Origin of the sequence: Pseudomonas sp. GV085 (genome assembly GCF_003050925.1) — a bacterium.
GTDB lineage: Bacteria > Pseudomonadota > Gammaproteobacteria > Pseudomonadales > Pseudomonadaceae > Aquipseudomonas.
Window position 1 is genome coordinate 56,743 of record NZ_QAOV01000015.1, and the last position, 56,847, is coordinate 113,589.

Genomic DNA, 56,847 nt, shown 5'->3' on the forward strand with positions numbered 1-56,847 from the left:
CTGATGCACGTCCAGCACGACCTGGAAGCCCGCGATGGCTGGCGCTTGCAGACCCTGGTCGACAGCACCCTGAGCCGCCTGCAACTGCCGGCCGACAAGACCCTCGCCGAGTTGTCCGGCGGTTGGCGTCGTCGCGTCCTGCTGGCCCAGGCCCTGGTGTCCGAGCCGGACCTGCTGCTGCTCGACGAGCCGACCAACCACCTGGACATCGGTGCCATCGCCTGGCTTGAAGAAGCACTGAAGGATTTCCAGGGCGCCGTGCTGTTCATCACGCACGACCGTTCTTTCCTGCAGAACCTGGCCACCCGCATCCTCGAACTGGATCGCGGCGGCCTGATCGACTGGAACGGCGACTACGCCAGTTTCCTCGTGCACAAGGAAGCCGAACTCGCTGCCGAAGCCACCGCCAACGCGTTGTTCGACAAGCGCCTGGCCCAGGAAGAAGTGTGGATTCGCCAGGGTATCAAGGCCCGTCGCACCCGTAACGAAGGCCGCGTGCGTGCCCTCAAGGCCCTGCGTGTCGAGCGCAGCGAGCGTCGCGAGCGTACCGGCAAGGCCAATATCCAGCTGGACACTGCCGACAAGTCCGGCAAGCAAGTGATGGTGCTCGAGAACGTGAGCTTCGCTCACCCGGGCGGCCCGTTCCTGATCAAGGACTTCTCGATGGTGCTGCAGCGCGGCGACCGTATCGGTCTGCTCGGCGCCAACGGTACCGGCAAGACCACGCTGCTGAAGCTGATGCTCAGCGGCCTGCAACCGACCAGCGGCAAAGTGGAAGAAGGCACCCGGATCGATGTCGCCTACTTCGACCAGTTGCGCCATCAACTGGATCTGGAAAAAACCGTAATCGACAACGTGGCCGAAGGTCGAGACTTCATCGATATCGATGGTCAGAGCCGCCATGTGCTGAGCTACCTCGGCGACTTCCTGTTCAGCCCGCAGCGTGCCCGCACGCCGGTCAAGGCGCTGTCCGGTGGTGAGCGTGCCCGTCTGTTGCTGGCCAAGTTGTTCAGCAAGCCGGCGAACCTGCTGGTACTCGACGAACCGACCAACGACCTCGACGTTGAAACCCTCGAACTGCTCGAAGAAGTCTTGCTGACCTTCAATGGCACCGTGCTGATGGTCAGCCACGACCGGGCATTCCTCGACAACGTGGTCACCAGCACCCTGGTTTTCGAAGGTGAAGGCAAGGTTCGCGAATATGTCGGTGGCTACCAGGACTGGCTGCGCCAGGGCGGCTCGCCGCGCCTGCTGGGCGTGACCGAGAGCAAGTCTGGCAAGGCTGACTTGAACTCCGCCGTGGTGAAGGCCGAGCCTGCGCCGGTTGCGGCGGCTGTCGAAGCGCCAGTAGCGAAGAAAAAGCTCAGCTACAAGTTGCAGCGTGAGTTGGAAGCGTTGCCGGGGCAGATCGAAGCCATGGAGCAACAGATCGCCGCCGTTGAAGCACAGATGGCGGATGCGGGCTTCTATCAGCGTCCTGCTGCGGAAGCGGCTGCGGTGATTGCTCAGCTGGAGCAGTTGCAGGCTGAGCTCGACATCATGGTCGAGCGTTGGGCCGAGCTGGATGCCTGATTGATCCCGCAATAAAAAAAGCCCGGCGTTCAGTGATGAACGCCGGGTTTTTCATATGAAATTGGATCGAAACGATCCCCTGTAGGAGCGAGCCTGCTCGCGATGGTCGTCAACGATGACACGGGGAACCTGACACCCCGTGGCGCTCTCGGGTTCATCGCGAGCGGGCTCGCTCCTACAGGGAGGTGTTGTCAGGATTTGGTTTGCAGGCGTACAGCTAGCACATCGCAAGGCGCGCCATGCAGCACGTCATTGGCGGTGGAGCCCAGCAGCAGTGCCAGGCCGTGCCGGCCATGGCTGCCCACCACGATCAGATCGCATTGCTGTTCCTTGGCGAAGTGATGGATTTCCTGGCGTGGCTGGCCGTAGGTGAGGTGGCAATTGGAGCCCTCAAGCTCTGAGTATTTGTGCTTCAGGCGTTCAAGGCGCTCCTTGGCCTGATCGAACTGCTGCTGTTGCAGTTGTGACAGGTCCATTGGCACGTCGCCGCCGAAGGCCATGGCCATCGGCTCGACAATGTGCACCAGTGACAATTTCGCGCCGTTGCTCACCGACAGTTCGCGAGCGCGGTGGATCACAGGGTCGCACTCTTCGGTCAGATCTACAGCGACCAGAATATGGTTGTAGGGCATGAGGTGCTCCTCCTGAGGGTTGCAATATTGGTAAGTATGGCTGGTTTCAAGCGCATTGGTTCAAAAGTGACACAATGGGCTCATCAAGAATCGGGAGTACAGATATGACGGTGTGGATAGTGGTGTCAATCCTGCTGGTGGTACTCAGCCCGCTGGCATGGTTGCGCCCCTCGCGTGCCCAGAGCGGGCGTATCGCCCTGCGGATGGAGGCCCGACGCATCGGCCTGGCCATGCAACTGGCACCTCAGCAATGGCCGCACTGGCTGAGCCAGGAGCCGCCAAGCCCCTGTGCCCAGTACCATCGTCCGCGACGTGGCAGTCAGCCAGCGTGTTGGAGCTACTGGCAAAAATCACCGGGTGTCTGGGTCAATCAGTGGCAGGAAATCTGTGAAGAACGGGCGCTGCTCGATCATTTCGAAAAATTGCCAGGCAATGTCTTCAAGGTCGAGGCCGACAAGCAAATAATCGCCTTGTATTGGGGCGAGAAGGGCGAGGCCGAGGTGTTGCAACAGATCGATGCCACCCTCAAGGCACTGGCCTGAAACCGGGTCCCCTGTAGGAGCGAGCCTGCTCGCGATGAACCTGAGAGCACCACGGGGTGCCAGGCTTCCCGCGTCATCGTTGACGTCCATCGCGAGCAGGCTCGCTCCTACAGGAAGCGATCAGGCAATAAAAAGCCCGACATCAATCATCGGGCGGAGTTGGCCAGGCAGGCCGGTAAAACGGTGTGGGCTGATCTTACGCTGGGCATTCGCCAAAGCGTTCAACTTTTTCCCCTGGTTTCGCCAGCGTAGCGTGTTAAACGCGGGCTGCAGCGAATTAGGGCGAATTTTCTAACAATTGATTCTATGAATGACCTTGCATGCTCAAGCGTGTTTAAGGTCTTCGCAGTACGGAAATGACCGGAAAGTCGCGTTTCAACCCGTTTTTCAGGCGATTGACAATTGTCGGAAATTCCGTGAAGGTGACGTACCCAAATCAAACGGGCGTATGAATTGAGCGTTTGTATTTCAGACCGCTCCTACAGAATCCCGACTATCGCGTTGGCGGGTGTGCCGGGTGGATAGGCGTAGCATTGACGATCAACGTCCCTGCCAAGCCATTTGCCTGCGTCCGACGTGTACTGTTCAGCTTCCATATCGTGGAGATCAGTTGATGATTTACGAAGGTAAAGCCATCACGGTTAAGGCTCTTGAAAGTGGCATCGTCGAACTGAAGTTCGACCTCAAGGGTGAGTCCGTCAACAAGTTCAACCGTCTAACCCTGAACGAACTGCGTCAGGCCGTAGACACCATCAAGGCAGATGCTTCGATCAAGGGCGTGATCGTCAGCAGTGGCAAGGACGTGTTCATCGTCGGCGCCGACATCACCGAATTTGTCGACAACTTCAAGCTGCCGGATGCAGAACTTGTTGCTGGCAACCTCGAAGCCAACAGGATTTTCAGCGATTTCGAAGACCTCGACGTCCCGACCGTCGCCGCAATCAACGGCATCGCGCTGGGTGGCGGTCTGGAAATGTGCCTGGCGGCGGACTACCGCGTCATGTCCACCAACGCCAAGATCGGTCTGCCGGAAGTCAAGCTGGGCATCTACCCGGGCTTCGGCGGTACTGTGCGCCTGCCGCGCCTGATCGGTGCCGACAACGCCATCGAGTGGATTGCCGCCGGCAAGGAAAACCGTCCTGAAGACGCGCTGAAAGTTGGCGCTGTCGACGCAGTGGTCGCTCCTGAGCAGTTGCAGGATGCCGCGCTGGAACTGGTCAAACGCGCCATTTCCGGTGAGTTCGACTACAAGGCCAAGCGCCAGCCGAAGCTGGAAAAGCTCAAGCTCAACGCCATCGAACAAATGATGGCTTTCGAAACCGCCAAAGGTTTCGTGGCCGGCCAGGCTGGCCCGAACTACCCGGCGCCGGTTGAAGCGATCAAGACCATCCAGAAAGCCGCGAACTTCGGTCGCGACAAGGCGCTGGAAATCGAAGCGGCCGGTTTCGTCAAACTGGCCAAGACCTCGGCCGCGCAGAGCCTGATCGGCTTGTTCCTGAACGATCAGGAACTGAAGAAAAAGGCCAAGGCCTACGACGAAATCGCCAAGGACGTGAAGCAGGCCGCCGTACTGGGCGCCGGCATCATGGGTGGCGGTATCGCCTATCAGTCGGCTTCCAAAGGTACGCCGATCCTGATGAAGGACATCAACGAGCACGGTATCGAGCAGGGGCTGGCCGAAGCCGCCAAACTGCTGGTTGGCCGCGTTGATAAAGGTCGCATGACCGCCGCGAAAATGGCTGAAGTGCTCAACGGTATCCGCCCAACCCTGTCTTACGGAGACTTCGGTCACGTGGACCTGGTGGTTGAAGCGGTCGTCGAGAACCCGAAGGTCAAGCAAGCGGTACTGGCTGAAGTTGAAGACAAGGTCAAAGAGGACACCATCCTCGCGTCGAACACTTCGACCATTTCCATCACCTTGCTGGCCAAGGCCCTCAAGCGTCCGGAAAACTTCGTCGGCATGCACTTCTTCAACCCGGTGCACATGATGCCGCTGGTGGAAGTCATCCGTGGCGAGAAGTCCAGTGAGCTGGCGGTTGCCACCACCGTTGCCTACGCCAAGAAAATGGGCAAGAACCCGATCGTCGTCAACGATTGCCCGGGCTTCCTGGTCAACCGCGTCCTGTTCCCGTACTTCGGCGGTTTCGCCAAGCTGGTCAGCGCCGGTGTGGACTTCGTCCGTATCGACAAGATCATGGAAAAGTTCGGCTGGCCAATGGGCCCGGCCTACCTGATGGACGTGGTCGGCATCGACACCGGCCACCACGGACGTGACGTGATGGCTGAAGGTTTCCCGGACCGCATGAAGGACGACCGTCGTTCGGCCGTTGACGTGCTCTACGAAGCCAAGCGCCTGGGCCAGAAGAACGGCAAGGGCTTCTACGCCTACGAGACCGACAAGAAGGGCAAGCAGAAGAAGGTGGCCGATCCGTCGGTGCTGGAAGTGCTCAAGCCGATCGTTTACGAGCAGCGCGAAGTCACCGACGAAGACATCATCAACTGGATGATGATCCCGCTGTGCCTGGAAACCGTGCGTTGCCTGGAAGACGGCATCGTCGAAACCGCTGCCGAAGCCGACATGGGTCTGGTCTACGGTATTGGTTTCCCTCCATTCCGTGGCGGTGCGCTGCGCTACATCGACTCGCTCGGTGTGGCAGAGTTCGTTGCCCTGGCCGACCAGTACGCTGATTTGGGCGCGCTGTACCACCCGACCGCGAAGCTGCGTGAAATGGCCAAGAACGGCCAGAGCTTCTTCGGTTAAGCGCCCCCAACTAGAGTGAGAGTGAACTTATGAGCTTGAATCCTAGAGACGTCGTGATTGTCGACTTCGGTCGTACTCCGATGGGCCGCTCCAAGGGCGGCATGCACCGCAACACCCGTGCCGAAGACATGTCGGCGCACCTGATCAGCAAATTGCTGGAACGCAACGTCAAGGTTGACCCGAGCGAAGTCGAAGACGTGATCTGGGGCTGCGTCAACCAGACCCTGGAGCAGGGCTGGAACATCGCGCGCATGGCGTCGCTGATGACCCAGATCCCGCACACCTCGGCCGGCCAGACCGTCAGCCGCCTGTGTGGCTCGTCGATGAGTGCCCTGCACACTGCTGCGCAAGCGATCATGACCGGTAACGGTGACGTCTTCGTGGTTGGCGGCGTCGAGCATATGGGTCATGTGAGCATGATGCACGGTGTCGATCCGAACCCGCACATGTCGCTGTACGCGGCGAAAGCCTCGGGCATGATGGGCCTGACCGCGGAAATGCTGGGTAAAATGCACGGCATCACCCGCGAGCAACAGGACGCTTTCGGCGTGCGCTCCCACCAACTCGCCCACAAGGCGACCGTGGAAGGCAAGTTCAAAGACGAAATCATCCCGATGCAGGGCTATGACGAGAACGGTTTCCTGAAAACCTTCGACTACGACGAAACCATTCGTCCGGAAACCACCCTGGAAAGCCTGGCGGCCCTGAAGCCGGCGTTCAATCCGAAGGGTGGCACCGTGACCGCCGGTACCTCGTCGCAGATCACCGATGGTGCCTCGTGCATGATCGTGATGTCGGCGCAACGCGCACAAGACCTGGGCATCCAGCCTCTGGCGGTGATCCGTTCGATGGCGGTGGCAGGTGTGGATCCGGCCATCATGGGCTATGGTCCAGTACCGGCCACACAAAAAGCACTGAAGCGCGCGGGTCTGGGCATCTCCGACATCGACTTCTTCGAGCTCAACGAAGCTTTCGCCGCACAGGCCCTGCCAGTGCTGAAAGATCTGAAAGTGCTCGACAAGATGAACGAGAAGGTTAACCTGCACGGTGGCGCGATCGCCCTGGGCCACCCGTTCGGTTGCTCCGGTGCGCGTATCTCCGGCACTTTGCTCAATGTGATGAAGCAGAATGGCGGCACCTTCGGGGTGGCCACCATGTGCATTGGTCTCGGCCAAGGCATCTCCACCGTCTTCGAACGCGTTTAAGCGTCTCGCTGATGGAAGCCGGGGCCAAGTGCCCCGGTTTTTGTTTTTCCGGGTTTTTTTATTTTTGTTTTGAAAATATTTGAGTGAGGGCCGAAGCATGCCGATACAACCTGGGCTCTACCAACATTACAAAGGTCCGCAGTACCGCGTATTCAGTGTCGCGCGGCATTCGGAAACCGAAGAAGAAGTGGTCTTCTACCAAGCCCTGTATGGCGATTACGGCTTTTGGGTACGTCCCTTGAGCATGTTCCTGGAGTCGGTCGAAGTTGACGGCGAACAGGTGCCACGCTTTGCTTTGGTGCAGGCCGAACCAAGCCTTTTTACCCAGCCATAAGCTGAGTGCGCGCAGAACCCTGCGCTTGACCTCACCTTGTTGCCACTATATATAGCGGTGCCGCGTCAGGCGCCAATCGCCTTTCACTTCTCGAATTCAGGAATTTTCTGATCCATGGGCAAATCGCTGGTCATTGTGGAATCCCCGGCTAAGGCCAAGACCATCAACAAGTATTTGGGCAACGAATACGTGGTGAAGTCGAGTATCGGCCATATCCGAGACCTGCCCACCAGCGGTTCGGCTAGCGCCAGCAAAGAGCCAGCCGCCAAGCGCGGCAAGGCTGCTGCGGGTGAAGTGCCGGCACTGTCGCCGAAAGAAAAAGCGCGCAAGCAGCTGGTCGCGCGCATGGGTGTCGATCCGGATCATGGCTGGAAAGCCAAGTACGAGATCCTCCCGGGCAAGGAAAAAGTCATCGAAGAGCTGCGCCGGCTCGCCAAGGATGCTGACACCATCTATCTCGCAACCGACTTGGACCGCGAGGGGGAAGCCATTGCCTGGCACCTGCGCGAAGCCATCGGTGGTGACGACAGCCGCTACAAGCGCGTGGTGTTCAACGAAATCACCAAGAAGGCGATTCAGGAAGCCTTCTCAAAGCCAGGCGAGCTGGATATCGACCGCGTCAACGCCCAGCAGGCGCGTCGCTTTCTCGACCGCGTCGTGGGTTACATGGTTTCGCCGCTGCTGTGGGCCAAGATCGCTCGTGGCCTGTCCGCCGGTCGCGTGCAGTCGGTTGCCGTGAAGCTGGTGGTCGAGCGCGAGCGTGAAATCCGCGCGTTCATCCCTGAAGAGTACTGGGAAGTTCATGCCGACCTCGGCACAGCCAAGGGCGCGACCGTGCGTTTCGACGTGGCTCGTGAAAAGGGCGAAGCCTTCAAGCCGCTCAACGAAGCCCAGGCCATGGCCGCGCTGGAGAAGCTCAAGTCCTCCAGCTACAGCATCGTCAAGCGTGAAGACAAACCGACCAGCAGCAAACCGTCGGCACCGTTCATCACTTCCACCCTGCAACAGGCCGCAAGCAACCGCCTGGGCTTTGGTGTGAAGAAAACCATGATGATGGCCCAGCGTTTGTACGAAGCCGGCTACATCACCTACATGCGTACCGACTCCACCAACCTTTCGGTTGATGCCGTGGCGATGGCGCGTACCTATATCGAAGGTGAGTTCGGCAAGAAGTACCTGCCGGAAAATCCGAACGTCTACAGCAGCAAGGAAGGCGCACAAGAGGCTCACGAAGCGATTCGTCCGTCTGACGCCAATACCGAGCCAAGCAAGCTGTCGGGCATGGAGCGTGACGCTGAGCGCCTCTACGAGCTGATCTGGCGCCAGTTCCTCGCTTGCCAGATGCTGCCGGCGCAATACCTGTCGACTACCGTCACCGTGGGTGCCGGCGACTTCGAGCTGCGCGCCAAGGGCCGCATCCTGAAGTTTGACGGTTACACCCGTGTCATGCCGCAAATCGCCAAGCCGGGCGACGACGATGTATTGCCGGACATGGCCCAGGGCGACGCGATGAAGCTGATCAAGCTTGATCCGACCCAGCACTTCACCAAGCCACCGGCGCGTTACTCGGAAGCCAGCCTGGTAAAAGAAATGGAAAAACGCGGCATCGGTCGTCCTTCGACCTACGCAGCGATCATTTCGACCATCCAGGACCGTGGTTACGTGGCGCTGCACAACCGTCGTTTCTACTCGGAAAAGATGGGCGATATCGTCACCGAGCGTCTGGCCGAGAGCTTTTCGAACCTGATGGACTACGGCTTCACCGCCGGCATGGAAGAGCATCTCGATGACGTGGCCCAGGGCGAGCGCGACTGGAAAAACGTGCTCGACGAGTTCTACGGCGACTTCAAGAAAAAGCTCGAAGTGGCCGAAAGCCCGGAAAGCGGCATGCGTGCCAATCAACCGGTGATGACCGACATCCCGTGCACCACCTGCGGTCGTCCGATGCAGATTCGTACTGCGTCGACCGGCGTGTTCCTCGGTTGTTCGGGCTACAGCCTGCCGCCGAAAGAGCGCTGCAAGGCCACCGTCAACCTGGTGCCGGGCGACGAAATCGCCGCGGACGACGAGGGTGAGTCGGAGTCGCTGGTGTTGCGCGGCAAGCATCGCTGCCCGATCTGCAGCACGGCGATGGATGCTTACCTGCTCGATGAGAAACGCAAGTTGCACATCTGCGGTAACAACCCGGATTGCGATGGCTACGAAATCGAAGAGGGCACCTATCGCATCAAGGGCTATGAAGGCCCGAGCCTGGAATGCGACAAGTGCGGTAGCGAAATGCAGCTCAAGACCGGCCGTTTCGGCAAGTTCTTCGGTTGCACCAACGCGACCTGCAAGAACACGCGCAAACTGCTGAAGAGCGGCGATGCGGCACCGCCGAAGATGGATCCGGTGAAGATGCCTGAGCTGAAGTGTGAAAAGGTCAACGACACCTACATTCTGCGCGACGGTGCATCAGGCTTGTTCCTGGCCGCCAGCCAGTTCCCGAAAAACCGCGAGACTCGTGCTCCGCTGGTAATGGAAATCGTCCCGCACAAGGATGAGATCGATCCGAAGTATCACTTCCTCTGCGAAGCACCGAAGAAAGATCCGGATGGCCTCCCGACTGTGATTCGTTACAGTCGCAAGACCAAGGAACAGTACGTGCAGACCGAGGTTGACGGGAAGCCGACTGGCTGGAAAGCGTTCTACGACGGCGGCAAGTGGGCGGTCGAAGACAAGCGTCCGGCAGCCAAGGCTTAACAGCCTGGGGTAATGAAACGGCCGCATGACCACCCTCGGGTGTTCATGCGGCCTTTTTTGTTTTTGCTGCTTTCTCTGTAGGAGCGAGCCTGCTCGCGAAAAACTCAAGGGCAACACGTTTTTCCAGGATGTACACGTTATCGTTTACGTTTTTCGCGAGCAGGCTCGCTCCTACAGTGTTGGCATCGGCATCGGCATCGGCAGAGGACTTGCGGTTTGCCTGGCTGATCCACGACACTGTCCAACCTGCATGAAGCAATTATTTCGTTGTGGAGGCTGCCGTCATGGCCCACGAACTGTATACCCGCACCAATCAGAAGATTTATTTCGCCGGCTTGTCGCTCGAAGCGCTGGCCCGCACTGAAGAGGGGCGGGCGATGAATTCGCTGGCGCTGATCCAGGCGGGACGCGAATCCGCTCTGTTTCACCTGTACGGCGCGCTGTTGGGGCTGTGTCACGAAATCGCCGGTTACTATCGCTTGCCTCAGGCCAATGCGCCCCGTGCAGAGTTATTGCTGACTCGCGAAGTGCTGGAGTCCATCGCCATTCCGGAAATGGCTGAGCTGGTCGAGCTGGCCAATAACCCGGAGACCTGGCTGGCCAAACTCCTGGCCGCCCATGCTGCGCTGTTTCAACCGCCGCGCGCGCCGCACAAGCCGAAAGGGGACGTGACCCAGCCACTGATTCAGGCTGTCAATCTGGATGAAGAGGACGCGCCGGAGGAACTGAGCCGGGAGGAACTGGAGAGTTGGCGTCAGAACCTGAAAGCATTGGCGATCCGGTTTCGTGAAGGGTTGAACGAGTGCTGACAAACACATTTGGGTAATGACATCTGGTCAAGATCCCAAGCGAAGCCCGAGCGATGCCTATATAATCCCCGCCTTTCGTGGAGAACAGTCCTTTATGCCAACGTCCTTTCTAGAAATTGTCGAGTTACCAGACGGCCGTATTGAGCTGCGCAGGGCCGAGGACGAGGGTTCTCTGGTTACTTTGGATTTCTCCGAGGACGCCAAAGCGTTCCTGCAAGGACAGCACGTGGAAGTCGCCAAGGCGATGTTGAGCGTCGGTGTACAGATGGCCGGTCGCATGGTTGAAGGCGAATTCGACAAGGACGAGGGGTCGCGGGTGCTTCATTGATCCCCGTCTGTCGTTTTTCTTGATATCGCTACACATCGGCTTCTCAGTCCCTGGAGAAGCCTTGCGCGGTGAAGCACGCGTCTTGTCTGTCAGTCAGCCCAGTCGAATATTCAGGCTCTGAGCGTCCCCGGTGCGGGCGGCGCTGATCAGTTGTTGCCGCGATTGCGGGCTCAATGGGTTGATCCAGCTGACCACCGTGTGGCTGCGACCCAGGCGCAGCGCTTCGCAGGTCAGTTGCTGGGCGCTCTGGGTACCCCGCGGTTGCAGCAACAGAATGCGTTCGCGGTTGAGGCCGGCATCTCGCAGCCAGGCTTGGGTCAGGCTGGCGGGTGGTGCGATCAGTGTCAGCCAGCGTGCATCCTGGTCCTGGCTCAATTCCCTGAGGATCGGTGCCAGCAGGCTCAGGCAGTTCCCGGCTGCACCACGCAGTGACAGCTCGCTGAAAACGTCAGGTTCGGCGCTCCAGGGGGACTCGACTACGTCTTTCAGAATCGGCGCCAATGGCTGTGCCATGAACGCTTCGAACAACGGCAGTTGGGTTTGCTGTGGTGATGTCTGTGGGAACTGCATGGTGCCTCCTTTAGCGGCGAATGACGCCGACACTCAAGCCTTCGATCACCAGTTCCTGGTCTTGAAGGTTCACTTCAATCGGGGCGAACTCGGGGTTCTCGGCGATCAGCCAGACTTTGCTGCCGTCACGCTTGAAGCGCTTGACGGTCACTTCGTCGCCGATTCGCGCCACCACGATCTGGCCGTTACGGGCTTCGCGGGTGGTGTGGACCGCCAGCAGGTCGCCGTCGAAAATGCCGACATCCTTCATGCTCATCCCATGGACACGCAGCAGGTAGTCGGCGCGCGGATGGAAGAAGGCGGGATTGATGTTGCAGGACTCTTCGATGTGTTGCTGCGCAAGAATCGGGGCGCCGGCGGCGACCCGGCCAATGATCGGCAGGGTGGAATCGTCGGCCTTGGCTTCGAAGCCGGGGATGCGAATGCCACGGGAGGCGCCAGGCGTCATCTCGATTGCACCCTTGCGGGCCAGTGCCTTGAGGTGTTCTTCCGCCGCATTGGGTGATTTGAAACCCAGTTCCTGAGCGATTTCCGCGCGGGTCGGCGGGTAGCCGTTGTCTTCCAGGCAGCGTTTGATGAAGGCCAGAATCTCGGCTTGGCGTGGCGTCAGCTTTAGCATATTGATCGCTCTGTTTTTTTATACAGTGACTGGGATTATATACAGTGGGGCGGTCTTGGCAATGCTCCTTTTTTCAGTGGCCGCCGGACGGTCAATCAGGCAGTGGATTGAAGCTTCGCCGTTGTGTGGTTAAATGTCTGACCGACCATTCACGAAACGAACTGCCAGGCTTGACAAGGCGCGGGCTGAAACGTATGTTTCAAACAAGTGTTTGTCAGGCGGAGTAGCCATGGCCCAGTCGGAAACCGTTGAACGCATTCTCGATGCTGCCGAGCAGTTGTTCGCGGAAAAAGGTTTCGCCGAAACCTCGTTGCGCCTGATCACCAGCAAGGCCGGTGTCAACCTGGCGGCGGTGAACTATCACTTCGGTTCGAAGAAGGCGTTGATCCAGGCGGTTTTCTCGCGGTTCCTCGGGCCGTTCTGCATCAGTCTCGATAAAGAGCTGGAGCGGCGTCAGGCCAAACCCGAAATCAGGCCGACACTCGAAGAGTTGCTGGAAATCCTCGTCGAGCAGGCACTGGTGGTGCAGCCGCGCAGTGGCAACGACCTGTCTATCTTCATGCGTTTGCTGGGACTGGCGTTCAGTCAGAGCCAGGGGCACTTGCGTCGTTATCTGGAAGACATGTACGGCAAGGTGTTCCGCCGCTACATGATACTGGTCAACGAAGCGGCGCCGCGTATTCCGCCCATCGAACTGTTCTGGCGCGTGCACTTCATGCTCGGTGCGGCGGCGTTCAGCATGTCCGGTATCAAGGCCTTGCGGGCGATTGCCGAAACCGACTTCGGCGTGAATACCTCGATCGAGCAGGTCATGCGCCTGATGGTGCCATTCCTGGCCGCCGGCATGCGTGCCGAATCCGGTGTGACGGATGCGGCCATGGCCACTGCCCAGTTGCGTCCACGCAGCAAATCGACACCGGTTGCCGCCAAGGTATAACCGCACATGGGTGGGCGCGGCAGCTGACATCCGCTAAGCTAGCCGCCCATGCCGACTCTCGTTCTGAACCCGTTTCTCATTGAGCTTGCCAATCTGCCGGGCCATGCCCTTGGCGGCGAATTCGTGTGGGCCGGGTTTTCTGTTATCAAGGAATTCTTATGACTGCTGGCTTGCAAGGCTCGTTGATGGTGGACGTCGCCGGTACCTGGCTGACGGCTGAAGATCGCCAATTGTTGCGCCAGCCCGAAGTGGGCGGCCTGATCATCTTTGCCCGCAACATCGAGCACCCACGTCAGGTGCGTGAATTGAGTGCGGCAATCCGCGCCGTCCGTCCCGACTTGTTGCTGGCTGTGGACCAGGAGGGCGGTCGTGTGCAGCGCCTGCGCCAGGGTTTCGTGCGCTTGCCTGCCATGCGCGCCATCGCCGACAACCCGAACGCCGAGTACCTGGCCGAGCAGTGCGGCTGGATCATGGCGACCGAAGTGCTGGCCGTTGGCCTGGACCTGAGCTTCGCCCCGGTGCTCGACCTCGATTACCAGCGCAGCGCGGTGGTGGGTACCCGTTCGTTCGAGGGTGATCCCGAACGCGCTGCCTTGCTCGCTGGTGCATTCATCCGTGGCATGAACAGTGCGGGCATGGCGGCCACCGGCAAGCACTTCCCCGGCCACGGCTGGGCGGAAGCGGATTCCCACGTCGCGATTCCCAACGACGAACGCAGCCTCGACGAGATCCGCGCCAACGACCTGGTGCCGTTTGCCAAATTGAGCAAGCAACTGGCCGCGGTCATGCCGGCCCACGTTATTTATCCACAAGTCGATTCCCAGCCCGCCGGTTTCTCCCGCCGCTGGTTGCAGGACATCCTGCGCGGTGAGTTGCAATTCGACGGGGTGATTTTCAGTGACGACTTGTCCATGGCAGGCGCTCACGTGGTCGGCGATGCCGCCAGTCGTATTGAAGCTGCGCTGACTGCCGGTTGCGACATGGGCCTGGTGTGCAACGACCGTGCGGCTGCCGAGCTCGCCCTGAGCACTGCCCAGCGTTTGAAGGTCAAGCCTTCCGAGCGCATTGCGCGGATGCGCGGCCAGTCGTTTGCCAACTCTGAATACCGTCAGGACCCGCGCTGGCTGGCCGCTGTCGGCGCGCTCAAAGAAGCTCAATTGATTGATTAAGGACTGTTCGTTATGACGGTTTACGCGATTATCGGTGGCACAGGCCTGACTCAACTCGAAGGCCTGAGCATTCGCCAGTCACTGACAGTGGACACGCCTTATGGTGCACCTTCGGCTGACGTTCAGATCGGCGAGTATGCCGGCAAGGAAGTGTTGTTCCTCGCACGTCACGGTCATCCGCATCGGTTTCCGCCGCATCAGGTCAACTACCGCGCCAACCTCTGGGCGTTGAAGCAGGCTGGCGCCGAAGCCATTCTTGCAGTCAATGCCGTGGGTGGAATTCACTCGGCCATGGGCACAGGGCATTTCTGCGTGCCGCATCAGTTGATCGACTACACCAGCGGTCGTGAGCACACCTACTTTGCCGATGACCTGGAGCACGTCACCCATATCGACTTCAGCTACCCCTACAGCGAACCGTTGCGCCAGCAACTGATCGCGGCATTGGCGGCCGAAGGTGTGGGCTACAGCAGCCATGGCGTGTATGCGTGCACTCAGGGGCCGCGCCTGGAGACAGTGGCTGAAATCGCCCGGCTGGAGCGCGATGGCTGCGACATCGTCGGCATGACCGGTATGCCGGAAGCAGCCCTGGCCCGGGAACTGGAACTGGATTACGCCTGTCTGGCGCTGGTGGTGAATCCGGCGGCGGGCAAGTCGACGGCGGTGATCACCATGGCCGAGATCGAGCAGGCGTTGCATGACGGCATGGGCAAGGTCAAATCGACCCTGGCGCGGGTGCTCAAGGGCTGAGTTAGCCTCGGCACCGAGTTGACCCTATCGCGAGCAGGCTCGCTCCCACAGGTTTAGCGGTGTACACAGAGTTTGTGTATGGCGCGGACCTTGTGGGAGCGAGCCTGCTCGCGATGGCGATCTAAAAGGCGCCGCAGATATCAACGCTTTTCGAGGTTTTCCGGCAGTGGCGCAAACAGCGCCTCGATATCATCGTTCTGCAGTTTCCAGTCCCCGGCCTTGCGCCCATCCAGCACGCCGGCCGCGAGGTCGGATTTTTCCTTCTGCAGGTGCTGAATCTTTTCTTCCACTGTGCCGCGCGCAATCATTTTGTAAACGAACACCGGCTTCTCCTGACCGATGCGATACGCCCGGTCAGTCGCCTGGTTTTCCGTCGCCGGGTTCCACCACGGATCGTAATGAATCACCGTGTCCGCTTCGGTCAGGTTCAGGCCAACGCCACCGGCCTTCAGGCTGATCAGAAATATCTGACGCTTGCCGCTCTGGAATTCCTTCACCGGCGTGCGGCGGTCGCGAGTCTGGCCAGTCAGCAGGGCGTAGGCCACGCCGCGTTTGTTCAGTTCGTCTTCGATCAGCGACAGCATTGAGGTGAACTGCGAGAACAGCAGGATCCGCCGACCTTCCTCGAACAGTTCTTCGAGCATTTCCATCAGGCTGTCGAGCTTGCCTGACGTGCTGCCACGGGTTGGCAGGGTCGCCTCGTTGACCAGGCGCAAATCGCAGCACACCTGGCGCAGCTTGAGCAGGGCTTCGAGAATGATGATCTGGCTGCGGGCCACGCCTTTGCGGGTGATTTCGTCGCGGACTTTCCTGTCCATGGCCAGGCGCATGGTTTCGTACACATCGCGTTGGGCCTCGTTGAGTTCGACCCAGTGGATGATCTCGGTTTTCGGCGGCAACTCAGTGGCCACCTGTTCCTTGGTGCGGCGCAGCAGGAAAGGTTTGATCCGACCGTTGAGGTGCTCAAGCCTGACCTCGCTGGTGCGTTTTTCAATCGGCACGCGGTAATCGCGGTTGAAACTTTTGACGTCGCCCAGCCAGCCGGGCAAGAGGAAGTGAAACAGCGACCAGAGTTCACCGAGATGGTTTTCCAGCGGTGTGCCGCTCAGGCACAGGCGCTGCCGGGCGTTCAGTTCGCGGGCTGCGTGGGCTGCCTTGCTGCCAGGGTTCTTGATGTATTGCGCTTCGTCCAGCACCAGTATGTGCAAGGGCTGCGCCGCCAGGCGTTCGACATCCTTGGGCAGCAGCGCATAGGTGGTCAGGATCAGATCGTAGTCGGCCAGCTTGTCGAAGTGCTTTTTGCGGCTGGCACCGTACAGTGCCAGTACCTTGAGCTGCGGCGTAAAGTGCGCCGCTTCGTCGAGCCAGTTGGGGATCAGGCTGGTCGGCATCACGACCATGCACGGCCGGTCGAGGCGGCCGGCGTTTTTCTCGCACAGCACGTGCGCCAGTGTCTGCAGGGTTTTGCCCAGGCCCATGTCGTCCGCGAGAATTCCACCCACTTCCAGCTGCCGCAGCGACTGCATCCAGCTCAAGCCTTCGAGCTGATACGGACGTAGCGTCGCATTCAGGCCGTCCGGGGCGGCGGCCGTGTGGTCCTTGATGTCGCGCAGGCGCTGGGCAAAGGTGCGGATCTGTTCGCCACCCTCCCACAGTAGTGGCATGTCTTCCAGCGGGTTCAGGCGCGTGGCATCGGCCTTGCTCAGGCGCAGCGTGGTGTCGCCGGGCTCCTGCAGGTAGAACTCGCCGAGGGTGGCCAGCACCGGCTTCAAGCGGCCGAAGGGCAGGGCGACTTGCAGCGGGCCGTGCTCGGAGTTCGGGCGATTGGGGATGTTGACCAGGATCAGCTCGTCGTCGCGGCGTCGGGCAAGGCGTTCCGGGTTGAGGATTTCGGTGTGGGAGCGCATCAGGTTGAGCAGGATCGGCAACAGGCTCAGGCGTTCGCCGTTGACGATGATCCCCAGTTCCAGATCGAACCAGTCGCGCTCCGGTACCTGTTCGACCGTGGCGTACCAGTCGTCTACCGCCGTCAGGTCGAAGCCGAAGTCCTCGTCGATCTGCAATTCCCAGCCCTGGGTGCGCAACTTCGGCAGTTCATTGAGGGTAAAGGTCAGCCAGGCGCTGTCATTGATCATCTCGAACAGCTCGCCGGCACTTTCCGGCAGGGCCTTGCTTTGCCGGGTGGCGACTTTGAAGCCAAGGATTCGCAGCTGTTCCCGGTAGGACTGTTCCACTTCCGGGTGGCGTTTTATCCGCAGCGTCTGGCTTTCCTGACGAATCAGGATGTCGGCGTTTTTCTGTCCGCAAACGTACTCGTCCAGGTAACTGAAAGACAGCGCCGCCCGATGCTGGATGTATCGCTGCATTCGACCGTTGCGCGGTTCGAACGCGCTGAACTCGATGCTGGCCAGCCACAGGCGCGGGAGGGGCTGCACATTGTCCACCAGCACTTGCGGCGGGGCTTTCGGGCTGCGGTTTTCCAGGACTGCCTGGAGTTTTTCCAGAAGTTCGGCGTCTTTGGCGGCAGCGGGGTAGTCGAGGGTTTCCTGCACTTGCAGGAGCACCGCTGCGCAATGTTTGCAGTTGTTGTGGACCGGGCACGAGCAGGTGGCGTCGACCATCAGCAGCGTGCCCTTGGCTGACTCGCGCAGGCGAATGGTCTGACGGTAAACGTTACTGCCAGAGCCTTCGCAAACGGCGATGATCGTGGAGTCGCCGGCCTCGACGATCCTGACACGGTTCTCCAGCGCGTAGCGGCGGCCACGCTCCAGGCTCTGTTCCTTGAATCGGCTGACCCAGGAGGGTGCCAGGGGTTTGCTCAGGGTCGCGGACATAAGGACTTCAATCAGTCCGGAATTTCATCGGGGACTGGCCGAGGTGCGGGGGCGGTCAGCGAGGTGATCTTGATCAGCAGGCCGAGGTGGCCGTTGTCGAGGAAGTTCAACTGGCCGTTCTTGGTGTGGCTTTCCTGTTTCAGGCGCTCGCTGGCGGTCACCATGCCATTGGCATCGATCTGATTGACCCAGAAATCGGCGTCGACGTCGGTAAAGCGTCCCAGCGTCATGTTCAGCGTGCCTTCGATCGGGAACTGACCATATTGTTCCTTGCCGTCGCTGATCGCCACTTTGCTGGCAGTTTCGCCGAGGGGCTGTTGCCAGGCCTTGTGCAGCAACACCGTGTAGTCGGCGCTGCTGGTGAGTTTTTCCACCTCGCCATTCAGGCTTGGCGTACGCAAGCTGTCGGCGCTGACCGGTTGGGCGCCAGCGGCCCAGTCTTCCGGTGCGGCGCGGCTGACAATCGCCGGTACGGCGTTTTGACGGACCAGAATCATTTCGACCTGATACAGGTCATCGGCAAATGCCGTGGGTGCGACCAGCGCTGGAATGAGCAGGGTCAGCAGGGTCAGTGAGCGAAACAGGCGCATGCGGCGTCCTTCAAGCAGTTTTCGGAACGAGGCGCTCGAACAGCGCCTCTACAGTATTAAAGCGCTCTTCCGGGCGCTCCATCGGAACCATGAACTTGAACATCGTGGCGCCTTCGAATTTGTAGCGTTTTGGCTGGCCCTGGATCAGCTTGATCAGGGTCAGCGGGTCGACCGGCGTCTGCGCGGCGAACTCGACGCGACCGCCTTGCGGGCCGCCATCGACTTTCTTGATGCCCAGTTGCTCGGCCTGCAATTTCAATGCAGTGATGCGGATCAGGTTCTTGGTCGGTTCCGGCAACAGGCCGAAACGGTCGATCATCTCCACTTGCAGATCCTTGAGGCCTTCCTCATCGGTGGCCGAAGCGATGCGCTTGTAGAGAATCAGGCGGGCGTGAACGTCCGGCAGGTAGTCCTCGGGAATCAACGCCGGAACCCGCAGGTTGACCTCCGGACCGCCGCCGAGCGGTTGGTCGAGGTTTGGCTGCTCGCCCTTGCGGATCGACTTCACCGCGCGCTCGAGCATTTCCATGTACAGCGTGAAGCCGACCGCCTGGATCTGCCCGCTCTGGCCGTCGCCGAGCAGTTCGCCGGCGCCGCGGATTTCCAGGTCGTTGGTGGCGAGCACGAAGCCCGCGCCGAGGTCCTGGGTGTTGGCGATCGCTTCCAGGCGCTTTTCCGCGTCCGGGGTGATTTGCTGGCGCGGTGGCGTCAGCAGGTAGGCGTACGCCTGGTGGTGGCTGCGTCCGACCCGGCCGCGCAACTGGTGCAACTGTGCCAGGCCGAACTTGTCGGCACGCTCGATGATGATGGTGTTGGCGCTCGGTACGTCGATGCCGGTCTCGATGATGGTCGAGGCGATCAGCACGTTGAAGCGCTTGTGATAGAAGTCACTCATCACCTGTTCGAGATCGCGTTCGCGCATCTGCCCGTGACCGATAGCGATCCGTGCTTCCGGTACCAGCTCGGCGAGGTCGGCGGCGCATTTCTCGATGGTCTTCACGTCGTTGTGCAGGTAGTAGACCTGGCCGCCACGCAGCAACTCACGCAGCAAGGCCTCTTTGACCGTGCTCTTGTTCTGCTCCATGACGAAGGTGCGTACCGACAGGCGGCGGGCCGGCGGCGTGGCGATGATCGACAGATCGCGCATGCCCGACACCGCCATGTTCAGCGTGCGCGGAATCGGCGTGGCGGTCAGGGTCAGGATGTCGACTTCGCTGCGCAGCGCCTTGAGCTGTTCTTTCTGGCGTACGCCGAAACGGTGTTCTTCGTCGATGATCACAAGGCCAAGGTTTTTGATCTTCACGTCGTCCTGCAGCAGCTTGTGCGTGCCGATGACGATGTCGATCTTGCCTTCGGCCAGGTCCGCGACCGCCGCATTCACTTCCTTGGCCGACTTGAAGCGGCTCATCACTTCCACGGTCACCGGCCAGTCGGCGAAGCGGTCGCGGAAGCTGTTGTAATGCTGCTGGGCGAGCAGGGTGGTCGGCACCAGGATCGCCACCTGGCGTCCACCGTGGACTGCAATGAACGCCGCGCGCATCGCCACTTCGGTCTTGCCGAAGCCAACGTCGCCGCACACCAGGCGATCCATAGGCTTGGGCGCGAGCATGTCCTCGCGCACCGCTTCGATGGTGGTTTGCTGGTCCGGGGTTTCTTCGAACGGGAAACCGGCGCTGAAGGTGGCGTAGTCGGCTTTCGGATCGGCGAAGGCGTAGCCTTCGCGGGCGGCGCGGCGGGCATAGATGTCGAGCAACTCGGCGGCCACGTCGCGCACCTGTTCGGCGGCTTTGCGCTTGGCTTTTTGCCAGGTCTCGGAGCCGAGGCGGTGCAGCGGGGCCAGGGCGTCGTCGCTGCCGGTGTAGCGGGCGATCAAGTGCAGGTTGGCCACCGGCACATAGAGCTTGGCGCCTTCGGCGTATTCCAGGGCGAGGAACTCGGCGGTCTGGCTGTCGATTTCCAGGGTCGCCAGGCCCAGGTAGCGACCGACACCGTGGTCGATGTGCACCACCGGCGCACCTTCGCGCAGCTCGGTGAGGTTCTTGATCACCGCATCGTTGTTGGCATCGGTGCGTTTTTCGCGGCGACGGCGCTGCATCACGCGCTGGCCGAACAACGGGCTTTCGGCAACCAGGGCCAGGGCCGGGTCGTCCAGCAGCAAGCCTTCGTCGAGCGGGGCGATGGTGATCGCCAGGCGATCCTTGCCGGCGACAAAGTCTGGCCAGCTATCGACGGTCTTCGGTCGCAGCTTCAGGCGTTCCAGCAGTTCCAGCAGCACTTCGCGGCGGCCTGCGGATTCGGCGGTAAACAGTACGCGACCGGGGAACTGGTCGAGGAAGTCGGCCAGTGCCGCCAACGGTTGGGTGGCCTTGGCTTCGATCGCCAGGTTGGGCAACTCGCGAGCCGGGAAACGCTCGCGACCGCTACCGCTTTCTACATCCTGTTGACTGGCCACCACGCGCGGCCAGTTCTTCAGGCGCGCGAAGCAGTCTTCCACCGGCAGGAACAGTTCGGCGGGCGGTAATAAAGGACGGGACGGGTCGACGCGGCGCTCTTCATAGCGATTACGCACGTCGTTCCAGAAGTTTTCCGCGGCTTGCTCGATGCCCGGCAGGGAAAACACTTGCGTGTCCTGGGGCAGGTAATCGAACAGCGTCGAGGTTTCTTCGAAGAACAGCGGCAGGTAGTACTCGATACCGGCCGGGGTAATCCCGCTGCTCAAGTCCTGGAAAATCGGGCAGCGGCGGAAATCGACGTCAAAACGCTCGCGGAAGCGCGCCTTGAAGCGGGTGACCGCTTCTTTCTGCAGCGGGAATTCCTTGGCCGGCAACAGCTTGACCGAATTGACTTTGTCGATGGAGCGCTGGTTCTCCGGGTCGAAGGTGCGCAGGGTTTCGATTTCGTCGTCGAACAGATCGATGCGATACGGCAGCTTGCTGCCCATCGGGAACAGATCGATCAGCGAACCGCGAACGGTGAACTCGCCGTGTTCATACACGGTATCGACGTAGCGATAGCCCGTGGCTTCAAGGCGGGTGCGCATTTGCTCGACGTCGAGCTTCTGGCCGATATCCAGCACCAGGCTGCTGCCGAGCAGGAATTTGGTCGGTGCCAGGCGGTGCAGGGCGGTCGTGATCGGCACTACCAGCACGCCATGGCTCAGTTCCGGCAGCCGGTACAGGCTGGCGATGCGCTGGGAAATGATGTCCTGGTGCGGCGAGAACAGGTCGTAGGGCAGGGTTTCCCAGTCGGGAAAGTGCAATACCGGCAAATCCGGGGCGAAGAAGCCCAGCTCCTGTTCCAGCCGTTCGGCACTTTGGCTGTCGGCGGTCAGTAGCAGGGTAAAGCGCTTGGCAGCGCTGGCGGCCTCGGCGATGGCCAGGCTCAGGGCGGCACCGGGCAGGTTGCCCCAGTGCTGTTTACCTGCCGCGGCAGGGAGAAGCGGTAGACGCAGAACGGGCACGGAAGGTTGAGCTCCAAGCGTTGCGACAAAGTCGGTAATTGTAGCGGTCTACGATGCCGCCTGTCAGTTGCAGACTGCGTCTAAAGCACGGGTTTGGTGAAATGTAGTGGTAAAGACAAAATTCGGCGGTTTTTTGCCAGAAATTACTGAATATGTAGTGGCAAAAACAACGAGTGTTACGGAGGGTTACGGACAACGAGGCGTGACCTCCAAAAAATTGACTGCGCTGAAAGCCCCGGTTTTATTGGGCTGGCGCGAGGCGTAAGTTTTTTGAACGATGAATTGTTACGAAAAGCACGACGGGCGCGCATTGCTACGGCGGTCACTCGGCGGCATAATGTAGCCCCTTTTTTCTGCCCCTACATAGTGGAAGGTTCCCGTGACTCAGAAGCCCGACCAGTGTCTTGGTGAATGGATCGACCGTGAAGCACTCGCAGAAGCGATGATTCCGCTTATCGGTCAGCTCTACCGCAATAACAACGTGGTGAGCTCGATCTATGGCCGCAGCCTGATCAATCGTTCAGTCATTGCGATTCTCAAAGCTCACCGCTTTGCTCGTCACCGTCAGTCCGACGAAAGCGAGCTGTCCGTCCACGAAACATTCCCGCTTATCAAGGCGATGAGCGAGCTCAAGCTCGGCGCCGCTTCGGTGGACCTGGGCAAGCTGGCAGCCAAATTCAAGGCCGAAGGCAATGGCCGTACCGCCGAGCAGTTCGTCCGTGAAGAACTGGCTGACGTGGTTGGCCAGCAAAACGCATCCGCCCGCAAAGGCACCGACGTTGTCCTCTACGGCTTCGGTCGTATCGGCCGTCTGCTGGCGCGCATCCTGATCGAGAAAACCGGTGGTGGCGACGGCCTGCGCCTGCGCGCCATCGTGGTCCGCAAGGGCGCCGAGAACGACCTGGTCAAGCGTGCCAGCCTGCTGCGTCGTGACTCGGTTCATGGTCCGTTCGATGGCACCATCACCATCGATGAAGCCAACAACACCATCACCGCCAACGGCAACCTGATCCAGGTGATCTACGCCAAGAGCCCGGCCGAAGTCGACTACACCCAGTACGGCATCGAAAACGCTCTGATCGTCGACAACACCGGTGTATGGCGTGACGCTGACGGCCTGGGCCAGCACCTGGCCTGCCCGGGCGCTGCCCGCGTGATCCTCACCGCACCTGGCAAGGGCGCGCTGAAGAACATCGTTCACGGCATCAACCACGGCGACATCAGCCCTGACGACAAGATCATCTCGGCGGCTTCCTGCACCACCAACGCCATCGTGCCGGTGCTCAAGGCAGTCAACGACAAGTACGGCATCATCAACGGCCACGTCGAAACCGTTCACTCGTTCACCAACGACCAGAACCTGATCGACAACTTCCACAAGGGCAGCCGTCGTGGTCGCGCCGCGCCGCTGAACATGGTAATCACCGAGACCGGTGCCGCCACCGCAGCCGCCAAGGCGCTGCCAGTGCTCAAGGGCAAGCTGACCGGCAACGCGATTCGCGTGCCTACGCCGAACGTGTCGATGGCCATCCTGAACCTGAACCTGGAAAAGGCCACCACTCGCGAAGAGATCAACGAGTACCTGCGCCAGATGGCCATGCACTCGGATCTGCACAAGCAGATCGACTACGTGAGCTCCCAGGAAGTGGTTTCCACCGACTTCGTTGGCTCGCGCCACGCAGGCGTAGTGGACGCGGAAGCGACCATCACCCAGGATAACCGCGTTGTTCTGTACGTCTGGTACGACAACGAGTTCGGTTACAGCTGCCAGGTGGTTCGCGTGATGGAAGACATGGCCGGTGTAAACCCGCCAGCATTCCCGCGCTAAGCCTTTAGCTGCACATGAAGCGCCCCGACTTTGGTCGGGGCGTTTTTGTTTGTGCGCTCCGCAATAAATACGCTTTAGAAACAATCCTGTAGGAAAAGGATCGTTTCTTTTGGCGAAATTTCTGAATCATTCTTTTGACCCTGCCGTGAGAGTCGCGCCGCTGTTAGCGTCCGCCGCATTATTTCTGAACACCCTTCCTAGGATAAGGATTTTGAAATGAATGCACCCTTGCAGCCTTTGTATACCAACGATGTTTCCCCAGAGTATCTGCGCAGCCTGGACAATCCACACTTCACTGAGCAGCAAATTGCGCAATTCCATGAGCACGCCCAAGTGGTTGTGCGTCAACAGCAGGCTTACATCGACGCTCATCCTGCTATCGCCATCTTCCGGTGCGCAACCGAGGGCAGCCACACCCGTAACGGCGGGGTGATCCAGCAAGGGACAGGGCCGCTGGAGTTCAAGTTGGAAAATGGACGCTCGGTGCGCGTAGCGCGAACAGGCGACTACGTCCTGTATGCCGATGACAGTACGGCGCAAATCATCACCGGCGCAGGGCAAGGCAACAATGATGTGGCGCTGGTCGGCAGCATGCTCAGCAATGGCGACGAAATCATCAATACACCGCAAGGCGGCTACGTGTTTATTGCGCGTGAAGGTGTGTCGATGGGCGAGGATTTTTTGCCATCGGTCGCGGATTGAGTGACGAAGTCTGGCGCTGTCCAAAGCTGTCTCAGTGCTGCGTTGCTTAAATGCTCACGCAGCTGACGGTCGCAACCCATGGCCTTAAACCTTCTGGGCTCGGCCGGAAGTAATGGAGAAGAAATTCAATGAAAGAAGGACATTTCATCGGTCTGAATGACCGAACCACCTGCGGTGGAAAAGTTCTCGATGGTGACACCCGGATCATGATGTATGGCGTCGCGCATGCCCGCGATGGTGATCGAGTCACGTGTGGAAAAGACGGGAAGACCTATCGGATCGTCGGTGGTATTTCGCACATGATCAGTCATGGAAAGCTCATGGCTGGTACGCTGGACAGTTACAGCAACTGCCCCTGTAAAGCTCGGCTGATCCCCACCGTAATGACGGCCACGTATCAAAGCAACGCAAGCCCTGTGCAGCCGGCCGCGAGGGCTGCAGGCTCACCGGCGGCTCCGGCTGAAAACAGCTTTACGGCCAAGCCTCAGGTGGTTGATCTGAAGCTGGCAGATAAGATCTCTGCACCACCCGGCGACCTTGGTGGAAGCGAAGCCTGTAACCATCCAGACCAGATGGAAGAGCTTGCCAGCTACATCGCAGGTGAGATGAACAGGAACATCAAGCATCCGTCCGTGTTGAAAATGAAAGAGCTGATGAGCTACGACAGCAGCGCGCAAGCCAGGAAATTTCGGGCGTTACCCTGGTACGCCAGACTGGCTGGACCACCAAATTTCAACGGAATTGCATGGACGAAGAAGCTTGAGGCGATGGCGATTTGGACGAAGCAGGTGGGTCAGAATATGGAGTGGGATCACAAGCCGAAGCTGGAGGCGATGTATGACGGTGTCGTTCGGCACAAGCAAGGGAGGTACGAGTACTACTACGATATTTGGTCGAATATCCATTATGGGTACGTCGGCATCGTAGGAGGGCTTTCAGAAAGCGTATTGTTAGATGGCGCGGGAGTTGAACAAATAGGTTCGGACACAAAAAGGTGGTTAGAAGACCGTAAGAAGAACCCCGGGCCGCATCTAACGGCGAGTCTATCTGATGGGCTGCGGGCATTTGACGATATCGCAGATAGAGTGGCGATAAGTATTGGTGTGAAACTCGCCAATCGACACTCAAGTGGTGGGGTGACAGCTAAAATTATCATGGCCGAAGTGCTGGCAGTCGCACCCGAAAATTGGGGGGATGGAGTCCGTGTCCACACCTGTACGTAAAACAGGTCCGAGGTATAGAAGGTGGTTGTGGATTCCATTTGTGTATCTGGCCATTAGCTACTGGGATATTGCACTTCCGACTGTAACCATTCACTACTCCGAAAATGGAAGGGAGGAACTCAGGTATATCTGGAATGTCCAGCACCGGATATACAAAGGCGGGATGCAACCCGGCGGAGGTACGGTCGATAATGGTTTTTTGTTTCCGGATGATAATTTTTTTATGGAAATCTCCTGGTGGAGCAAAAATGTTCGTGCCCACTGCGTCAACATAACTCCGAAGTGGCCTAATACGGATATCTATCTTGATGCCAATGGTGATATTGATCTCAGCGAAGGCAGCGGCACTGATTCGGACCGACTAAAACAATGCAAAACAGACACGGCTAGCCCATGAAAGAGGCAAAGGAATAAAAACGACTACACAATTTGTAGTGCGACTTTGGGGGGTATGAAGTCCGTGTTCACGCCTAAAAAACCTCGGTCGCGCTACATTCGGTGGCTATGGATTCCGTTGCTACCGCTATTGCTGCCCCTGCTGGTGCTTTTGCTGATTGTCCTCTGGCGAATTATTGTGCTTCCTACCGCAACCGTCCATTACTCCAAGAATGGCGTTGACGAACTGCGGTTCATCTGGAATGTGCAGCACCGGATTTACAAAGGAGACCTCCCCCCCGGCAGCAGCACACGGGACCATGGGTTCTTGTTTCCAGATGAGAAGTTTTTCATGGAGATCTCTTGGTGGAACGATAAAGATCTCCGGCACTGCGTCAATATAACGCCGACATGGTCCAATACGCACATCTACCTCGATGCCAACGGCGATATCGATCACAGCGAAGGCAGCGGTACGGATTCGCATCGACTAAAACAATGCATCACTGATACAGCGAGCCCATGAAGAGCCAAGGGATCAAAGCGACATGCAGTGCGATTCTGGGAGATGGAATTCGTGTCCACGACTGCAAGTAAATCCCGGAGACGGTATAAGCGATGGTTGTGGATTCCAGTTGTGTTTTTGGCCATCACTCATTGGGATATTGCGTTACCTACTGTGACTGTTCACTACTCCGAAGATGCTCGTGGCGAACTTAAATACATATGGAACGTGCAGGACCGTATTTTCAAGGGGCGTATGCAACCCGGAGGCGGTACGCGTGATTATGGCTTTCTGTTTCCGGATGAGAATTTTTTCATGGAAATTTCCTGGTGGAACGATGGCGCGCTCCGACATTGCGTCAACGTAACCCCTAGGTGGCCCAATACGCATATTTACCTCAATGCCAACGGCGACATTGATCACAGCGAAGGCAGCGGCACGGATTCGGGTCGACTAAAACAATGCGTCACCGATACCGCGACTCCATGAAAAGACCCCGTTTGCAGCCGTTGCTGTTCGGTCAAGTATTTAGTAGGAGCGAACTTGCTCCGGGCGGTGTTCCGATGATGCAGCCAAGAACGCTGCGTTTAACTAGTGAGCACGCGTTATCGTTGACGACCATCGCGAGCAGGCTCGCTCCCACAGGGTTTGGTGGTGTTTGCGCGGTAGTGATTACGCCAGCCATTCAATGTGGGAGCGAGCCTGCTCGCGATAGCGGTCTGACAGAAATATCAATGTTGACTGTGATGACCTCATCGCGGGCAAGCCCGCTCTCACAGGGATTGTGGCCGGCCGTGGGATTGGCGGTCACTGAAGATCAAAATGGTGGGAGCGGGCTTGCTCGCGAAAGCGGTGGATCAGTCGACACCTCTGTTGAATGTGCCGGCCTCTTCGCGAGCAAGCCCGCTCCCACAGTTCTATCGCATAATGGCTGGCCCTGGCGGCGTGTCAGGGGATGTTTCGGGGAACTCGGGAATTGTTGATCAGGTGGCAGGGGGTGGCATTTTTGCTGCTCGGCGCACTATCAGGTTGTGGTAACGGCGACGCCCTCGAAACCTTCGGCGGCCCGACCATGGGCAGCACCTATTCGATCAAGTATGTGCGCCACGCCGGCCTGCCGGCGCCGGACGAGGTCCGTGTCCAGGTCGAGCAAATCCTCGCTGACATTGACCGGCAAATGTCGACCTACCGCAGCGACTCGGATATCGAGCGCTTCAATGCATTACCGGCCAACCGCTGTCAGGCAATGCCGGCGTCGATCCTCGAATTGGTCCGCGTGGGTGAGCAGCTGTCAGTGCAAAGCGACGGTTCCTACGATCTGACGGTGGAGCCGTTGCTCAATCTCTGGGGATTTGGTCCGCAGGCCCGCGGGGAAAAAGTCCCGAGCGCCGAAGCGCTCGCCGAAGCCCGCCAGCGCGTCGGCCACGCACACTTGCGCATCGAGGGCGACCGGTTGTGCAAGGACGCCGCGGTCGAGGTCGACTTCAACAGCATCGCCGCCGGTTTCACCGTTGACACGATTGCTGCAAGGATCGAGGAAAAAGGCATCCACGATTACCTCGTCGAAGTCACCGGAGAACTCAAGGCCGCTGGCAAGAAGCCCGACGGCTCGCCATGGCGCATCGCCTTGGAAGAACCTCGGGATGACCGGCAGGTGGCCGAGCGGGTCATTGTTGTCGACGGTTATGGCCTGTCCACGTCCGGCGACTATCGTAATTACTTCGAACAGGGCGGCCAGCGTTTTTCCCACACTTTCGATGCGCGCAGCGGTGCGCCGGTCTCACACCGTCTGGCATCGGTCACGGTGATTCATCCTTCGGCGTTGATGGCCGATGGCTTATCGACGCTGTTGCTGATTCTTGGTCCTGAGCGCGGTTGGGACTACGCAGAAAAACACGATATCGGTGCATTTTTTGTGATTCGTGCCGATACAGGTTTCGTCACGCGCAGCAGTCACGCTTTTGAACGCCTCAGTGGCGAAAAAACCGAGTGATTGTGGCGATTTGAGCATTGAAAACTGGCGTTGTAGTGCAGGCAAAAGTAGCCTACGACGCGACCAAGGGTTAATGTGCGCGGCGTTGACGCTTCTATAGACTGTGTCCGGGTTCTGCACTGGCCCCAAATTGTTCCTTCATGCCACGCATTGGCGTGATTTAGCCGCAGGTGCCGAGGGTGCCGCGGCCTGTTCTGAGGAGTACGCATGGCTGTCTACAACTACGACGTGGTGGTGCTGGGTTCCGGCCCGGCGGGGGAAGGCGCGGCAATGAACGCCGCCAAGGCAGGGCGCAAGGTCGCGATGGTCGATAGCCGTCGCCAGGTCGGCGGCAACTGCACTCACTTGGGCACCATCCCGTCCAAGGCACTGCGTCACTCGGTGCGGCAGATCATGCAGTTCAACACCAACACGATGTTCCGAGCCATCGGTGAGCCGCGCTGGTTCTCCTTCCCGGACGTGTTGAAAAGCGCCGAGAAAGTCATTTCCAAACAAGTCGCTTCGCGTACCGGCTACTACGCCCGTAACCGCGTCGACGTGTTCTTCGGCACCGGCAGCTTCGCCGACGAGCAAACCATCGAAGTGGTCTGCGCCAACGGCGTGGTCGAAAAGCTGGTGGCCAAGCACATCATCATCGCCACCGGTTCGCGTCCTTATCGCCCGGCGGACATCGATTTCCACCACCCGCGTATCTACGATAGCGACACCATCCTCAGCCTCGGCCACACCCCGCGCAAACTCATCGTTTACGGCGCCGGCGTGATCGGTTGCGAATACGCCTCGATCTTCAGCGGTCTGGGTGTATTGGTTGAACTGGTGGACAACCGTGGGCAACTGCTGAGCTTCCTCGACTCGGAAATCTCCCAGGCCCTGAGCTACCACTTCAGCAACAACAACATCACGGTTCGGCATAACGAAGACTACGACCGCGTCGAAGGCGTGGACAATGGCGTGATCCTGCACCTCAAGTCCGGCAAGAAGATCAAGGCCGACGCCTTGCTCTGGTGCAACGGTCGTACCGGCAACACCGATCAGCTGGGTCTGGAAAACATCGGCGTGAAGGTCAACAGCCGTGGTCAGATCGAAGTCGACGAGGCGTACCGCACCTGCGTGCCGAACATCTACGGCGCCGGTGACGTGATCGGCTGGCCGAGCCTGGCCAGTGCCGCCCATGACCAGGGTCGTTCGGCCGCTGGCAGCATCGTCGATAACGGTAGCTGGCGTTTCGTGAATGACGTGCCGACCGGCATCTACACCATTCCGGAGATCAGCTCGATCGGCAAGAACGAGCAGGAGCTGACCCAGGCCAAGGTGCCGTACGAAGTCGGCAAGGCGTTCTTCAAGAGCATGGCGCGGGCGCAGATCGCCGGCGAGCCGCAAGGCATGCTGAAGATCCTGTTCCACCGTGAAACCCTGGAAGTGCTGGGCGTTCACTGCTTCGGTTATCAGGCGTCGGAGATCGTGCACATCGGTCAGGCGATCATGAACCAGCCGGGCGAACAGAACACCCTGAAGTACTTCGTCAACACCACGTTTAACTACCCGACCATGGCCGAAGCCTATCGGGTAGCGGCATACGACGGCCTCAACCGGCTTTTTTGAGTGGCTCCGGCCGGTGGCCTGAGCCGGCCGGGGAGACCGATTTCAGCAATTCTCGAGCGTGGCGGTGGCCAAACCGGGAAAGTCTGTAATCAGGCTGTCAACGCCGAAGTCGGCGAGCCTGCGCATCAGCGCGGGCTCGTTGACGGTCCATACCGACACATGCAGCCCCTGACGCTGCGCCCTTTGCAGGCGTTCCGGCGTGCACAGGGTCCAGTTCAGCGCCAGAATCTCACAGCCATAGCTGGCCGCGACCTTCAGCGGGTCGAGCCAGGCGTACTCGGCCACCAGCCCGCGGGATACGTCCGGCACCAGTTCCAGCGCCGCCTTGAGCACTTCACGGGAACTCGAGGTGATCGTCACCTTGTCCATCAGGCCATGACGCTGCGCCATTTCTCGAATCGCCAGCACGGTGGTGGCGGCACGCATCCTCGATGCACTTTTGACTTCCAGCTGCCAGTGATCGAAGTCGCATTTCTCGAACAGTTCTTCCAGCGTCGGAATCGGGCACGGCTTGATCCAGCCCGGGCCGCCCATGCGTGCGTCATAGGTCACAAGCTCCGCCGCCGTGTGTTCGACGACCTTGCCGCGACGGTCCGTGGTGCGTTTGAGGGTCGGGTCGTGAATGACCATCAGCTCGCCATCCATGGACAGGTGCAGGTCCAGTTCGCAGCGACGCACGCCGTGCTTGAGACATTCCTGAAAGCTGGTCAGGGTGTTTTCCGGTGCTTCGCCCTTGGCGCCGCGATGGCCGTAGATGAGGGTCACGGTTCTTCCTTAAATTAATTGCCTGATTCGAGTTGTTCGCGGGCCAGTCGTCGTTCCTGGGCCTGCTTTTGCAAGATGTGGCGGGCCAGCAGTTGGCGCTGGGCGTCGGTCAGGTGTTCGAACTCGGTGCCGACGTCATAGCCATCGCCCTTGCGGTCGCAATGGGTGACGCGAGCGCGCAGCAGCAGGCCCAGGGCTTGCGGCATCAGCACCAGCTTGACCGACAGGTGTGCGCCGGCGGCAATGGGCGTTGGATGCTGAAAGTCGATGCCGCCTTCGGAGATGATCACCGGCTGCGGTTCGCCGATCTGCCCGAGCACTGTCAGAGCGACGACCTGGCTCAGCAAATCGATGCGTTTGTTCTGGGATTTGAGGAATGCGGCGGTCGTGCGGTCGCGTTCGCTGAGCTGGCGCAACAGGTGTTGCGACTCGAATTCGCTCAGGTGCAGTTCGCTGAGCAAGTTGAAGAGTGGGGAAGCATCCTGCAACACTTCCTGGCCTGTGGCTTCAGCAGCGGACAGGAGCCGAATTTCCAGTGCGATCGTATCCTCGATACGGTAGTATTCGCGGCGATCTTCTTCATCTAATGTCGACATGGCGAACCCATGGTAGCGGCGGTGGTCTGAGTGTAAAGCTGGTTATCGACCCCCGCCACAAGGACGTTCCTTTTCCCTCCGAACAAGCCCCGACATGTTCAGACCTCTCTTCGTATTTATCGGCACGCGTTACACCCGTGCAAAGCGTCGCAATCATTTTGTGTCATTCATTTCCCTGACTTCGATGATCGGGCTCGCCCTTGGCGTGGTCGTGATGATCGTGGTGCTGTCGGTGATGAACGGCTTCGATCATGAGATGCGCACCCGCGTGCTGGGCATGGTGCCCCACGCGACCATCGAGTCCGGCGAGCCGATCAGCGATTGGCAAAGCCTGGCGGCCAAGGTCAAGCAGAACCCGCAGGTGACGGCCGTGGCGCCGTTTACGCAAATGCAGGGCTTGCTGACCAATAACGGCAAAGTCTCGAAAGTCCTGCTCAATGCCATCGACCCGGCGCAAGAGCGCCAGGTGTCGATCATCGATCACTTCATGACCCAGGGAAAACTCGACGACCTGGTGCCGGGTGAGTTCGGCATCGTCATCGGCGACAAGGCGGCGGCCAAGCTCGGTGCCGTGATCGGCGACAAGCTGACCTTCGTCGCCCCGGAGGTCACCGTGACCCCGGCCGGGATGTTCCCGCGCATGAAGCGCTTTACCGTGGTCGGCATTTTCCATGTCGGCGCCGGCGAGCTCGATGGCTATCTGGGCGTCACCAACCTGCAGGACCTGGCCCGGCTGCATCGCTGGAAACCGGATCAGGTCCAGGGCTTGCGCCTGAAGTTCGACGACCTGTTCCAGGCGCCGCGCACCGCGTGGAGCATCGCTCGCGATCTCGGTGAAGACCGCTTCTACGCCCGCGACTGGACCCGCACCCACGGCAACCTGTACCAGGCGATCCGCATGGAAAAAGCCATGATCGGCCTGTTGCTGCTGCTGATAGTCGCGGTCGCGGCGTTCAACATCATTTCCACGCTGGTGATGGTGGTGAACGACAAGAAGGGCGACATCGCGATCCTGCGCACCTTGGGCGCCACGCCGGGCACGATCATGCGCACGTTCATGGTGCAGGGCACGGTCATTGGCGTGGTCGGTACCGCGATCGGCGCGGTGGTCGGGATCTTCGCCGCGCTGAACGTCAGCGCTGCGATCTCGACCCTCGAAGGTCTGATCGGGCACAAATTCCTCAACGCCGACGTGTATTTCATCGATTACCTGCCATCGCAAGTGCAGAGCCAGGACGTCGTGATGGTCTGCTCTGCGGCGTTGGTCCTGAGTTTCCTCGCCACCCTGTATCCAGCCTGGCGTGCCGCGCGCACCCAGCCTGCGGAGGCGCTACGTTATGAGTGAGTCGGGCATGAGTGATAAAGCAATCTTGAGCTGCCGCAGCCTGGGCAAGTCCTACGAGGAAGGCCCGGAATCGGTGGAAGTGTTGGCCGGCCTGCAACTGGAGTTGCACCCGGGAGAGCGCGTGGCGATTGTCGGCAAGTCGGGCTCGGGTAAAAGTACCTTGCTCAACCTGTTGGGCGGCCTCGATACGCCGACCAAGGGCAGCGTCTGGCTCGACGGCGAGGAACTGTCGGCGCTGAGCGAGAAAAAACGCGGCCTGCTGCGTAATCGCGCCCTCGGCTTCGTGTATCAGTTCCACCACCTGCTGCCGGAATTCACTGCGCTGGAAAACGTCTGCATGCCGCTGCTGATCGGCAAGACCGCGATCCCGGAGGCGCGTCAGCGTGCCACGGCGTTGCTGGAGCGGGTAGGGCTGGGCCATCGCCTGGAACACAAGCCGGCAGAATTGTCCGGTGGCGAGCGTCAGCGTGTGGCCATCGCCCGCGCCCTGGTGAACACACCGGGCCTGGTGATGCTCGACGAGCCAACCGGCAACCTCGACTCCCACACCGCCCAGGGCATTCAGGACTTGATGCTGGAACTCAGCACCTCGATGCGCACGGCGTTCCTGGTGGTGACCCACGACATGAACCTGGCCCGCCAGATGGACCGCGTCCTGCACCTGCAGGAAGGTTGTCTCACGCCTATCTGATTGGCTGAAACCCGATGCCTGGAAAGGCGTCGGGTCATTTATTTCCATACGGTGCCCCAGCGAATGTTCAGACCGTTATCGATCTTTATCGGCACGCGCTATACCCGCGCCAAGCGCCGCAATCGCTTTGTTTCCTTCATCTCGATGACCTCGATGATCGGCCTCGCCCTCGGCGTGCTGGCGATGATCGTGGTGTTGTCGGTGATGAACGGCTTCCAGCGCGAAATGAGCTCGCGCATCCTTGGCATGGTGCCCCACGCCACCATCGTCGGCGTCAACCCGATTAACGACTGGAAACCCGTGGCAGCGGCCGCGATGAAAAACCCGGAAGTGACGGCGGCGGTGCCGTTCACCGAGATGGAAGGCATGCTGTCCTACAAGGGCACGATGCAGCCAATCCAGGTCAGCGGGGTCGATCCGGCGCTGGAAGGCCAGGTGTCGATCGTCGCCAAGCACATCGTCCAGGGCAGTCTCGAAGCCCTGAAACCGGACGAATTCGGTGTGGTGATCGGCGAGATCACGGCGCGCCGCTTCCGCTTGAACGTCGGCGACAAGATCACCCTGATCGTGCCGGAAGTCAGCAATGCGCCGGGTGGCATTACCCCGCGCATGCAACGGCTGAATGTGGTCGGTGTGTTCAAGGTCGGCGCCGAACTGGACGGCACCATGGCGTTGATCCACATGGCCGATGCCGCGCAGATGCAGCACTGGGAGCCGAATCAGGTGCAGAGCGTGCGCCTGGCGGTGAAGGACCTGTATGCCGCGCCGCAGGTGTCGAGCGACATCGCCACGGGGCTGGGCGCCGCCTACAAGGCTGACGACTGGACCCACACCCAGGGCAGCCTGTTCAGTGCGATGAAAATGGAAAAAACCATGATCGGCCTGCTGTTGCTGATGATCGTTGCGGTGGCGGCGTTCAACATCATCGCGACCCTGATCATGGTGGTGAACGACAAGGGCGCGGACATCGCGATCCTGCGTACCATCGGCGCCACGCCACGGCAGATCATGGCGATCTTCATGGTGCAGGGCACCGTGATCGGTATCGTCGGCACCCTGATTGGCGGTGTGTTGGGCGTGATTGCCGCGTTGAACGTCAGCCAGATCGTGGGCTGGATCGAGCGGGTCAGCGGGCAGCATATCTTCAGTTCCGACGTGTATTTCGTCAGCAACCTGCCGTCCGAGCTGCAAGGCGCGGATGTGGCGCTGATCTGCACGGCGGGCTTCGTCATGAGCTTCCTGGCCACGGTTTACCCGGCGTGGCGGGCGGCGAAGATCGAGCCGGCTCATGCACTGAGATATTCGTAACCCGTAACACTGCCTTCGCGAGCAGGCTCGCTCCCACATTAGATCTGAGTCAACTCGGTCAACTGTGGGAGCGAGCCTGCTCGCGAAGAGGCCGGTCCTGCCAGCCTCAATGTCCCTTTCGGAAGCCGCTTTCGCTGGCAAGCCAGCTCCTACAGGTGATGGAGGCCAGAACTGTTGGCCTCAATCTCCCCTTGGCAGCTCGATCACAAACCTGGTCCACCCATTCTCCGATTCACAACGAATCTGCCCGCCATGGGCACGGACGATCGACTGGGTGATCGCCAGTCCCAGTCCCGCATGTTCGCTGCTGCCTTCGCGGCGTGCCGGGTCTGCACGGTAAAAGCGGTCAAATAGCCGCGGCAATAGATCTTCGGGAATCTGTTGGCCGGTATTTTCAACAGTCAGGCGCAATTCTTTTGGTTGATCGACGATTCGCACCCGAACATCGCCATCGGCCGGTGTGAACCGCAGTGCATTGTCCAGCAGGTTCGACAGCGCCCGCCGCAACATGCTGCGGTCACCTTCGATACGGGCATTGCCGTCACGACTCAGTGTTACCCGCGCGTCTTCCGCCAGTGGCGCAAAAAACTCCAGCAGCAGGTCTGCTTCTTCGGCCAGTTCCAGCGCTTCGCGCTTGGGGATCAACAACCCATGGTCAGCCTTGGCCAGGTAGAGCATGTCGTTGACCAGTTGCGCCATCCATTGCAGCTCTTCGAGGTTGCTGTGCAGCGCCTCGCGGTAGTCTTCGATGGGGCGAGGGCGGGTGAGGGTGACCTGGGTGTGGGTCAGCAGGTTCGACAGTGGCGTGCGCAGTTCATGGGCAATGTCGGCGGAGAACGCGGACAGGCGCTGAAACGAGTCGTCGAGGCGTCCGAGCATGGCGTTGAAGTTGTGGGCCATTTCCGCCAGTTCCGGCGGCATGTTTTCTTCAGGCAAGCGCGCGTTCAGCGATTGCGCGGAAACGCCGCTGGCCACCGCACTGATCCGCCGCAACGGGCGCAAGCCGCTGCGTGCCGCCCAGGCGCCCAGCAGTGCGGTGGCCAGGGCTGACAGGCCGACGGTCAGCCAGATCAAACGCTGCATGCGTTGCAGAAAATGCTGGTGGTGGGTGATGTCCAGCAGCAGGGTCAGTTGCGGGGACTCGGGTTTGTCCGCGAAAAGCGGCGCATTCAGCACGCGGTAATCCATGCCTTCATGGCTCACCGTCGACAACCCGGGCTGGCGCGGCAATGTCTGCGGAATGTTGGTCGAGCTGTCAAACCAGCGCTGGCCATCGCTGCCGGTGATTCGTAGGGGCAGGCCAGCCTGCCGGCTCAGTTCCTTGGCCAGTTTTACCTCGCTGTCACTCGACTGGAAGTCGTGCAAGGCCCGACGCAAGCCAATCAGTTTGCCGACCAGCAGTTGCTGGTCCAGCTCAATGAAGTGCGCCTCGCTGGCGCGGCTGAACAGTACCCCGGCGAACAACGACACCACGGCGGTGCACGCCGCAAACAACAGCGCCAGGCGGCTGCTCAAGGACAGCCGGCGCATCAGGCGGGGCGCTCTTCGAGGACGTAACCCATGCCGCGCACGGTGTGGATCAGTTTGTTGGGGAATTCATCGTCGATCTTCAGGCGCAGACGACGGATCGCCACCTCGATGACATTGGTGTCGCTGTCGAAATTCATGTCCCAGACCTGGGAAGCAATCAGCGACTTGGGCAGGACTTCGCCCTGGCGGCGCAGGAGCATTTCCAGCAGGGCGAACTCCTTGGCGGTCAGGTCGATACGCTGGCCGCTGCGTTCGACCCGGCGACGGATCAGGTCCAGGCGCAAATCGGCCAGTTGCAGGCTGGTCTCCTGAGGCGTGGCACTGCCGCGACGCAACAGGCTGCGCACTCGCGCCAGCAGTTCGGAGAAGGCAAACGGCTTGACCAGATAGTCATCGGCGCCCAGTTCGAGGCCGTGAACCCTGTCCTCCACGGCGTCACGCGCCGTCAGAAAAAGTACCGGCGTGTCCAGGCCAGCGCTGCGCACCGCTTGCAGAATCTGCCAGCCGTCACGACCCGGCAGCATCACATCGAGAATCAGCAGGGCATATTCGCCGCTGAGGGCTAATTGCTGGCCGGTGTTGCCGTCGGCCACCAGTTCCGTGTTGAACCCGGCCTCGGCCAGGCCCTGGCGCAGGTAATGGCCGGTTTTCGGTTGGTCTTCGACGATCAGCAGTTTCATGGGCGACTCATGGCAAATGGAACGAACGCTTTATACCGTGGGCGGCGTTCTTACAGGGCAACCTGACAAAGTTGTAATCAGGCTGTCAGGTTGCGGGCAGTGCTGGCAGTTTAGAGTTTTTCGCATGCCGAGCCTTATCTTCTTGGAGTATGACGATGTTTTTACGCAAATCCGTGGCGCAAATCCTGTGTTTGCTGGCGCTGAGTTCACCGGTGTGGGCGGAGGTCGGGCATTCCTACGATTTCGGTCAACCGGCCTCGGCGGCCAAGGCGACCCGCAGCGTCGAATTGGTCATGGGTGACATGTCCTTCACGCCGCAGGCCATCGACATCAAGGCCGGGGAAACCGTGCGCTTCGTGCTGGTCAATAAAGGCCGGTTGTTGCATGAGTTCAACCTGGGGGATGCGGCGATGCACGCCAGACACCAGCAGGAAATGCTACAGATGCAACAGAGCGGCATGCTGATGCCGACCGGCATGAAGGCAATGGACCACGGCAACATGGCCGGCATGGATCACGGCCAAATGGACCACGGCATGAAGCATGACGACCCCAACAGCGTGCTGGTGGAGCCGGGCAAGACCGCCGAGCTGACCTGGACCTTCAGCAAGGCCACCAGCCTCGAGTTTGCCTGCAACATTCCCGGTCATTACCAGGCCGGCATGGTCGGCAAACTGACTGTCAGTCAGTAAGCACTCAAAGGCGGGAGCAAAGGCTGATAGAATCCGCTGATTCTTCAGTCAGGTTTCCGCCATGCATCCCGCAGCCGAACATTCGCCGCTGGGCAAGTCCAGCGAATACATCGCCACCTACACGCCGTCCTTGCTGTTCCCGATCCCGCGCACCGCGAAGTGGGCCGAACTGGGCCTGACGGCGCAAACCCTGCCGTATAAAGGCGTGGACTTCTGGAACTGCTTCGAATTGTCCTGGCTGCTGCCGTCCGGCAAGCCGGTGGTGGCGATCGGCGAATTCAGCATTCCGGCGGATTCGCCGAACATCATCGAATCGAAGTCGTTCAAGCTGTACCTCAACTCCCTGAACCAGACGCCGTTTGCCGATACCGCGAGCCTCGAGGCGACGTTGGTCAAGGATTTGTCGGCGGCTGCCGGCAAGCCGGTGGGCGTGCGCATTCGCAGTCTCAAGGATGTCGAAAGCGAAGGCGTCGTGGCCTTGCCGGGCGTGTGCATCGACGAGCTGGATATCAGCGTCAGCAACTACGAACATCCGCGGCCGGAACTGCTGCGTTGCGATGATTCGCGCATTGTCGAGGAGAGCGTGCACAGCCATTTGCTCAAATCCAACTGCCCGGTCACCAGCCAGCCGGACTGGGGCAGCGTGGCGGTGGAGTACCGTGGCGCGGCGCTGGATCACGCGAGCCTGCTCGAATACATCGTCAGCTTCCGCCAGCATTCGGACTTCCATGAGCAGTGTGTAGAGCGGATCTTCCTCGACCTGCAGCGGTTGCTCAAACCGCAAAAACTGACGGTGTATGCGCGTTATGTGCGGCGCGGCGGGCTGGATATCAACCCGTATCGCAGTACTGAAGAAGTGCAGCTGCCAAACCATCGCCTGGTCCGCCAGTAACGATCCAATTGTAGGAGCGAGCTTGCTCGCGATGGTGTGTCAGTAGACGCCAAGGTAGCTGACACTCCATCGCGAGCAGGCTCGCTCCTACAAAGGCATTGTTGGGTTCAGATTCCCATGTTGGCCAAGGCCTGCCCGATGTTACGCAGGGTGCCGGCAAGCGTCGGATGTTCGAGTTCGAAGCGCTCGACAGCCAGGTTGACGCCATCGGCGAGGCTGGAGTCCTGGGTTTTGGTTTCGAGTTCAAGTTTCAACTCGATCTGTTGCATCAATTCGTGTAACTCGGCGCGTTCGGCTTCGGACAACGGAGGATTCTGTTCCAATTGCTCGCGCAGGGCATTGAGTTGTTCTTGCAGTTCGCGGGCAGGCATGGCGTTCTTCCTTCTATCGATAGGCACTGGCATAGACCAAGGCGACGAGCCAAAGGTCGATGGCTGACCTTTAGATTAATCCACTCGCGCGCAACGTGCATGATCTCGGTCAGGGCTTTTCGCCCTTGAGCCGACGCAAGCTGATATCGGCCAGGCAGGTGTCGAGTTCACCGAGGTGATCGATCACCGAATGCACACCCAGACCGAACAGTTGCATCGTGGCCTTGGCGCGTTTGATGTCGCGCCCCTGCGGGGCCAGCGCTTGCCATTCCTGAGGCGTCAATCCGCACAGCGAGCCGCAGGACGCCAGGCCAATGGTCCACAACCCGGCATTGAGCCCCGCTTGCAGCAGGCGGGGTTCGCCGCTCACCAGTACGCAGCCGTCGAGTCGCTCGACGTTCAGGGTCATCAAGGCTTGCCAGCAGGCGTTCGGGGCGGGCCATGGGGTATTTGTTGCTAGATGTTGCGATGGCTTGATCCACTCAGGCAACGCCGCGGCCAGGGATTGGCTCAGGGCAGGGGGCAGCTCATCGAGCCAGGCGCAGGGGATTTTCCGCCGCTGCAAGCTGCGCAGGCTATCCAGTGCGCCGGGTGTGGCCTCGGCGTGTTCGGCCGAGTGGCTGCCGTGCCGGCGCGTGTGTGCGCCGAAATCCACCAGGCAGCCACTGAGGCCGAACAGTACGGCGGTCAGGCTGGGTGCGGTTTGGGGCAAGGCTTCGGCGAGTGGCATGTCAACGTCCCTGAAATAGCCTGAAGGTTAGCGAGCGACGGTGACAGTTGAGTGACATGGACGTGAATCGCTCGCATTTGGCACGATTCCTTCAATGTGAATTTCGTGCAAAGTGCCTTAAACGGCGTTTACGTCTTATACTTGGCAACTTATTGCCTGGGCCAAGTGCCCGGGCCAGTACAAACCAAGGAGTTTTTTTCTATGCGCTGGAGCAATCATCTAGCCAGGATTTGTGTGTGCGCCAGTGTGATGCTGGTTCCGTTCGTTGCCCAGGCAGCCACGGAAGAGGATCCTTGGGAAAGCGTCAACCGCCCGATTTACAAGTTCAACGACGTGATCGACACCTATGCGCTCAAACCCCTGGCCCAGGGCTACCAGTACATAACGCCGCAGTTTGTCGAAGACGGCGTTCACAACTTCTTCCGCAACATCGGCGATGTGCGCAACCTGGCCAACGATATCCTGCAGGTCAAACCTCGCGCCGCAGGCGTTGATACCGCACGAATCATTTTCAACACCACCTTCGGCTTGCTGGGCGTCATCGATGTCGGCACCAAAATGGGCCTGCAGCGCAATGACGAAGACTTCGGTCAGACGCTGGGTTACTGGGGTGTCGGCAGCGGCCCTTACGTGATGCTGCCATTCCTGGGCCCAAGCACCTTGCGTGATGCGCCGTCCAAGTACGTCGACAGCTATACCGGTGCTTATCGTTACGTTAACGACGTTCCGGTGCGTAACTCGTTCTTTGCCCTGGATATCATCGATACCCGCGCCAACCTGCTGTCGAGCGAGAAGCTGATCACCGGCGACAAGTACACCTTCATCCGCAATGCGTACTTGCAGAACCGTGAGTTCAAGGTGAAAGACGGTAAGGTTGAAGACGATTTTTGATCTCGACCGGTAAACTGAAAAAGGCGGCCATCAACAGGCCGCCTTTTTTGTCTGCGCAGACCCGCATGCGGATGTAATCGCGCTTTTCACCGTAGTCCCGGCCGGTTTGACTCATGGGTTCGAACCTTCCATTGGGTTACGGTTTTGCCGGTTCTTATAACTCTCGGTGATTTGACAAATAAAGACGTCAAGCGACCATCGGCGTGAGCTTGAAACGCCCCGCGGATGGGAGTACCGTCTGCGCCTTAGAAGGGCACCTCTGGTGAACACGTGTGTAGGGCAAATGCCCGAAAGCGGTGCGACAGAGAGGCTAGAAAGCGAATCCAGTAGTCAGCGCCGGGCCAAAGTTCCCCGCCTGCTACGCCAACCTAATTCTGGCGCCGTTTGCCCACATGCGAAAAACCAGTGCCACGCTGCTGATAATCGATGATGACGAAGTAGTTCGCGCGAGCCTCGCCGCCTATTTGGAAGACAGTGGTTTCAGCGTCTTGCAGGCCAGCAATGGTCAGCAGGGCCTTCAGGTATTCGAGCAAGACAAGCCCGACCTGGTCATCTGCGATCTGCGCATGCCGCAGATGGGCGGGCTCGAACTCATCCGCCAGGTCACCGAACTGTCGCCGCAAACGCCAGTGATTGTGGTGTCGGGTGCGGGCGTGATGAACGACGCGGTCGAAGCCCTGCGCCTGGGCGCAGCGGACTACCTGATCAAGCCTCTCGAAGATCTGGCCGTGCTCGAGCACTCCGTGCGCCGGGCCCTGGATCGTGCGCGCCTGTTGCTGGAGAACCAGCGCTACCGCGAAAAGCTGGAGAAGGCCAACCGCGAGCTCGAAGCCAGCCTGAACCTGCTCCAGGAGGACCAGAACGCCGGTCGCCAGGTGCAGATGAACATGCTGCCGGTCAGCCCCTGGGCCATCAACGAATTCAAATTCGCTCACCAGATCATCCCGTCGCTGTACCTGTCGGGTGATTTCGTCGACTACTTCCGGGTCGACGAGCGCCGGGTCGCCTTTTACCTGGCGGACGTTTCCGGTCATGGCGCCTCTTCAGCCTTCGTCACCGTGCTGTTGAAGTTCATGACCACGCGCTTGCTGTTCGAATCCAGGCGCAGCGGCACCTTGCCGGAATTCAAGCCTTCAGAGGTTCTTGGTCATATCAACCGGGGCCTGATCAGTTGTAAGCTGGGTAAACACGTCACAATGGTCGGTGGAGTCATCGACGAGGAGACCGGTTTGTTGACCTATAGCATCGGCGGTCATCTGCCGTTGCCAGTGTTGTACACGCCAGACAGTGTTCGTTATCTGGAAGGGCGTGGTTTGCCGGTGGGTCTCTTCAACGAAGCCACCTACGAAGACCACGTGCTGGAACTGCCACCGACGTTCAGCCTGACGCTGATGTCTGACGGTATTCTGGACCTTTTGCCAGAACCCACACTCAAAGAAAAAGAGGCGGCGTTGCCCCAACGGGTCAAGGCTGCGGGCGGCACCCTGGATGGGCTGCGGCAGGTTTTTGGATTGGCCACGCTAGGGGAGATGCCGGATGATATCGCCCTGTTGGTGTTGAGCAGGAATCTCTGATGAGTACTGGTAGAATCCAGTTCGCCGAGCAGAACGGCACCTTCGTCCTCAAGTTCGTCGGTGAAGTTCGCCTGACCCTGTGTTCGGCGTTGGATGCGACTATAGAGAAAATCTTCACCGCGAAGAATTTCAACGCGATCGTGATCGATTTGACCGAAACCCGCAGCATCGACAGCACCACCCTGGGCCTGCTGGCCAAGCTGTCGATCCTGTCGCGGCAACAGGTCGGCCTGCTGCCGACCGTCGTCACCACCCACGAAGACATCACCCGTCTGCTGCAGTCCATGGGCTTCGAACAGGTGTTCAACATCGTCGACCAGCCCGTACCCTGCCCGGAATGCCTGGACGACCTGCCAGACCAGGATCAGTCCGAAGAAGTGGTGCGGATCAAAGTGCTCGAAGCGCACAAAATCCTCATGGGCCTGAACGACACCAATCGTGAAGCGTTCCACGATCTGGTGAATGCGCTGGAGCGCAATTGATCCCCTGAATTGATGTGGGCCGGACCGGCCCCATCGCGAGCAAGCTCGCTCCCACAGGTTTTTCGCTCAGCACACGACCTCAGCCACCCCACAAATCCCTGTAGGAGCGCTCCCACAGGGTCCCGTGTGCGCCGCATTATTATTGTGGGAGCCAGCCTGCTGGCGATGGCGGTGGACCAGCCAACGAAGATGTTGAAGCTGCCGGCCTCTTCGCGAGCAGGCTCGCTCCTACAAGGTCCTTCGTTCAGCACACGACCTCAGCCACCCCACAAATCCCTGTAGGAGCGCTCCCACAGGGTCCCGTGTGCGCCGCATTATTATTGTGGGAGCCAGCCTGCTGGCGATGGCGGTGGACCAGCCAACGAAGATGTTGAAGCTGCCGGCCTCTTCGCGAGCAGGCTCGCTCCTACAAGGTCCTTCGTTCAGCACACGACCTCAGCCACCCCACAAATCCCTGTAGGAGCGCTTCCACAGGGTCCCGTGTGCGCCGCATTATTATTGTGGGAGCCAGCCTGCTGGCGATGGCGGTGGACCAGCCAACGAAGATGTTGAAGCTGCCGGCCTCTTCGCGAGCAGGCTCGTTCCTACAAGGTCCTTCGTTCAGCACACGACCTCAGCCATCCCGCAAATCCCCGTGGGAGCGAGCCTGCTCGCGATGGCGTCCGCAAGAACCCCGCCTCAACGCTCCATGATCTGGTGAATGTGCTGGAGCGGCACTGATTGAGATAAGTCTGTGGCGAGGGAGCTTGCTCCCGCTGGGCTGCGAAGCAGCCCCAAGGCCATATAACCTATGGTGTCAGAGATATCCAGGCAGCAGAAATCACGACTGCTACGCAGCCGAACGGGAGCAAGCTCCCTCGCCACAATGGGTAATCTGTACCCACTCAGATCCCAGCTTGGCCTCTCACCGGTTTTTCGCTCAGCACACGACCTCAGCCGTCCCGCAAATCCCTGTGGGAGCGAGCTTGCTCGCGATGGCGTCCGCAAGAACCCCGCATCCACAAAAAAGGGCGAACCCACCAAGGTTCGCCCTTTTTGCATTACATCAACTCAGATCACAGCTTGGCCTGCAACAACGCCTCAAGTTTCTCCTGATCCCGCGCGAACTGACGAATCCCCTCAGCCAGCTTCTCGGTCGCCATCGCATCTTCGTTGGACAACCAGCGGAACTGCGCCTCGTTGAGGCTCAGGCGCGCTTCACCGGCATTGCCCGGCGCCAGCTTGCGTTCCAGCTTGCCGGTATCCGCCGCCAGTTTGTCGATCAGGTCCGGGCTGATAGTCAGGCGGTCGCAGCCGGCCAGTTGCTCGATCTGGCCCAGATTGCGGAAGCTCGCCCCCATGACCACGGTCTTGTAGTCATTGGCCTTGTAGTAGTTGTAGATGCGTGTCACCGACTGCACGCCTGGATCATCGGCACCGGTGTAGTCGTTGCCGTTGGCTTTCTTGTACCAGTCGTAGATGCGGCCTACGAATGGCGAAATCAGGAACACCCCAGCGTCGGCGCAGGCGGCGGCCTGGGCGAAGGAGAAGAGCAGGGTCAGGTTGGTCTGGATGCCTTCCTTTTCCAGGATCTCGGCAGCGCGGATGCCTTCCCAGGTGGACGCGACCTTGATCAGCACGCGGTCACGGCCAATACCGGCCTTGTCGTACAGCTCGATCAGGCGATGCGCACGCTTCAACACGGCGTCAGTGTCGAACGACAGGCGCGCATCCACTTCGGTGGAAATACGGCCCGGGATCACTTTCAGGATTTCTTGCCCCACGGCCACGCCAAAACGGTCGCTGGCCAGGCCCACATCGCCCTTGCAGTCATTGACGCAGGCGTTCAGCAGCTCGGCATACGCCGGAATGGCCGCGGCCTTGAGCAGCAGGGAAGGGTTGGTGGTGGCGTCCACGGGTTTAACGCGAGCGATAGCTTCGAAGTCGCCGGTGTCGGCAACCACGGTGGTCATTTGTTTAAGTTGTTCCAGCTTGGAAGTCATGGGCGTGCTCTGTCCTATGGGTCTGATGACATTACCCGAGCGCTGACAGCCACTCAAGGGTGCGTACGTGTATCAATGCCCCCTGCGGCAACAACCTGAAAACAGGTGTTTGAAAGGTGGGGCGCGGTGTCGATAAATAAGATGCCAGGCAGGCTCACAGGTTCAACCGATCTGACGGTCAGCGCCTTGCAACCCGATCATCTGACCCCTGAATCCTCTGATAACGCTCGCCGCACCATGCGTGTAATTACCGATATCGTTGAAGTCTATATAGTTCGATTGCAGGCTCAATTATTGTTATAAAAAGTCAATTAACACACTGGCAAAGTTAGTCTTTGCGCTAACAAATGTAATGTTATTTAGCGGGCGTATTGATCGTTAAAATACGTCCAGTACATACATTGAATAAAGTGTAATGTAATAATCGGAAATGTGTGTTTGTAGAAATAACTTCACAGCGTGAAGAGGTATATGTTTTTGGATGCGTTTGATGATTTGATGCTTGGCTACGCACTAAAAAAATTGACCGACGTGTTTGAAGAAATCGAGGAGGTTTCCAAAAACACCGCTTCGGACAAGGCAACCTGCGTGCTGGGTATCAGACAATCCAAAGCCGCAAAAAAAATCCCCGTCTGGCTGGGGCGTCTCAGAGGCAACACCCCATATCAAGTCACGCATGCTCTGATCGATCAGATGCACGCCTCTCGAAAACTCGACCGCGACCTGCGCTTCGCGGCACAAGCTGCCTTGCTCGAAGCCCTGATAGAGGACGGCCTGGCAATGCACATCGCGAGCTATTCGGTGGTTGTCGTAGAGAATCGCCTGAAGTGCTTTTTGGATCGATGAGCGTTGTACCTACTGAACACGCGCCCAGTACCCATTGCACTGGAAAATTGCACGAGACGTGAGGAAGTAGATTGGAGTCAAAACTGTACATCACTCAATACGCTGGCATCACCGTCATGCTTCCAGCGGCCATGGTCGTCGCCGGTTGGCTGTGGTGCATGGCATCCAGAAAACTCGCCCTTTTATGGCTAGGCGTACTGTTCGTAGCCTATTTCGTCGTCGGTCTCAGTAAGGTGCTGTTCAAAGGCTGGGGAATCGGCCTGGAAAGCCTGAATATCGCGGTCATCAGCGGCCACGCGATGAACGCCTGCCTGGTGTCGACCGTGGTCCTGAGTTTGCTATTGCGCCAACTGGATCATCGGCTTCGATGGCTGGCGCTGGGGGCAGGGCTGCTGTCGACCTGGTGGTTCAGCGTCCAGTATGTCGGGCAGACGATTCATCCTCTGCCGGAAGCGATTGCCGGGGCGGTCGTGGGGTCAGCCGCGGCGTGCGTATTTCTTTTCAGGCTGGAGCGAAAGGAAGTTCGCAAAATTCCCCGCACGGCCCTCATGCTAGGGCTCGCGGTTATCATGCTGAGTACGAGTCTTCCAAAATATACCGCCGAGAGGCTCTTGAACTCTTTCGCAGTCACTCTTTCGGGGGCAGAGAGGGCATTCATGCAGCCTGACTGGCGCACTCGCGGAGAATCGTCAAGGTTGTAGCTTTTGCTTCGGTTGTGAGTTCTGGCGAATTGGCGTCACCAGGACTCATGACTGTTTTTCTCTTCGATCCGATCCAGCAGCTCAGCAGTTTTTCTCTGCATCAGTGCAACATCGCCACGACTCTCAACCTTCAACAGGATCTCACTCTGCGCTGGGCAGATCTTGAAGCGCCACTCAGTGAACGTCAGGCTCAGGCCGTCGCTGTCATCCACATCCAGTGCTTCACTGGCATACAGGGCCCGCAAGTGCTCGAGTAGCGCAACGGGATTGCCGACCATGCGCCGAATATCACCCGAGGAAGGAAAGAGCCCGATGCGTTCCACCAACAACTTTGGCTGTGGGGTGATCGTGGGGGGAGTACTTTCGTATGTCCGCAACCAGGCCATCAATCCACTGTTGCCCTCGGTGAACCTCTGCCCCAAAACCATATTGCCGGGTGCAAAAGGGTCTAGCGATTTATGGACAGAGTCGATCGGTGATCCGGAAGCGTTCATAGTGGTCTGCCTTGAAAAAGTTTATGGCCGCTCAAGAAATGCGGCACCCAAGAGCAAAAAATACCGTTTACAGCAATGCTGTTCAGTTAAGGAAATTGTAGGAGCGAGCTTGGTCTGGGCGGCGTTCCGACTATGGGCTCAGGAACGCCGCGTTTAGCCAGTAAGTACGCGTTATCGTTAACGACCATCGCGAGCGAGCTCGCTCCTACAGAAGATCACATTCGCCTGACTGACGTTTACAGGCCTTTCTTATACAAAACCGCATAACAGAAATGGGGGCGTCGATTCAGTGTTTTGATGTTTTCAGGCGTGTTGTCGTTATGCTCACGGGGCAAGCCATCGTCTTAAGTGTCCGGGAGCTCAGCGGACTCTTTGACGGGCTGCACCCAACGCCACGCAATCAAACCGAGCAATACGCCGACAGCATTGGCCAAGGCGTCGTAAGGTGATGCCGTGCGCAGCGGCATCAGTGCTTGTGCATATTCGATCAGGATCCCCGTCAGCAGACAGCCCAAGGCAATCCAGCACGCCTTGACCCGCAGGAAGGCCAGTCGGCAACTAAAAGCCAACATGAAAAAACCAACCAGGTGATGCAGCTTGTCTTCCTGGGCAAAGGCTTCGGGAACCGGTTGCGCTCGCAAGGCGGCGGTCAGCAAGACCACACTGACGCTGATGAAAAACAGCGTGCGTATCCTTTGGGAAAGTTGTGTGACACCCAGGAGTAACGACCTCATTCGGTGATTTTCTCAAAGTTTTTATAGAACGCATCTTTGTCGCGGCCATTGGTCATTGTGTACAGCGAATACTGGCGGTTAAGACGCGCGCCACCATCGCGAGTCAAAGGAGCCCAGACCAGATTGGCGCGACGCATCGTGGAAACGCTCATCAGCTCGTCGAAGGGGACCGAGATATAGATACCTTTGTCGAAACTGCCCTCGCCGAACTCTTCTTTCGAGGCAGTAGTGCGGGTGACCCAGCCACCGAACCTCACGCCGTTAGTGAACTCATGCGACACATCAAACGTGGCACCCCAATCGCGCGCCAGGTAACGCCCAACACTGACCGCCGCCTGCAAATCGAACGGCAGTTCGGTATAGGTGGTGATGTGACCGGTCACGGTCTTGTAATCGCGCAGACCAAAACCCTGGTCAAAGTCACGCTGGCGTACATAGTTCAAATCAGCACCCAGGGCCCAGCGCTCGCCCATCGGGCGGAACAGCAATTCACCGCCGACCCCGGCGAACATTGACTCCAGATAACCGCCATACACCATGCCAAACAAGTCTTGATCCAGCTGCTTGGCATGGTTGAGCTGAAATGTCGGCATCGTTACATCAGAGGTGATGACGTACTTGCGCAAGTCGGTCCGCACTCGGGGCAGGTTGCTCGGCGCGTCGTACGTGAACTTGTCAAAGTTGTTCAGCAGATTGGTGCTGATGACCCCGCTCGTCCAGGTGCTGCGGGTAAAGCGGTATTCTGCGTCCACATCAGCGGTCAACTGGTACAGCAACCCGTCAGGACCACCAACGTTTTGCTTGTAACCCAAGCCGATACCATAGGTGAAACGCTCGAGGGCCTGGGTGTACAGCGTGTTTTCAATGTGTGGCGTGGCCCGGTTCAATTCGGTGGTGCGGTGCAGGTCTGTAAGGTCTTGTTGGTTGTTCACCACGGCCCGGAAGGTGTCGCGCGGCACACTGACTTCGTCCACAGGCATGTCGTAACGCTTGTTCACCATCGTGAACCAGTCGATGTCGTCATTCGCGCTGTTGTCCAGAATCCGGCTGGCCCGGCCCACGCCTTTGGCGGAGTAGAAATAGCGCGACTGTTCGCCATACACAATCAGCTCGGAATCGCGCTGAGCAATACGCTCGACCTTATAACCTGCGTTGTTTTCCAGCCGTTTGGAAACCCCCGCCCAGTCGACCTGATCGAGCGGCGTGGTTGGCTCGCGTGCCGGCAGCGCTTCGACAGCGGGGTCGTAGCGCTTGGCCGGCGCTTTGCGGCTGGCGAAATTGGTATGAAAGGTGATGCCGAACAACGCGGTGTTGCCGCGCTCCCAACCGGCGGTCAAATCGACAGAGTCACTTAGCTTGAACACCGCTCCGATGTTGATGGGCGAGTCCTGCTTCAGGTTATTGTCCATTGGCTCGTGCTTGTAGTCGTTACCGTCGAACTCGAGTTTCAAGCTCAAGGGTGACCAGGGCGTCTGATAGGCCACGCCGCCAAACAACGCGGGCGAGCCTCGAAAATACGAGCCGGTATTGACGTCGCCCGCGTTTCCGCCTGTGGGTACCGGGCGTGTATCAAAGCGCTCATCGAGGTACCCCAGCGGGTTTTCGAAATCCCCGCGGTTACCGATGTAGCCCCAAGCAACGCCCAGGCTGAAATCCAGATCGTAGTAACGTTTGTTCGCCACAAAGTATTCACTGGAAAACAGGCCGGTGCCCCCGACGTCCCGAAAGCCGAGCGCGACCTCGGGCAACCAGTGGCTTTCTTGCCAGAGGCGGGCTTTGACATCGACCGCCTTGTCTTTATAGCTCTGGTCGCCGCTGAATGATTCGGGCCCGTATTTACGGTTGCTGATAGCGGTATAGCGAAAGCTGCCTTCCAGCCAATCAAGGGGCTGTATTGAGATGCTATAGCGCGAATATGGGTCTGTCCGGTTGGCGTTCAAGCTGAATTCGCCGGCTGGAGCCATCCGTGCGGTGGGGGTTTGCAACAAACCCACGCCACCGAAATCACTCTGGGTAAAACGCGGCTCGCCATGAGCCAGACTGTAGGGCAACAACACTACGGCGGCGAAACGTAACTTCAAGGGGCCACCTCGGGCAACGGTTGGGTGGCGAGAAACTGGGCAAGCTGCTCGTTCAAGTCGGGTGTGGGCAGATCCGGATCATCGTTGCGCACGGGCACCAGAATCGTGCTGCCTGCGGCGGCAAACACCCCGTCTTCGCGGTTCCAGGCGGCGTTGCCGACTCGCCTGACCTGGCCATCGGGCTGAATCAACCACAAGTAATCGGCATCTGCGTCGGTCACCGGCAGACAACTTTCAAGATATTCCTGGACGGGCTGCAGGGCGCGATAAGGCAGCGCGCAGGGCTGTTCAACTGCACCCACCACAGTGACCGTAGTCGGGCGTAGAGGGTAAATCAGCTGGTCGCCGTCACTGAGCGAGTAATTGCGGGCGAACGCAACCTCCAGCGCCACGGGGTCGAGCACCGCGACTTTTCGGCCGGTAACGGGTAGTCGGCTGACCTCTTCAAACAGGCGCGCAGCCAGGGCCGCAAGGCTGCTTTTTTCTTCAAGCAAGGCCCCACGTTGCAGCAATTTCAGATCGAACAGCACACCGGCTTTAAGGCGGATTTGCTGTTCCACCAGTGGTTGGTGCAGCCAGGCGGCGGCCAGCCAGTAACTTTCGGCGTTCGGACGTCCCTGGCTGACGGCGTCGAGCAAGCGTGTGCCTGGCACGAACGCGAAGGAACCGGCGTTTTTTACATCACCCGTGACCGTGACAGCGGCCTGAGTCATCGCAGAACTGGCCAGCAACAGGCAAGCCGACAGCGTTTTCGAATATCTCACCGAGCCGTCTCCCGGTCAGGGCGCAATTGCACAATCTTCAAGAAAAGTTCCGGCGTCAGATGTTGTTCGCTCTGCAGGATCAAGCCATCGTCAGGCCTGATCCAAAAACGGTTGGTGGCCTTGAATCCCAGTTCGGGGATGTCGATGCGTTCGTCTATGCGCTGCAACGCATAGTCCTTGTCCAGGATGGTGACGGTTTCGATGGCCTGTCGACTGAAGCGACTGTTGACCGCCAGCCCGACCCGCGGACCCTGATAGACATCTATCCAGCGGGTACTGCTGTAACCATCGGGCAATCGCTGCAAGCCAAGCTTGAACGGCGACTCACCGTCGAAGCGCGTGCCATCGAGATTGATGCCCAGGCCGACGCTGCGCACGACCAGACCGTCGCGCATCAACAACACCTGTTTGCCGGAGGCGACCCAGAACTCCAGATCGCCCTGCTGACGTAGCTTGGCCAATACACCGTCGCTTACGTCCGTGGTGACCTTGATCTGCGCATAGGGCACGGCCTCCACTTGCGCCGCAGTCACTTCCAGCGGCGGGGCGCCTAGTGTGGAGGCTTTAAAGGTATCCAGGGACGCCTGCATCAACGGATTACAGCCACACAGCAGTAATCCCACCGCCAGGCATGAGCTGTTACGCAAAGTTTTCAAAGCGGCTCAAACCTTATCGACTGCTGGCTTCACTGAGATTGTTTTGAGCCGCTGCTCCGGTACCCAGGACAAGAGCCGAGGGCAGCAACTGACTGATCAAGCGGTTCCAGCGGGTCACGCCTGCAGGGCCGACGTAGACAATGTCCTGGGGTTGCAGATCGAAGCGGCTGGCGAGAGCAAGCGCGGTAGGCGATTCGGCTTCCAGTTGAAAGACTTTTGCCGGCTCGGTTTCAAGGTTCTCGGCACCTCGAATGACATACAGCGCATTGCCGTTGGATGTGGCCTGGTTCAGTCCACCGACCGTTCCGACCGCATCCGCCAGATTCATCCGATTGATTTTGAACGTGAGCGCCCGAGGCTGGCTGACCTCACCCATGACGTAGATCTTTTTCCGGTCGTTGTAGGGCAGGTACAACTGATCGCCGTCTTTCAAATAGACGTTATGCAACAGCGAGCCTTTGCTGTTCAGCGAGTCCAGGTCGAGCGGATACTCACGTCCGTCCCGGGTCAGTGTCAGGCCGGCAAGGTCGGCATTCAAAGGGTCGACATCGGCGGTGCTAATAGCTTCGACGACACTGAGCGGTGAAGTGGTAATGGGTTGTTGACCGGCTTTCAAAATAGCACCGGAAATAACGACTTTTTGACTGGCAAACCGCAACACACTCAAGTCAACCTGAGGGCTGTCGATGAATTGAGTCAGGCGCTCGGCAATAAAACCGCGAAGCTCCTCGATGGTTTTACCAGCGGCCTGAATATTGCCGATATAGGGGTAAAACATGGTGCCGTCCGGGCGTACCAGGCGACCGTTCGCATCAATTTGCTGTTGCGCGCCCGATGGTGCAGTCAGCTCAGGATGGTCCCACACAGTGATGTACAGCACATCATTGGCGCCAATCCGGTAAGCCCCCGGCTTGAACGCCAGCAACTCGGCGGACACCGAGGCTTGCACTTTTGTCGCCGCGTTCTGGGCAATCAGTTTGGGCGTTATCGGAATCAACTCGATCCGAGTGCTTTCCGGTGAGCCATCACGGCCGATCTGGCTGGTATCCAGGTGTTGACCGGGTGAGAACATACAGCCTTGCAGGGCAATACCTGCAAGCACAGCGAGCGACAAACTACGAATCATGATTGAGGACACTTGTGGAGGGAACACATCAGAACGGAACCACCCGGATTGCTCCGGGTGGTAGAAGGCTATCGACCTCGTGGTGCGCTTAGCGTGTACCGGTGGTGCCAGTGGTGCCGGTAGTGCCAGTAGTGCCGCCGTCATTGTTGCTTCCGCCACCACTGGATGACAGTGCAGCGGCTCCGGCTATAACCGCAGCGCCGATGCCGAGAGCAGTCCCTGTGGTCAGGCTGCCCACGAGAGGGGTGTTCAGATTCAAAGGAGCGTTTTCTGCGGGTTTTGCAGGTTTGCCTGGAGCAGAAGACGCTGCGGGAGGCTCAGCGGCGAAAACGGAGGCACTCAAAGAAAGCATTAGAGCGGAAGCAAGTAGTTTGGTCATGGTAGATTCCTTTTTGATGCATCGTCGGTATTGGCGGTGAAACTAAGAAGCTAGCGTGCAAGGCCAAAAACTCTGAGCGTCCAGTAACGTTAAGGATAGTATTGATTCGAACTCGATGAGAGTGGACCTCTGGGTCATTCCTCAGTGAGATTTATCTTGCGATTATTGCCTCAAGAATACCTGTGTACGAGGACTAACAGGTCTGACGTTTTCTAACGCACTCGCCGTTTCTAACAATTCTTATTGGGTATGTGGTGCAGATGTCGTGATTCGCGCCTGATCGCTACGCCATACGAAAGATGCTACTGGCCATAACCTTGCGGGTTAGCGGCTTGCCAACGCCAAGTATCGGCCATCATTTCCGGCAAACCACGCTTGGCCTTCCAGTCCAACTCATTGGCGGCTTTTGTCGGGTCGGCCCAGCACTCGGCAATATCCCCGGGGCGACGCTCAACCACTTGATAAGGCACTGCTCGGCCGCTGGCCTGCTCGAATGCCCGAATCATTTCCAGCACGCTGTACCCAATACCGGTGCCCAGGTTCCAGATGTTCACCCCGGTTTTTTGGAGGATTGTCCGTAGCGCACTCAAATGCCCGTCGGCCAGATCCTGCACGTGGATGTAGTCGCGTACCCCGGTACCATCCTGCGTTGGGTAATCGGCGCCGAACACCGATAGCTGCTGGAGCTTGCCAATGGCCACTTGGCTGACATAGGGCAGGAGATTGTTCGGCAGGCCATTGGGGTCTTCGCCAATCATCCCACTTTGGTGTGCGCCCACCGGGTTAAAGTAGCGGAGCAGGGCGATACTCCATTGCGGCTCCGACTTCGCCAGATCCTGCAACAGTTCCTCGACCATCAGCTTGGAGCGACCATAGGGATTGGTCGGCACGCCAGTGGGGAAGTCCTCTCGGATCGGCATCTGCGTTGGCTCGCCATACACCGTGGCGGAAGAGCTGAACACCAAATTGAAAACTCCGGCGCGGGCCATCGCCTGGCACAGGGTGACACTGCCTGCAACATTGTTGTCATAATAGTCGAGTGGTTCGCGGACACTTTCCCCCACCGATTTCAAACCGGCGAAATGTAATACCGCACTGATCTGCTGCGAAGCGAACAGTTCATCCAGCAACGCACGGTCGCGAATATCCCCCTGAATAAATTCGGGTAACTTGTCACAAATAATCCCCACTCGATGAAGCGACTCCACCGAACTATTACAGAGGTTATCCAACACTATTACGTTGTATCCCGCTTCGAGCAACGCGAGTGTGGTGTGCGAACCGATGTAACCAGCACCGCCGGTCACCAGAATTTTTCCGGTCAAAGGAGTGAGTCCTTTCAAATGAAGAATAAGAGAGTGATAGCTGAATCTGAGTTCGCGAGGGCCAAGATCGCTGCGATAACAATTAAGATCGTTTGAGCTTTTCTTTGACGAGTAACCAGGCGAACTTGCTGTTCGTGGTCAAGTAACGCTTCCACATCCTGCCAGGCTCCTGGATTACACGGTAAAGCCATTCCAGTCCGTACTTCTGCATCCATTGTGGTGCACGTTTTACCTTCCCTGCGACCACATCGAACGTTCCGCCCACCCCCATGACGAAGGTGACACCCAACTGATCGCGCCAGCGGTTGATAAAGTTTTCTTTCATCGGCGAAGTGATAGCGACGAACAGCAACTGCGCACCTGAGGTACGAACTTTCTCAACCAGTGCGGCTTCGTCATCCCAAAAATACCCATGGTGATATCCGGCGACTTTCAGCCCAGGGTAAAGCGCCTTCATCTTGCTGGCGGCGGTGGAAACGACGTCGTCCTTGGCGCCTAACAAGAACACCGAAAAGTGGTTAGCCGCGCTCATCTCCAGCAATTCATGAAACAGGTCGACACCCGCGACGCGTTCGGGCACTGAGTGGCCGAGAAAGCGGGCTCCCAACACCACTCCCATGCCGTCGATATTAATGATGTCGCAAGAGCGAACGGATTCGCTCAACTGAGGGTCGTCGCGCATGTTTACAAGCTTGGCGACATTCACTACCACATGCTGGGTGAAATGGCCGGAAGTAATTGCCCTGCGAATTGTCTCGACAGTGATATCCATTGAGGCAACATCCATGGGGCAACCCAAAACTTCAATCCTTTGCATAATTAATCTCGGCACGGTATCGGTTGTAGAAAGCCAGCGAGTAATACGCCCAGGCCTGGGTCCAGCGGGTGTAGTTGATGCGATTGGTTAGCCAGCGAGTCTGCTGGTAAACAAATTGGCCTTTGTTTGGCAGATACAGCAAGTCGATGGCGCGCAGGACCACTTTGTCGCACAACTGCAAGTCCTCGGCGGTGCTTCCGACCTTGAGCAGCGTGAACACAGCTTGGGCAAAACTGTGCATATCGATTGGGTACACTCGGTCGTTGTAGTAACGGGCCGTGCCGTCCTCGGTGAAAAAAGTCTTCACGTAGTAGGCGTAACCCTTGCGAATGCAACTATCGAACTCGGCGTCTGCTGTTGCCTCGCGCAGCAGGCACAGCGCTTCCAGGTTGTAGCCAGTATGGAAACCGTCGATAAACTGATGGTGGTGGCGGGCGCCATAGACCCAGGAGCCGTCAGCGGCCTGTTCTTGGACCGATTGACGGGCAGCCCGCAGCGCTTGAGTTACCAGCACTTCGTCACCTAGCTGTTTCCCGGCAAAGGCACACCAGGCCGCGCCCCACAGGCTGGCGTTGTGCACAAAAGCCTGTTCGCCCGGAATGTACGCATAAAAACTGCGGCCACCCGCTTCGGTATACAGTTCTGTCGAAATAAAGCGCGCGGCGTCGAGGGCAACATCAATTAAGGACTGGTCTTCTGTGACCGTTCCCAACTCGTACAGCGCCCGAGCCACATAACAGGTGGTGATAATGTTTGGCTTGCCCGCGGGAACGTAGAACGCGCGGGCCTGCCAATCAAAGTGATAACCCCAGCAACTATGCGACCATTGTTGTGGATCGCTGCGCTGAGTCAATAACCACGCAGCTAGCTCGCGCGCCTGTTGCAAATACTCGGCCGCACCAGTGCGGCGGTAGTCCTGCAGCAAACCTGAGATGAACAAGCCGACACCTTTCGGATTGCGCTTCTTCGGTACCCTCAGCAAAGGCCGCAAATTGATCGGTGAGCGTTTACCAAGCTGCAGCCATGCCAGGCGTACCCATTCATTGCGATAGAAGGGGGTGGCTTGCAGCAGTGTGCTATTGAGTGAGTCGAAGGGGTCGTAGCCGGCGAAGTGGTGATGACTCGCATCGGCTAACAAGCGATCGGCAACATTTAGCGGACGTTCTAACGATTCACGCATGATGCATACACCTCCAGACAGCTGCGGCCCATCGACTCCGCACTGAACCGATCCCGATGGCAAATTTGTCCTTTGCTACCCATGGCTATAGCCGTCGCAGGATCAAGCAGCAGTTGGCAGAGAGCAGTTGCCAAACCCTTTGTATCTCCCGGCTGAACTAGTAGTCCGGTAACTCCGTCAGTTACTGCTTCCGGAATGCCGCCAACAGGCGTGCTTATCACGGGTAAACCTGCACTCATTGCTTCTAGCACGCTCATAGGCAAACCCTCGTTCCAAGAGGGGAGGCAATAAACAGCGGCTCGGGCCAAGGCTGCTCGACGGTCAGCATCATCAACCCAGCCCAGAAACCGAACGTTTGGCAAATCGAGCGCTTGTTGACGGTAGGTTTCTATATCGCCATCGCCACCCAACTCCAGTACTGAGTTAGGAACTTTTTGTGTTACTTCTCGCATGGCGGCGATCAATTCGCCGGTACCTTTATTTGCGCTGAGACGCCCGAGGAACAGGATAGTTGGTGCTGTTGGGTCTTTTTTTGTACTTGTGTAAGAGGGAACACCGTTGAATACAACGGCGACCTGCTTCAGGTTCATGGTTGTTTCCAACCATGCTTGCCAAGTTGCCGAGAGGGCGATGACCCGCGCTGCACGACGGAATACAAAATCGACAAAACCGCGTCCGATATAGCCAAGTTCGTCATCATGGAAAATACTGAACCTGCCACCATGCAAGTGAATGATGAAGGGTATGCGAAAAATCCAGCAAGTCAGCCCTAGTATTGATTTTCGCAGGCAACTACCTCTGGAAGCCATATGTAGGTGAACAACATCAGCCCTGTGCAGTAGACAGACGTTAAGTACCGCGATCCACGCCCGGAGAAACGCCAGTACATTCTGCCTCCGTCCCCCCTCTATTGTTGTAGCAACAGTTCGAACTGTTGAGCCGTGCGCAATCAAAAATTCTCTCAGGCTTTTTAGAACAGAAACGACACCGCCGCGTTGAGCGAGGGAGGGGCCTACTAAAACGATGTTCATGCATTTTCCTCAATGCGTACGAATTCGAACTTCCCGTTTGGGCCGCGCGGGATCGCAGCAACAGTTTCGACCTCCACTATTAGACCCTCGATGCGCTGCTTC

Annotated in this window: 55 protein-coding genes (2 of these 55 cut by a window edge); 30 read left to right on the forward strand and 25 right to left on the reverse strand. The window is 58.7% G+C overall.

Features of this window, described 5'->3' with window-relative positions; translation table 11 throughout:
• Positions 1-1,572, forward strand: the 3' portion of a protein-coding gene (locus tag C8K63_RS25670) for an ATP-binding cassette domain-containing protein (protein WP_108219228.1). 348 nt of this gene lie to the left of the window's left edge; only the last 1,572 of its 1,920 coding nucleotides appear in the window; the start codon falls outside the window, past its left edge; its stop codon occupies positions 1,570-1,572.
• A 191-nt stretch (positions 1,573-1,763) separates the two neighbouring features.
• Here C8K63_RS25670 and C8K63_RS25675 read toward each other — a convergent pair whose 3' ends face one another.
• Positions 1,764-2,204: a universal stress protein gene (locus C8K63_RS25675; protein WP_108219229.1), complete on the reverse strand. Its 441-nt coding sequence runs from the start codon at positions 2,202-2,204 to the stop codon at positions 1,764-1,766.
• A gap of 104 nt (positions 2,205-2,308) precedes the next feature.
• Between C8K63_RS25675 and C8K63_RS25680 the strand changes: the two genes are divergently transcribed.
• From C8K63_RS25680 to topA, 5 genes are all read left to right on the forward strand, one after another.
• Entirely contained in the window at positions 2,309-2,746 is a 438-nt protein-coding gene (locus C8K63_RS25680; RefSeq protein WP_108219230.1) for a hypothetical protein, read from the forward strand.
• Positions 2,747-3,359: 613 nt separating this feature from the next.
• Positions 3,360-5,507, forward strand: a complete 2,148-nt coding sequence (gene fadB, locus C8K63_RS25685; protein ID WP_108219231.1) for a fatty acid oxidation complex subunit alpha FadB — start codon at positions 3,360-3,362, stop codon at positions 5,505-5,507.
• A 29-nt stretch (positions 5,508-5,536) separates the two neighbouring features.
• Positions 5,537-6,712 (forward strand): acetyl-CoA C-acyltransferase FadA, encoded by a 1,176-nt coding sequence (gene fadA / locus C8K63_RS25690; protein WP_053160736.1) that lies wholly within the window; start codon positions 5,537-5,539, stop codon positions 6,710-6,712.
• A 97-nt stretch (positions 6,713-6,809) separates the two neighbouring features.
• A complete protein-coding gene (locus C8K63_RS25695; RefSeq protein ID WP_108219232.1) occupies positions 6,810-7,046 on the forward strand; it encodes a DUF1653 domain-containing protein in 237 nt (78 codons plus the stop codon).
• A gap of 114 nt (positions 7,047-7,160) precedes the next feature.
• On the forward strand, positions 7,161-9,788 hold the full coding sequence (gene topA / locus C8K63_RS25700; RefSeq protein ID WP_108219233.1) for a type I DNA topoisomerase: 2,628 nt from the start codon (positions 7,161-7,163) through the stop codon (positions 9,786-9,788).
• A gap of 43 nt (positions 9,789-9,831) precedes the next feature.
• Here topA and C8K63_RS25705 read toward each other — a convergent pair whose 3' ends face one another.
• Positions 9,832-10,026, reverse strand: a complete 195-nt coding sequence (locus tag C8K63_RS25705; protein ID WP_108219234.1) for a hypothetical protein — start codon at positions 10,024-10,026, stop codon at positions 9,832-9,834.
• Positions 10,027-10,072: 46 nt separating this feature from the next.
• Here C8K63_RS25705 and C8K63_RS25710 point away from each other — a divergent pair, with 46 nt between their 5' ends.
• Positions 10,073-10,597 (forward strand): DUF6586 family protein, encoded by a 525-nt coding sequence (locus tag C8K63_RS25710; RefSeq protein ID WP_108219235.1) that lies wholly within the window; start codon positions 10,073-10,075, stop codon positions 10,595-10,597.
• A gap of 94 nt (positions 10,598-10,691) precedes the next feature.
• Positions 10,692-10,925 (forward strand): hypothetical protein, encoded by a 234-nt coding sequence (locus C8K63_RS25715; RefSeq protein WP_108219236.1) that lies wholly within the window; start codon positions 10,692-10,694, stop codon positions 10,923-10,925.
• 93 nt (positions 10,926-11,018) lie between these two features.
• Here the strand turns inward: C8K63_RS25715 and sulA are convergent, their stop codons facing one another.
• Both sulA and lexA read right to left on the reverse strand, forming a co-directional pair.
• Positions 11,019-11,495 carry an SOS-induced cell division inhibitor SulA gene (gene sulA, locus C8K63_RS25720; RefSeq protein ID WP_007991406.1) on the reverse strand — a complete coding sequence of 159 codons (477 nt, stop codon included), beginning with the start codon at positions 11,493-11,495 and terminating at the stop codon, positions 11,019-11,021.
• 10 nt (positions 11,496-11,505) lie between these two features.
• Positions 11,506-12,114 (reverse strand): transcriptional repressor LexA, encoded by a 609-nt coding sequence (gene lexA, locus C8K63_RS25725; RefSeq protein ID WP_007974043.1) that lies wholly within the window; start codon positions 12,112-12,114, stop codon positions 11,506-11,508.
• 229 nt (positions 12,115-12,343) lie between these two features.
• On the opposite strand from lexA, the gene C8K63_RS25730 reads away from it, so the two are divergent.
• From C8K63_RS25730 to C8K63_RS25740, 3 genes are all read left to right on the forward strand, one after another.
• Positions 12,344-13,051, forward strand: a complete 708-nt coding sequence (locus tag C8K63_RS25730; protein WP_108219237.1) for a TetR/AcrR family transcriptional regulator — start codon at positions 12,344-12,346, stop codon at positions 13,049-13,051.
• A gap of 158 nt (positions 13,052-13,209) precedes the next feature.
• The gene (gene nagZ, locus C8K63_RS25735; RefSeq protein ID WP_108219238.1) at positions 13,210-14,220 is read left to right on the forward strand and encodes a beta-N-acetylhexosaminidase; all 1,011 of its coding nucleotides are present in this window, start codon (positions 13,210-13,212) and stop codon (positions 14,218-14,220) included.
• Between the two features lie 12 nt (positions 14,221-14,232).
• Complete coding sequence (locus C8K63_RS25740) at positions 14,233-14,970, forward strand: S-methyl-5'-thioinosine phosphorylase (protein ID WP_108219239.1); 738 nt, start codon at positions 14,233-14,235, stop codon at positions 14,968-14,970.
• Between the two features lie 140 nt (positions 14,971-15,110).
• On the opposite strand, the gene C8K63_RS25745 is transcribed toward C8K63_RS25740, so the two are convergent.
• The 3 genes from C8K63_RS25745 to mfd are packed head-to-tail and all read right to left on the reverse strand — an operon-like array spanning position 15,111 to position 21,854.
• The gene (locus C8K63_RS25745; RefSeq protein WP_108219240.1) at positions 15,111-17,804 is read right to left on the reverse strand and encodes a DEAD/DEAH box helicase; all 2,694 of its coding nucleotides are present in this window, start codon (positions 17,802-17,804) and stop codon (positions 15,111-15,113) included.
• A gap of 11 nt (positions 17,805-17,815) precedes the next feature.
• Positions 17,816-18,394 (reverse strand): CsiV family protein, encoded by a 579-nt coding sequence (locus C8K63_RS25750; RefSeq protein WP_108219241.1) that lies wholly within the window; start codon positions 18,392-18,394, stop codon positions 17,816-17,818.
• 10 nt (positions 18,395-18,404) lie between these two features.
• Positions 18,405-21,854, reverse strand: a complete 3,450-nt coding sequence (mfd, locus tag C8K63_RS25755; protein ID WP_108219242.1) for a transcription-repair coupling factor — start codon at positions 21,852-21,854, stop codon at positions 18,405-18,407.
• Positions 21,855-22,233: 379 nt separating this feature from the next.
• Here mfd and C8K63_RS25760 point away from each other — a divergent pair, with 379 nt between their 5' ends.
• From C8K63_RS25760 to sthA, 8 genes are all read left to right on the forward strand, one after another.
• The gene (locus tag C8K63_RS25760) at positions 22,234-23,682 is read left to right on the forward strand and encodes a glyceraldehyde-3-phosphate dehydrogenase (RefSeq protein ID WP_108219243.1); all 1,449 of its coding nucleotides are present in this window, start codon (positions 22,234-22,236) and stop codon (positions 23,680-23,682) included.
• A 216-nt stretch (positions 23,683-23,898) separates the two neighbouring features.
• A complete protein-coding gene (locus tag C8K63_RS25765; RefSeq protein WP_108219244.1) occupies positions 23,899-24,384 on the forward strand; it encodes a hypothetical protein in 486 nt (161 codons plus the stop codon).
• A gap of 128 nt (positions 24,385-24,512) precedes the next feature.
• Positions 24,513-25,607, forward strand: a complete 1,095-nt coding sequence (locus C8K63_RS30645) for a polymorphic toxin type 44 domain-containing protein (RefSeq protein ID WP_223529565.1) — start codon at positions 24,513-24,515, stop codon at positions 25,605-25,607.
• 40 nt (positions 25,608-25,647) lie between these two features.
• Complete coding sequence (locus C8K63_RS25775) at positions 25,648-26,004, forward strand: hypothetical protein (protein WP_108219245.1); 357 nt, start codon at positions 25,648-25,650, stop codon at positions 26,002-26,004.
• A gap of 63 nt (positions 26,005-26,067) precedes the next feature.
• Positions 26,068-26,508, forward strand: a complete 441-nt coding sequence (locus C8K63_RS25780; protein ID WP_256594993.1) for a hypothetical protein — start codon at positions 26,068-26,070, stop codon at positions 26,506-26,508.
• Positions 26,509-26,619: 111 nt separating this feature from the next.
• Positions 26,620-26,976 (forward strand): hypothetical protein, encoded by a 357-nt coding sequence (locus C8K63_RS25785; RefSeq protein ID WP_108219246.1) that lies wholly within the window; start codon positions 26,620-26,622, stop codon positions 26,974-26,976.
• Positions 26,977-27,442: 466 nt separating this feature from the next.
• Positions 27,443-28,480 (forward strand): FAD:protein FMN transferase, encoded by a 1,038-nt coding sequence (locus C8K63_RS25790; protein WP_178086793.1) that lies wholly within the window; start codon positions 27,443-27,445, stop codon positions 28,478-28,480.
• Between the two features lie 207 nt (positions 28,481-28,687).
• Positions 28,688-30,082 carry a Si-specific NAD(P)(+) transhydrogenase gene (gene sthA / locus C8K63_RS25795; protein ID WP_108219248.1) on the forward strand — a complete coding sequence of 465 codons (1,395 nt, stop codon included), beginning with the start codon at positions 28,688-28,690 and terminating at the stop codon, positions 30,080-30,082.
• Between the two features lie 42 nt (positions 30,083-30,124).
• Here sthA and C8K63_RS25800 read toward each other — a convergent pair whose 3' ends face one another.
• Positions 30,125-30,847 carry a glycerophosphodiester phosphodiesterase gene (locus C8K63_RS25800; protein WP_108219249.1) on the reverse strand — a complete coding sequence of 241 codons (723 nt, stop codon included), beginning with the start codon at positions 30,845-30,847 and terminating at the stop codon, positions 30,125-30,127.
• A gap of 14 nt (positions 30,848-30,861) precedes the next feature.
• Positions 30,862-31,443: a PilZ domain-containing protein gene (locus C8K63_RS25805; RefSeq protein WP_108219250.1), complete on the reverse strand. Its 582-nt coding sequence runs from the start codon at positions 31,441-31,443 to the stop codon at positions 30,862-30,864.
• A gap of 94 nt (positions 31,444-31,537) precedes the next feature.
• Here C8K63_RS25805 and C8K63_RS25810 point away from each other — a divergent pair, with 94 nt between their 5' ends.
• The 3 genes from C8K63_RS25810 (at position 31,538) to C8K63_RS25820 (ending at position 34,787) form a co-directional block, all read left to right on the forward strand.
• The gene (locus C8K63_RS25810; RefSeq protein ID WP_108219251.1) at positions 31,538-32,788 is read left to right on the forward strand and encodes a lipoprotein-releasing ABC transporter permease subunit; all 1,251 of its coding nucleotides are present in this window, start codon (positions 31,538-31,540) and stop codon (positions 32,786-32,788) included.
• 7 nt (positions 32,789-32,795) lie between these two features.
• Entirely contained in the window at positions 32,796-33,479 is a 684-nt protein-coding gene (gene lolD, locus C8K63_RS25815; RefSeq protein ID WP_177323267.1) for a lipoprotein-releasing ABC transporter ATP-binding protein LolD, read from the forward strand.
• A gap of 63 nt (positions 33,480-33,542) precedes the next feature.
• Positions 33,543-34,787, forward strand: a complete 1,245-nt coding sequence (locus C8K63_RS25820; protein WP_108219252.1) for a lipoprotein-releasing ABC transporter permease subunit — start codon at positions 33,543-33,545, stop codon at positions 34,785-34,787.
• A gap of 180 nt (positions 34,788-34,967) precedes the next feature.
• Here the strand turns inward: C8K63_RS25820 and C8K63_RS25825 are convergent, their stop codons facing one another.
• Both C8K63_RS25825 and C8K63_RS25830 read right to left on the reverse strand, forming a co-directional pair.
• The gene (locus C8K63_RS25825; RefSeq protein ID WP_108219253.1) at positions 34,968-36,317 is read right to left on the reverse strand and encodes a heavy metal sensor histidine kinase; all 1,350 of its coding nucleotides are present in this window, start codon (positions 36,315-36,317) and stop codon (positions 34,968-34,970) included.
• Entirely contained in the window at positions 36,317-36,997 is a 681-nt protein-coding gene (locus C8K63_RS25830; RefSeq protein ID WP_007995297.1) for a heavy metal response regulator transcription factor, read from the reverse strand. The genes C8K63_RS25825 and C8K63_RS25830 overlap by 1 nt, the downstream gene beginning before the upstream one ends.
• A 155-nt stretch (positions 36,998-37,152) precedes the next feature.
• On the opposite strand from C8K63_RS25830, the gene C8K63_RS25835 reads away from it, so the two are divergent.
• Together C8K63_RS25835 and queF are read left to right on the forward strand one after the other, a co-directional pair.
• Positions 37,153-37,689: a plastocyanin/azurin family copper-binding protein gene (locus tag C8K63_RS25835; protein ID WP_108219254.1), complete on the forward strand. Its 537-nt coding sequence runs from the start codon at positions 37,153-37,155 to the stop codon at positions 37,687-37,689.
• 61 nt (positions 37,690-37,750) lie between these two features.
• Entirely contained in the window at positions 37,751-38,581 is an 831-nt protein-coding gene (queF, locus tag C8K63_RS25840) for an NADPH-dependent 7-cyano-7-deazaguanine reductase QueF (protein ID WP_108219255.1), read from the forward strand.
• A gap of 107 nt (positions 38,582-38,688) precedes the next feature.
• Here queF and C8K63_RS25845 read toward each other — a convergent pair whose 3' ends face one another.
• Positions 38,689-38,952 carry a DUF4404 family protein gene (locus C8K63_RS25845; protein WP_008053327.1) on the reverse strand — a complete coding sequence of 88 codons (264 nt, stop codon included), beginning with the start codon at positions 38,950-38,952 and terminating at the stop codon, positions 38,689-38,691.
• A 109-nt stretch (positions 38,953-39,061) separates the two neighbouring features.
• Positions 39,062-39,682, reverse strand: a complete 621-nt coding sequence (locus C8K63_RS25850; RefSeq protein ID WP_108219256.1) for a phosphatase — start codon at positions 39,680-39,682, stop codon at positions 39,062-39,064.
• A gap of 201 nt (positions 39,683-39,883) precedes the next feature.
• On the opposite strand from C8K63_RS25850, the gene C8K63_RS25855 reads away from it, so the two are divergent.
• The 3 genes from C8K63_RS25855 (at position 39,884) to rssC (ending at position 42,629) form a co-directional block, all read left to right on the forward strand.
• A complete protein-coding gene (locus C8K63_RS25855) occupies positions 39,884-40,573 on the forward strand; it encodes a VacJ family lipoprotein (RefSeq protein ID WP_108219257.1) in 690 nt (229 codons plus the stop codon).
• A 392-nt stretch (positions 40,574-40,965) separates the two neighbouring features.
• Entirely contained in the window at positions 40,966-42,147 is a 1,182-nt protein-coding gene (gene rssB, locus C8K63_RS25860; protein ID WP_108219258.1) for a two-component system response regulator RssB, read from the forward strand.
• A complete protein-coding gene (gene rssC, locus C8K63_RS25865; protein WP_108219259.1) occupies positions 42,147-42,629 on the forward strand; it encodes an anti-sigma factor antagonist RssC in 483 nt (160 codons plus the stop codon). The genes rssB and rssC overlap by 1 nt, the downstream gene beginning before the upstream one ends.
• Before the next feature lie 1,055 nt (positions 42,630-43,684).
• Here rssC and tal read toward each other — a convergent pair.
• Complete coding sequence (gene tal / locus C8K63_RS25875; RefSeq protein WP_108219261.1) at positions 43,685-44,611, reverse strand: transaldolase; 927 nt, start codon at positions 44,609-44,611, stop codon at positions 43,685-43,687.
• 471 nt (positions 44,612-45,082) lie between these two features.
• On the opposite strand from tal, the gene C8K63_RS25880 reads away from it, so the two are divergent.
• Complete coding sequence (locus tag C8K63_RS25880) at positions 45,083-45,457, forward strand: hypothetical protein (RefSeq protein ID WP_256357119.1); 375 nt, start codon at positions 45,083-45,085, stop codon at positions 45,455-45,457.
• Between the two features lie 71 nt (positions 45,458-45,528).
• Positions 45,529-46,158, forward strand: coding sequence for a hypothetical protein (locus tag C8K63_RS25885; RefSeq protein ID WP_371920804.1), 630 nt, complete (start codon positions 45,529-45,531; stop codon positions 46,156-46,158).
• A 35-nt stretch (positions 46,159-46,193) separates the two neighbouring features.
• On the opposite strand, the gene C8K63_RS30395 is transcribed toward C8K63_RS25885, so the two are convergent.
• Positions 46,194-46,436, reverse strand: a complete 243-nt coding sequence (locus tag C8K63_RS30395) for a hypothetical protein (protein ID WP_158273963.1) — start codon at positions 46,434-46,436, stop codon at positions 46,194-46,196.
• Positions 46,437-46,470: 34 nt separating this feature from the next.
• On the opposite strand from C8K63_RS30395, the gene C8K63_RS30400 reads away from it, so the two are divergent.
• Positions 46,471-46,809 carry a hypothetical protein gene (locus C8K63_RS30400; protein ID WP_158273964.1) on the forward strand — a complete coding sequence of 113 codons (339 nt, stop codon included), beginning with the start codon at positions 46,471-46,473 and terminating at the stop codon, positions 46,807-46,809.
• A 187-nt stretch (positions 46,810-46,996) separates the two neighbouring features.
• Here the strand turns inward: C8K63_RS30400 and C8K63_RS25895 are convergent, their stop codons facing one another.
• The 10 genes from C8K63_RS25895 to C8K63_RS25945 form a co-directional block, all read right to left on the reverse strand.
• Positions 46,997-47,386 (reverse strand): VanZ family protein, encoded by a 390-nt coding sequence (locus C8K63_RS25895; RefSeq protein ID WP_108219263.1) that lies wholly within the window; start codon positions 47,384-47,386, stop codon positions 46,997-46,999.
• A complete protein-coding gene (locus C8K63_RS25900; protein WP_108219264.1) occupies positions 47,383-49,467 on the reverse strand; it encodes a YjbH domain-containing protein in 2,085 nt (694 codons plus the stop codon). The genes C8K63_RS25895 and C8K63_RS25900 overlap by 4 nt, the downstream gene beginning before the upstream one ends.
• Positions 49,464-50,231, reverse strand: a complete 768-nt coding sequence (locus tag C8K63_RS25905; RefSeq protein WP_371920805.1) for a capsule biosynthesis GfcC family protein — start codon at positions 50,229-50,231, stop codon at positions 49,464-49,466. Before C8K63_RS25905 ends, C8K63_RS25900 begins: the two co-directional genes overlap by 4 nt.
• Complete coding sequence (locus tag C8K63_RS25910) at positions 50,228-50,887, reverse strand: YjbF family lipoprotein (RefSeq protein WP_108219265.1); 660 nt, start codon at positions 50,885-50,887, stop codon at positions 50,228-50,230. The genes C8K63_RS25905 and C8K63_RS25910 overlap by 4 nt, the downstream gene beginning before the upstream one ends.
• Before the next feature lie 13 nt (positions 50,888-50,900).
• Positions 50,901-52,013, reverse strand: coding sequence for a polysaccharide biosynthesis/export family protein (locus C8K63_RS25915; RefSeq protein WP_178086799.1), 1,113 nt, complete (start codon positions 52,011-52,013; stop codon positions 50,901-50,903).
• A gap of 681 nt (positions 52,014-52,694) precedes the next feature.
• Positions 52,695-53,717, reverse strand: coding sequence for a UDP-glucose 4-epimerase GalE (gene galE / locus C8K63_RS25925; protein ID WP_256594994.1), 1,023 nt, complete (start codon positions 53,715-53,717; stop codon positions 52,695-52,697).
• An 82-nt stretch (positions 53,718-53,799) separates the two neighbouring features.
• Positions 53,800-54,489, reverse strand: coding sequence for a WecB/TagA/CpsF family glycosyltransferase (locus tag C8K63_RS25930; protein ID WP_305889179.1), 690 nt, complete (start codon positions 54,487-54,489; stop codon positions 53,800-53,802).
• A gap of 31 nt (positions 54,490-54,520) precedes the next feature.
• Positions 54,521-55,714: an aspartate-semialdehyde dehydrogenase gene (locus tag C8K63_RS25935; RefSeq protein WP_108219268.1), complete on the reverse strand. Its 1,194-nt coding sequence runs from the start codon at positions 55,712-55,714 to the stop codon at positions 54,521-54,523.
• Entirely contained in the window at positions 55,699-56,745 is a 1,047-nt protein-coding gene (locus C8K63_RS25940) for a glycosyltransferase family 4 protein (RefSeq protein WP_108219269.1), read from the reverse strand. The genes C8K63_RS25935 and C8K63_RS25940 overlap by 16 nt, the downstream gene beginning before the upstream one ends.
• On the reverse strand, positions 56,742-56,847 hold the end of the coding sequence (locus tag C8K63_RS25945) for a phenylacetate--CoA ligase family protein (protein ID WP_108219270.1). The gene runs 1,175 nt beyond the window's last position; 106 of the gene's 1,281 nt are visible here — the last part of the coding sequence; its start codon lies off the right edge, out of view; its stop codon occupies positions 56,742-56,744. Before C8K63_RS25945 ends, C8K63_RS25940 begins: the two co-directional genes overlap by 4 nt.

Bases quoted from the DNA above. Each gene is read 5' to 3' on its own strand.
- C8K63_RS25805 (WP_108219250.1), bottom strand. From the start codon at position 31,443: ATGTCGACATTAGATGAAGAAGATCGCCGCGAATACTACCGTATCGAG.
- C8K63_RS25820 (WP_108219252.1), top strand. From the start codon at position 33,543: ATGTTCAGACCGTTATCGATCTTTATCGGCACGCGCTATACCCGCGCC.
- C8K63_RS30400 (WP_158273964.1), top strand. From the start codon at position 46,471: ATGCGTTCCACCAACAACTTTGGCTGTGGGGTGATCGTGGGGGGAGTA.
- C8K63_RS25715 (WP_108219236.1), top strand. From the start codon at position 10,692: ATGCCAACGTCCTTTCTAGAAATTGTCGAGTTACCAGACGGCCGTATT.
- C8K63_RS25930 (WP_305889179.1), bottom strand. From the start codon at position 54,489: ATGGATATCACTGTCGAGACAATTCGCAGGGCAATTACTTCCGGCCAT.
- C8K63_RS25790 (WP_178086793.1), top strand. From the start codon at position 27,443: ATGTTTCGGGGAACTCGGGAATTGTTGATCAGGTGGCAGGGGGTGGCA.
- rssC (WP_108219259.1), top strand. From the start codon at position 42,147: ATGAGTACTGGTAGAATCCAGTTCGCCGAGCAGAACGGCACCTTCGTC.
- lolD (WP_177323267.1), top strand. From the start codon at position 32,796: ATGAGTGATAAAGCAATCTTGAGCTGCCGCAGCCTGGGCAAGTCCTAC.
- C8K63_RS25825 (WP_108219253.1), bottom strand. From the start codon at position 36,317: ATGCGCCGGCTGTCCTTGAGCAGCCGCCTGGCGCTGTTGTTTGCGGCG.
- C8K63_RS25895 (WP_108219263.1), bottom strand. From the start codon at position 47,386: ATGAGGTCGTTACTCCTGGGTGTCACACAACTTTCCCAAAGGATACGC.
- C8K63_RS30395 (WP_158273963.1), bottom strand. From the start codon at position 46,436: ATGGTCGGCAATCCCGTTGCGCTACTCGAGCACTTGCGGGCCCTGTAT.
- C8K63_RS25845 (WP_008053327.1), bottom strand. From the start codon at position 38,952: ATGCCTGCCCGCGAACTGCAAGAACAACTCAATGCCCTGCGCGAGCAA.
- C8K63_RS25730 (WP_108219237.1), top strand. From the start codon at position 12,344: ATGGCCCAGTCGGAAACCGTTGAACGCATTCTCGATGCTGCCGAGCAG.
- fadA (WP_053160736.1), top strand. From the start codon at position 5,537: ATGAGCTTGAATCCTAGAGACGTCGTGATTGTCGACTTCGGTCGTACT.
- queF (WP_108219255.1), top strand. From the start codon at position 37,751: ATGCATCCCGCAGCCGAACATTCGCCGCTGGGCAAGTCCAGCGAATAC.
- C8K63_RS25835 (WP_108219254.1), top strand. From the start codon at position 37,153: ATGTTTTTACGCAAATCCGTGGCGCAAATCCTGTGTTTGCTGGCGCTG.
- tal (WP_108219261.1), bottom strand. From the start codon at position 44,611: ATGACTTCCAAGCTGGAACAACTTAAACAAATGACCACCGTGGTTGCC.
- C8K63_RS25850 (WP_108219256.1), bottom strand. From the start codon at position 39,682: ATGCCACTCGCCGAAGCCTTGCCCCAAACCGCACCCAGCCTGACCGCC.
- C8K63_RS25935 (WP_108219268.1), bottom strand. From the start codon at position 55,714: ATGCGTGAATCGTTAGAACGTCCGCTAAATGTTGCCGATCGCTTGTTA.
- C8K63_RS30645 (WP_223529565.1), top strand. From the start codon at position 24,513: ATGAAAGAAGGACATTTCATCGGTCTGAATGACCGAACCACCTGCGGT.
- C8K63_RS25710 (WP_108219235.1), top strand. From the start codon at position 10,073: ATGGCCCACGAACTGTATACCCGCACCAATCAGAAGATTTATTTCGCC.
- C8K63_RS25830 (WP_007995297.1), bottom strand. From the start codon at position 36,997: ATGAAACTGCTGATCGTCGAAGACCAACCGAAAACCGGCCATTACCTG.
- C8K63_RS25765 (WP_108219244.1), top strand. From the start codon at position 23,899: ATGAATGCACCCTTGCAGCCTTTGTATACCAACGATGTTTCCCCAGAG.
- C8K63_RS25880 (WP_256357119.1), top strand. From the start codon at position 45,083: ATGTTTTTGGATGCGTTTGATGATTTGATGCTTGGCTACGCACTAAAA.
- C8K63_RS25810 (WP_108219251.1), top strand. From the start codon at position 31,538: ATGTTCAGACCTCTCTTCGTATTTATCGGCACGCGTTACACCCGTGCA.
- lexA (WP_007974043.1), bottom strand. From the start codon at position 12,114: ATGCTAAAGCTGACGCCACGCCAAGCCGAGATTCTGGCCTTCATCAAA.
- C8K63_RS25855 (WP_108219257.1), top strand. From the start codon at position 39,884: ATGCGCTGGAGCAATCATCTAGCCAGGATTTGTGTGTGCGCCAGTGTG.
- sthA (WP_108219248.1), top strand. From the start codon at position 28,688: ATGGCTGTCTACAACTACGACGTGGTGGTGCTGGGTTCCGGCCCGGCG.
- C8K63_RS25940 (WP_108219269.1), bottom strand. From the start codon at position 56,745: ATGAACATCGTTTTAGTAGGCCCCTCCCTCGCTCAACGCGGCGGTGTC.
- C8K63_RS25750 (WP_108219241.1), bottom strand. From the start codon at position 18,394: ATGCGCCTGTTTCGCTCACTGACCCTGCTGACCCTGCTCATTCCAGCG.
- C8K63_RS25745 (WP_108219240.1), bottom strand. From the start codon at position 17,804: ATGTCCGCGACCCTGAGCAAACCCCTGGCACCCTCCTGGGTCAGCCGA.
- C8K63_RS25740 (WP_108219239.1), top strand. From the start codon at position 14,233: ATGACGGTTTACGCGATTATCGGTGGCACAGGCCTGACTCAACTCGAA.
- topA (WP_108219233.1), top strand. From the start codon at position 7,161: ATGGGCAAATCGCTGGTCATTGTGGAATCCCCGGCTAAGGCCAAGACC.
- C8K63_RS25680 (WP_108219230.1), top strand. From the start codon at position 2,309: ATGACGGTGTGGATAGTGGTGTCAATCCTGCTGGTGGTACTCAGCCCG.
- C8K63_RS25675 (WP_108219229.1), bottom strand. From the start codon at position 2,204: ATGCCCTACAACCATATTCTGGTCGCTGTAGATCTGACCGAAGAGTGC.
- rssB (WP_108219258.1), top strand. From the start codon at position 40,966: ATGCGAAAAACCAGTGCCACGCTGCTGATAATCGATGATGACGAAGTA.
- nagZ (WP_108219238.1), top strand. From the start codon at position 13,210: ATGACTGCTGGCTTGCAAGGCTCGTTGATGGTGGACGTCGCCGGTACC.
- sulA (WP_007991406.1), bottom strand. From the start codon at position 11,495: ATGCAGTTCCCACAGACATCACCACAGCAAACCCAACTGCCGTTGTTC.
- fadB (WP_108219231.1), top strand. From the start codon at position 3,360: ATGATTTACGAAGGTAAAGCCATCACGGTTAAGGCTCTTGAAAGTGGC.
- C8K63_RS25695 (WP_108219232.1), top strand. From the start codon at position 6,810: ATGCCGATACAACCTGGGCTCTACCAACATTACAAAGGTCCGCAGTAC.
- C8K63_RS25915 (WP_178086799.1), bottom strand. From the start codon at position 52,013: ATGATTCGTAGTTTGTCGCTCGCTGTGCTTGCAGGTATTGCCCTGCAA.